Raw genomic sequence first — 57,671 nt, forward strand, 5'->3', positions numbered from 1 at the left:
CTGCACGGCATGAACGCCGCTTTTATCGTGGCAGCCTGTATCGCGCTTGCCGGCTTACTTCTATCCTTCACATTAAAAAAACCTCAGCGCCCTGCCGAACAGCAGCCGGCACGCTGATCCTATAAAAAAAAGAGCCCCGCTTTGAGAGCGGAGGCTCTTTTTCATTTTACTTCTCTAAACCGTCTTTCACTTCTTTAATCATTTGCGTCATTGACTCAAGTCCGCCTCCTGATAAGTACCAAGTAGCTGAATCAAGGTATACGACATGATCATTTTTCACGGCGTTTACGTTTTTCACATAGTCGTTTTCAACGACTTGTTTTGTAGATGATGTTTCTCCGATTGCTGTACCGCGGTCAATAACAAACAGGTAATCCGGGTTTGTTTTTGAAATGTACTCATATGAAACGCTTTGTCCGTGAGTAGACGCTTTGATATTTTTATCAGCCGGTGTCACGCCGAATACGTCATGGATCAGGCCGTATCTTGATTTAGAACCAAAGGCGCTGATTTTGCCGTCGTTCGCCATAATCACAAGACCGTTTTTGTTCAGCTTTTCAGCTTTTTTCTTAAGATCTGAAATGGAGTTATCAATTGTTGCGAGCTCGTCTTTTACTTCATCTTCTTTATCAAAGATTTTACCAATTGTTTGTGCATCTGATTTAAATGATTCCATGTATTTCGCTGTGTCTACGCCAAGGTAAATGGTCGGCGCGATTTCAGAGAATTCTTTGTAAGACTCGGATTGTCTTCCTGAGATAATGATCAAGTCAGGCTCTAAATCTGCTACTTTTTCAAAGTCTGGCTCTTTTAAGCTTCCGACATCAGCATATTTGTCATCTTTGAATTTGGACAGATATTTAGGAAGGGCTTGTTTCGGCAGGCCTGCTACTTTATCATCAAGACCTAATTTATCTAATGTATCTAAGCTTCCTAAATCAAATACAACGACTTTTTTAGGGTTCTTTGTCACTTTTGTGCCGTTTTTGTCCAGCTGGTGTTTCACCGTAATTTGTTCTTTCTTCGTGTCAGAACCTTTGCTGCTTGAGCTTTGGTTTCCGCATGCAGAAATGACAACAGCTGTCACCAATGCAATGAATAGAATTGCAAACTTTTTCATAGTCTTCACCTCTTCTGTATATTAAGAAAAATAAACACCTATTCTTTGGTTATCTATCGTCTGAATCGGGATGGTCATATCGTAGATTTCTTCGAGCACAGAGGTTTCAATGATCTCCTCCGGCGGCCCCTCTTTTACAATACGGCCGTTTTTCAAAGCAACGATATGATCAGAGTAGACGGAAGCAAAGTTGATATCGTGAATCACGATCACGATTGTTTTTCCAAGCTCCTCTACCAGCCTCTTCAGAAGCTTCATTATTTCAACTGAATGTTTCATATCCAGGTTGTTCAGCGGCTCATCAAGAAATATGTAGTCCGTGTCCTGGGCAATGACCATTGCGATAAACGCCCTTTGGCACTGTCCGCCGCTCAGCTGATCCAGGTACTTATCCTGAATCTCCTCCAGCTTCATATAACTGAGCGCCTGGTTGATATGAACCCAGTCTTCCTCTGTCAGCCGTCCCTGTGAATAGGGGAATCTGCCGAAACTGACAAGGTCTTTAATGGTTAGTCTGATATTAATTTGATTCGCCTGCTTTAAAATACTCATTTTTTTGGCAAGCTCTTTGCTGTCGCAGGTTCCGATCTCTTCTCCGTCTATGAAAATCTCACCGGAATCCTTTTTGATCAGGCGGCTCATAATAGACAGCAGCGTACTTTTGCCGGCGCCGTTAGGACCGATAAACGAGGTAATTTTGCCTTTTTGAATCGTGACTGACGTCTCTTCAAGGACAACTTTCCCTCCATATTGTTTGCTTACATTTTTGACCTCTACCATGATTTATTCTCCTTTAACAGCAAGTAGATAAAATAAATCCCGCCGGCAAAATTAATAATAACGCTCAGCGTCGTTGAGAAGGTGAATACTTTCTCAACCACAAATTGTCCCCCGACTAACGCAATAATGCTGATTAAAACAGAACCTGCGATTAAGTATGAATGCTTATATGTTTTCAGAAATTCTCTCGCCAGGTTGACGACGAGAAGCCCCAAGAACATAATCGGGCCGACAAGCGCTGTAGAAACAGAAACAAGGATCGCGATCACGATCAGCATCTGTTTAACAACTTTGTCGTAGTTAATGCCCAAATTGACAGCGTGTTCACGGCCGAGTGAAAGCACGTCAAAAAATCTCGTAAAACGCCAGACATAGATACCGGTCAGCAGGAAGATGATAAAGGCGAGCCATAACAGATCCGTGTTGATGTTGTTAAAGCTGGCAAACATTTTGTCCTGCACAACCTGAAACTCATTCGGGTCAATCAGCATCTGCATAAAGGAAGACAGGCTGCTGAACAGCGTGCCGAACACGATTCCGATGAGCAGAAGGAAGAAGATATTTTTCCCTTCACCTTTGAACATGATCTGATAGAGAACAAAAGAAAACAGCACCATCAGCAACACAGAGATGATGAAGTTGATGTTTTTATTCATGATTACGATATTCATTGAACCGAACAAAAAGATGATGACGGTCTGAATCAGCATATAGAGAGAATCAAGGCCTAAAATGCTGGGCGTCAGGATGCGGTTATTCGAGATCGTTTGGAAGATCATTGTTGAAAACGCAATCGCTCCGCCAGTCAGCATAATGGCAGCGACTTTTTTGATTCTTCTCGGCAGTGTGTAATCCCAATTGCCTAAGTCATAAAACAGAAATAAACCGATACATACAACAGCTATACCAACAAGCAAAGCAATTTTCATCTGGTTACGCATACGCTTTTCTCCTTAACAGCATAAACAGGAAAATGCCGCTGCCGATGATTCCGACCATCAGACCAATCGAGATTTCATATGGGAAGATAATGACTCTGCCCAATATATCGCAAAACAGAACAAAAACCGCTCCCAGCAGCGCAGTGTGCGGCAGGCTGTTTTTCAGGTTGTCTCCTCTGTAAATCGATACAATGTTCGGGATGATTAAACCGAGAAACGGAAGCATACCGACAGTCAAAATGACAAGTGACGTAATCAGGGATACGATAATGAGCCCGATGTTCACAACCCGTTTATACTTGAGGCCGAGGTTGACAGAAAAGCTTTCTCCCATACCCGCCACTGTAAATTTATCCGCATAAACATAGGCAATGATGACAAGCGGAATACTCAGATAGAGAAGCTCGTATCTCCCTTTCACAACTAAGGAGAAATCCCCCTGAAGCCATGATGACACGTTTTGGATCAAGTCATATTTATACGCGATAAACGTCGCGATTGAGCTGACGATATTCCCGAGCATTAAACCGACAAGCGGAATAAAGATGGTGTCGTTAAACTTAATTCTTTCAAGAATTTTCATAAACAGAAAATTACCAACTAGAGCAAAGACAAAAGCAATCAGCATTTTCATTAATGGACTTGCCGATGTAAACAGAAGCAAGGATATTAAGATTCCCAGCCTCGCCCAGTCCATCGTGCCGGCCGTCGTCGGTGACACGAATTTGTTTCTGGTGATCTGCTGCATAATCAGGCCGCAGATGCTCATGCTCATCCCTGCGATTAAAATGCTGATCAGCCGCGGCAAACGGCTGGCAAAGAGCGTTGATGCCTCTTCTTTGCTTAGATCGAAGAGATCAAGCGGCGACAGATCTTCTACGCCGATAAATACAGAAGTGACTGCTAGTATGATAAGTAGAAAAAATAAGTAACGTAACTTCATGCTGCCTCCTTACATCCTTACAGCAAAAAGAACGTATCTCCTACTCCGCAAGGACTCAAAACAATATGGCCATATAGTAATTGATTATCATTATCATTTACATATTACCACTTTTCTAGTGTTAGTCAATATTCTTTAAAAATATTAACCTCGTTATCTATTCAATTTTACTCATAATTCAAACCATTTTCCATCACAAATCGTTAGTCTGTTTACCATATTTATCTTCACTATGCTTCAACTTCGGCATCAAACCTGACATAATTCCTCTCTGTAAATACAAATGTTCTTTCCACATAGAAATTTCCCCTTGATTTACAAAACTGAAAGAGGGATAATAAATACTAAATTTGTGTGAAAATTTTAAACATTAGGAGATGTAAACATGAAGGTCGTTAAATTCGGAGGCAGCTCACTCGCTTCAGGCGCACAGCTTGAAAAGGTGTTTCAAATCGTAACCTCAGATCCCGCACGCAAAGCTGTAGTGGTGTCGGCTCCGGGCAAACGCTATTCCGAGGATACGAAAGTGACTGATCTCTTAATCACATGTGCTGAACAGTATTTATCATCCGGAAGCTCCCCTGAACTGGCGGAAGCGGTAATTGAACGCTATGCTCTGATCGCAAATGAGCTTCAGCTTGAGCCGTGTATTATAGAAAAAATCCGCGATGATTTGTTTACGCTTTTAGAAGGAGATAAAAGCAATCCCGAACAATATCTGGACGCTGTCAAAGCAAGCGGTGAGGATAACAACGCTAAGCTGATCGCCGCCTATTTCCGTCACAAAGGCGTGAAAGCGGAATATGTAAACCCGAAGGATGCAGGCCTATTTGTAACAAATGAACCCGGCAACGCGCAGGTGCTGCCTGAATCGTATCAAAATCTCTATCAGCTGAGAGAGCGTGAAGGCCTCATCATATTCCCCGGCTTTTTCGGTTTCAGCAAGGATGGCGATGTGTTGACATTTTCACGGAGCGGTTCTGATATTACAGGCTCTATTTTGGCCAATGGTCTTCAGGCCGATCTGTACGAAAACTTTACCGATGTAGATGCTGTGTATTCAGTTAATCCTTCCATTGTTGACAACCCGAAGGAAATCCACGAGCTGACATACAGAGAGATGCGCGAACTGTCGTACGCAGGCTTTTCAGTGTTTCACGATGAAGCGCTCATTCCGGCCTTCAGAGCGGGCATTCCCGTGCAGATCAAAAATACGAACAACCCGTCGGCGAACGGAACACGCGTCGTCAGCAAACGCGATAACACAAACGGGCCTGTCGTCGGTATTGCCAGCGATACCGGCTTTTGCAGTATTTATATCAGCAAGTATTTGATGAACAGAGAAATCGGGTTTGGCCGCAGAGCCCTGCAAATCCTTGAAGAACACGGTTTGACGTATGAGCATGTTCCATCGGGAATTGATGACATGACGATCATCTTAAGACAGGATCAAATGGATGCTTCGGTTGAACGAAGCGTAATGAAGCAGATTAAAGAGGATCTTCATGCCGATGAAGTTATTGTCGAGCACAATCTGGCGCTCATTATGGTTGTAGGAGAAGCAATGCGCCATAATGTCGGCACAACGGCAAGAGCAGCCAAAGCCTTATCAGAGGCAAAAGTGAATATCGAAATGATTAACCAAGGATCTTCTGAAGTGAGCATGATGTTCGGCGTAAAAGAAGCCGAAGAAAGAAAAGCCGTCCAAGCATTATACCGGGAGTTTTTCGCGGGAGTGCTGGTCTCTTAATCTATACATAAAAGCGGGCGGCAGAGCCCGCCTTTTATATTGTCCGCGTCGATCGATGAATTTTTCATTCTTGCCTTGTCCACTATTACCCTATTCATCTGGCCGATTCCGCATCCATCATAGGGAGGTCAGGATACTCTAACGGTGGCGGTTACGGCTTCGGTTCTTTCGCTTTAATCATTCTATTAATTATCGTAGGTACTGCATTTACAAGAGGCTCTAAGTCTGCAGTACAGCGCCGTAAGACAATATCATTGTCTTACGGCGTTTTTTTAGTTGTTTTCTTTATTTTTCAATCCCTATCCGAAAGCCCTGTCCGCTGCGTTTATGCAGCATATCATAAAGTAATCTCACAGGGAGGTGGCATCAGATGTCTGGTTACGGAAACTCTTTTGCTTTGATTGTTGTGTTATTTATCCTCTTGATTATCGTGGGAGCTGCATTTTTTAACGGAGGCTACTAAGAAAAAGGAATCTCCATGAATCAGGCGGCGCCGTAAGATCCATATCCTGCGTCGCTGTTTCTTTAGAAGAAAACCCCTTCTCTTATTGAGAAGGGGCCTGGTTCTTACGTCATTCCTCTTTCTGTGACATGGAAGTCGGATGCTTCAGCATGTGCAGAGACGCCAACCGCTGTAAAAACAGCTGCTGCAGCCAAACAAATAACAAATAACTTAGATTTCAATTTCATACAAACCTTCACTCCTTTGTATTTGTTTTCTTGCCTCTTCAACTCTAAGAAAGTAGGAAGCAGACAGTTCAAACCATTTTTGTTCATAGTAATATTTTGCTACTTCTAGGGCTAAATCCTCTATATCAGCATACATATTTTTATTTTTTAAGTATTGAAAACATCGTTCGATTCCTTCTGTATTGGGCTGTGCCTGATATAGGGATTGTAAAAACTCAAATTTTACCGCGTAATCTGCATCGTCTGTTTCTTTAGCATATTCATAGCCCCTCTTGTGATATTCCGAAGCCTTCTCATGTTTTCCGCGTTTATAATAAATAAGTGTTATTAAAAAATATGCCTGAGGCAGAGAATTGGTGATTCTGCTGTCTTCAAAAGTAGAAACCGCTTTCTCAAAATGGTCAATGGCAGGGTCGAGAAGGTCTTGATTGTAATAACACAGCCCCAAATTATAAAATGCTCTTCCAACCAATTGGGCTCTTTGTTCCGCTTCCGCCATCTCCAGCGCCAATTTAAAATGCCGTGCGGCTTGTTCGAAATTTCTCTCATCCATGAGGTTAACCCCGAACACGAAATGGCATTGGATAATCCGAACATTATAGGTTTCCTGCTCTACATAAATTTCATATGCATTCTTGATATGAATCAATGAAAAGTACGTTTGCTTCATATAATAATAAGCTTCCGCGATTTTAAAATAAAATTCAGCCCGTTCAATATGATCGGAAACAAAAGAAAGTTTTTTCTCCGCCTGTTTGTAATATGTAATGGCAGAAATAAATTCCCGCTTATCAAACTCATACATTCCGCGGAAAAAATTCACATAGTAATCAAGAAGCCCTTTTAGGTCAGCTTGGTTGCTGTCTATATTTCGTGATAATTCAGACAGGCTTGGCTGGTCTTCGATATTTAATTTCTCCAGCGGCTCGAGATAATCAAGCATAAGCTGGTGGCGAAATTCCATTAGTGAGTAATATAACAGCAAGTTGGAGTCATGCTGCATGTGTTTCAGTTCCTGCTGGATTTCAGCTTTTAGCACCTCGGCATCCGGTACACTGAAGGTCCGGATATATTTGTACCACTCGTTAATTTTTTGACCGACCGCTGAAGAAGGAATTACCCCGCTCTTCATTCCTTCACCCTCTCCCATCAAAAACTGTTTATGTCATATTTTATCATGTTTACAGACTGTCCTAACCCGAAAAACACGCAAACTTTATTTCGGGAGCACGCAATAAAAAAAGGAATACCGAAGCGAGGTGAGAAAGAAGGCGGCAGCATCTGATGATATGCCGCCGCCTTACATGATTTATTGCTGTTTTGCAGGTAAAGGAAAGCGGATAATGAAAGTTGTGCCTTCCCCTTGTTCACTCTTAATGTCTATTGTACCTTGATGCATTTCAACAAGCTGCTTGACGATGGAAAGGCCGAGGCCGTATTCTCCGTACGCCGTGTTCGTTCTTGAAATATCAGCTTTATAGAACCGCTCCCAAATATGCTCGATATCCTCTTTTGAGATGCCGATCCCGGTATCTTCAATTTCAATAATGGTCTCTTTATATCCTTCTGTTCCCCGTAGCCAAATTTGCCCGTGTTGCGTAAATTGGATGCTGTTTTTCGTAATGTTCATGAGGATTTGAATTAACCGGTCATAGTCGGCATGAACGATCACGCTGTCCTCCACCTGAATTACCAGCTTATTTTGCTTTTCATCCGCCTGCTGTTCAAGGTGCTCTTTAATGATTTCGAATACCTCTATCAGCGGAACGTCAAGCTTGTTCAAAGTGATTTGCTGAGATCTGATCTTTTCGTAATCGAGATTTTCTTTAACGAGCCGCAGCATTCGCTTCGTTTCCTCACTGATGAGCGAGAAGCATTTTTCTTTATTTTCCTCTGGAATCGTATTGCTGTTCAGCCCTTCAACCAAACCGTTAATGGTTGTCAGCGGCGTTCTTAATTCATGGGATACATCGGCAATAAACTGCCTTCTCCGCTTCTCAAGCCGGTCGATTTCATCCCTTGACTGCTTTAATTTCTTTGCCATGATATTAAAGTCAGACGCCAGCACCCCGATTTCATCCCGATAGCTGTTTTCCAAGTGAATGTCATAGTCGCCGGAAGCTACTTTATCCGTTGCTTCTCTCAGCTTTTGAATTCGTTTCACATGGAATTTGGAGAGCAGCCAGCTGACGAGAATGGTAATGACAAGCGTGCTGATCATCGCGTAAAACATATAGAGATTGACCTGATTAATCATTTGCTCAACGCCGCTGATCGGAGAAATCAGCAGTACCGCACCTTTAAATTCATTGTTAACAAAAATCGGCTGTGCAACAAGGGAAACCTCATCGTTAAAACGGCCATCCGCTCTGTTCATGACCGTCTGCCCTTTTTTCAGCTTCTCCCACTCCGCTTTCTTCAGCTTTTCCCTTGGGTGAAAGTCTTCAGGGTGAAAATAAGGCACCTGTGCTTCATTAAAGATGATAAACTGTGTTTTTCTTGTCCTTAAAATATCCTGATATGGGTACAGCCGACGTATATCAACCTGGCCGGTTTGAAATTCGCTTGCAATCTGCACCGCATATGAGGTCAGTTCCTCTACTTTATTTTGGTAGGCAAACTCTTTCACGAAGTGAGAAAAAAGAGAAATAATGATAACAAAGGCTAAAATTAATATGCTTACATGGCTCAGCAGCAGCTGATATAAATATTTAATCCTCATCAAATTTATACCCTACTCCCCATACAGTATATAGGAAAGGCCTGTCCTCACTTGCAAGCTTTTTCCGCAGCCGTTTAATATGGACATCGACAGTCCGTTCGTCTCCGTAAAACTGATAGCCCCATACCTGCTCTAGCAGCTGCTCTCTGGAAAACACCTGCCGCGGGTTCTGCACAAGGTAATAAAGCAGGTCGAATTCCTTAGGTGTAAGGTTTTCAACAGGCTTTCCGTTTAAAAATACTTCTCTTGTCTTTTTATTAATTTTAAAGCATTCCGATTCAATCGTATCTTCTTCCACTGCCGCCTTGCCCGTCGCCTGATATCTTCTGATCACGGCTTTGATGCGGGCAACCAATGTCAGCGGGCTGAATGGCTTCGTCACATAATCGTCCGCGCCCATCTCAAAGCCGATCACCTGATCTGATTCGGTGTCTTTGGCAGTCAGCATGATAATCGGAACCGTGCTTGTCTCCCTTATTTTTCTGCAGATGGTTACGCCGTCCATAGACGGGAGCATAATATCCAGAATCACCAAATCCCAATTTCCTTCCGCAAAACGCTGATACCCCTCTAAACCGTCATGAACAAATTCAGCTTCAAAGCCTTCCTTAAAAAAGAACATTTCTGTCATCGTACAAACACTAACGTTATCTTCTATCATTAAAATTTTCATTGGTTCCTCCGATTGTTTAGATGCTTTTTTTATAATAGCACCATTTTATACAGAAGATTTTGGGTTTCACAATTGTTAGTTTTTATTTCATCAACTAGAAATAGATTGTTCATATTTTTTTCATACCTTTGGACTACTATAAATTTATCAACAAGCAGGCCTGCCTCACAGGCGGTCTTATCCATAAAAATACCTATACGGAGGAACATACATGAATTTTATCAAACGGGCTTTTTGGAACATGAGGGCCAAAAAAGGAAAAACGTTTTTGCAGTTATTTGTGTTTACAGTCATTTGTATATTTGTTCTGTCTGGCCTCACGATCCAGTCAGCAGCTCAAAAATCCAGCGACCTTGCCAGACAGGAGCTGGGCGGAACCGTTACGCTTCAAGTTGACCGCCAAAAACAAATGGAGAAGCAGCAGGACAGCGGTGAAAAACGCAGCTTCGAATCTACACCGATAAAAGTGTCTGATGCCAATAAGCTGACAGCGCTTGATCATGTGAAGAGCTACAACTTCATTACGTCAGCCTCAGCCAACGCCGGAAATTTCGATGCGATTGAAAGCTCAAGCTCTAGTGATTCGAGCACAGACTCAAGCTCAAGCGATACAAAAGGCGCTCCAATGCAAGGCGGGAAACAAATGGTTCAAGCAGATCTTTCGATTGAAGGTGTCATCAGCACGTCGCTGTTAGAGGAATTCTCTGACGGAGATGCAAAAATCACAGATGGGCGCGCGATTACAAAATCTGATGTCGGCAAAAAAGTCACAGTGATCAATGAAACATTAGCAGAAGAAAATGATCTAAGCGTTGGGGATTCCATCACAATTGAATCAGCAACAGACGAAGACACAACAGTCAAACTGAAGATTGTCGGTATTTATAAAACAACGTCTTCAGGCGATGACCAAGCCCAGAATTTCTCATTCTTAAATCCTTACAATAAGCTTTACACACCTTACACAGCAACAGCAGCTCTGAAAGGTGACGATTATAAAAATACGATTGATTCAGCTGTTTATGATATGGACGATGCTGAACATATTGATGCATTCGTTAAAGCAGCGAAGAAAACGTCAATTGACTTTGATACGTTTACATTAAATACAAACGATCAGCTTTACCAGCAAATGGTCGGCCCGATCGAAAATGTAGCTTCTTTCTCTAAAAACGTTGTGTACCTTGTATCAGCGGCAGGCGCTGTCATTCTAGGCCTCATTGTCATGATGTCAATCAGAGAGCGCAAATATGAAATGGGCGTGTTAATGGCGATCGGTGAAAAACGCTGGAAACTGATCGGACAGTTCTTAGCTGAGATTCTGATCGTGGCTGTTATCGCGATTGGCATTGCATCATTGACGGGAAATCTAGTTGCGAACCAGCTCGGAAATCAGCTTTTATCCCAGCAGATCAGTTCATCAACTGATTCAACACAAACCGCAAGCGGCCAAATGCCCGGCGGCGGGGGCGGCATGGGCCGCGGAATGTTCGGCCAAAGCTCTTCAAACGCGGACATCATTGATTCACTGAATGTGGCCGTTTCTATGAACGATATGCTTGTTCTCGGCGGAATCGGAATGGTAATCGCTGTGATTGCAACGCTGCTGCCGTCTATTTCAGTACTGCGGCTCCACCCGAAAACAATATTGACTAAACAGGAATAGAAAGAGGCGAAACGAATGAGCTTATTAGAATTTCAACAAGTCGGCTATTGGTATAAAGACAAAAGCCAGCCCTTGTTTCAAGATATAAATATCAGCTTTGAAAAAGGTAAATTTTATACAATCGTCGGCACTTCAGGGACAGGAAAGACGACCTTTCTGTCTCTGGCAGGCGGACTTGACACACCTAGAGAAGGACAAATTCTTTATGACGGAAAAGCTGTTTCTAAAATCGGACTGGCGAATTTCAGAAATAAATACGTATCAATTGTCTTTCAGGCGTACAACCTGCTTCCATATATGACCGCTCTGCAAAATGTGACAACCGCCATGGAAATCACAGGTTCAAAGGAAAAGAACAAAGAAGCATATGCGTTGGAGATGCTGGAGAAGGTCGGCATCAACGAAAAACAGGCCCGGCAAAAGGTGCTGACATTAAGCGGCGGACAGCAGCAGCGTGTTTCCATTACAAGAGCATTTTGCTGTGACACCGATTTAATCGCAGCTGATGAACCGACCGGAAACCTTGATGAGGATACGTCAAAAGAAATTGTGCGGCTCTTTCAGGATTTGGCGCACAAAGAAAATAAATGCATTATCATGGTGACGCATGATGAACAAATTGCAAGGGTATCTGACATGAACATCAGACTTTCTCGAGGAAGCTTTACTGTGACGGAAAACGCCGCAGTCGTATAAAAAACGCGCCTCTGCCAGTGCAGACAGGGGCGCAACCTATATCCCCCTTTTATATAGAAGTGAACGGTAAAAAGAGCGGCGGCTGCATCCCCCCGCTCTTTTTATTGTTTCTGTTTATCAGCTTGCTTTGATTTCTCTCTTCTTTTCTTTTTCCAAACAGCGAGGATAAACAGAAATAATGGAAACAGCAATTGAAAGGGCAAATGAATGTACAGCGGCACTACCTTCAGCCCTTCATTTAAATGCTCTGAAAAATTGGTGGCAATTGTGATGGAGAGGATGAGTATGCCCAGTCCCATTGGATATGCCAGCTGTGAAGGATTTTTTTCTTTAAAGAGAGTGGACGTACCCACCACCACCGCATACAGGTAGAGGCTGACTTTGAAGAAGCCGCCGATAATCAGTGCCAGCATAAAAAAGATATCAAGCCGATCCAGAAATTCCTCCACTTTGATTGTCTGAATCGTACTTAAAAGCGGAAACTGCGATCGCAATGTCAGATCAACATCAAGCACACTGATATTAATCGCTACGGTAAGCGCCACAATCAATCCGCTGATGACCATAGCGAGCATCCCCACTTTTTTGACATTCTTGCGATCATTGAGATTGGGGAAAATCATGACAAATAAAACAACTTCACCGAACGGCACATACATGGTTTGTGTAAAAACAGAATGAATAACAGGGAAAACCCCGTCTGCTAAAACTGGTTTTAAATTTTTCAGATCGATAGAACCCGATACAATGATCAGCACGAGACCGAGCGCACCCAATAGATACATGGCCCCGAAGAGAAGCTCACCCGCCCGCGCCAGCACTTCAATTCCTTTTCTGACGGCATATATGCAGACCACCATTAGTAAAGCATTTACGATGATAATCGGAGTATCATGGTAAGCAAATGTCAGCAGCATTTCTCCGAAATCACGCAGCACCCGGGCGGCAATATATGCAAAATATAAGATATATAGAAACGAAAAGGTCCAGCTCAGTTTTTTTCCGAGCATATCATCCATGTATTCTTTTGGGGAGAAATCCGGATAGCATTGATAGATCCCCTGATACAAGTAAAAAAGAAACAAACCAACTGCACAGCCTAATAGCACAGCGATCCAGGCATCCCGGCCCGCCATTGTTCCCGGGGTAATCAATAAGGAGCTGCCCAGCTCGAATATGATCATCATGACAAACAGCTGCCTAATGCTGATTTTGGCTTTTTCCATCTGTCACTTCTCCTTTCTCTACCTATTCATCGATTAAGCTGGTTTCTGAGCGGGTTATTTCGCAGCCCTGTTCTTCTGATATAGGTCTCCGCCTTTACATCGACAGGCAGATCAGGCAAATATTCTTTGTCCCATGTATCCCTCATTTTTTCCCACTGCTTCGGATACTTTCTGTATATCGTGTCTCCGAATCCGATGAAGTCAATTTTATGTTCTTTTATGTTTTCAACCGCATGGCTGATTTCCTTTTCCAGCTGTTTGTTGAGTACTTTTTCGATATCGGCTAACACCTTGGGATCAGACAAATGAAATGGATATTTTACTGCGTCTATTATGCCTTCAACCGTCACGTGAACATGAATACGGGGACGGCCGTTTCGTATCTCCGGGGTAAGCTTTGTTGCCTGATGCGTGACCTGTAAGCTTACCGCATCTTTTGTCTTGCCCCAATCGGCATTAATAAAGGTGTGCTGAATTTGATTCTTAAGCCAGACGATCCCAACGCTTTCCTTATCCTCAATCCAATATTTTAAATGGCCTGTTTTATCGAACACCGCCAGACCGTTCGCCTGAAGAATGGCTTGCGGGTCAGTCGCCTGTGTGTTTTCCAGGCTGACTCCTTTTTTATCGTCCCCGATCATCCTGTATCCGGGGATCACCGGCGCTTCGGTGGTGATGGCAAGTGTTTTCAAGACATCTTGGATACTGGTTTTAATCACCCGCCCATATTGCGCTTGCGTGAAGTCGAGTGTTTTATTGACTTTATTGGACGGAATTTTATCAATCGGCGTAAGCGTTTTGACGATGTTTTCGGCTTTCGTTTTATGGGCGATGACAATCGTTGCCGTTGTCCTGAATTCCGTATCACGGTCAAGGTTGTCTAACACAAAATTCAAACCTTCCTCTCTCGCCAGCTTTTCACTGACCACGACCAGGTTGGTATGTGCAAAATAAAGCCGCCTGGATACTTTCATAGAGGCTTTCCTCAGCGCTTCTGTCATGTTGTCGCCTACTATGGAATAGACGGATATAGGCGGTCTGTCCCCCGCACCCCCGCCCTGAAGCCCTCCGGCAACGTTTCCGGGATTAATGATCTGAAAGTGCAGGACGTAGTTCCCTTCATTTGTCCGATCAATACCGATTGCCGAAATAATCGCAAGATCTGTCAGCTCGCGCTTATCCCAGCAGCCGGGCAGCACAATGATGCTCAAAAGCATGATAACAGCTAATACACGTTTACGTATCATCATGATCTCCTTCTCTCAACTCTTTGTTCACCATTCCGCGTGAACCATCCGGCTGAGGACGCTGGTCTTTCCCCTGGCGGACCTTATCTTTCTTGCTGATGGATTCGGGCCTTTTTTGATCGGCCCACCAAGGAACACGGAACAGCGTGTCTTTCACGCCTTGTGAAGAAAAGGGCGCAAGCGGCGACATATAAGGAACACCAAAGGAACGCAGGCTGCATAAATGAACAAACATCATAATAATTCCTAATACCAGCCCGTAAAAACCCATTACGGCAGAAGCAATGATAAAAATAAACCGAATGAGGCGGGCAGATATCGCCATGGCAAACGCCGGCGTTGCGAAGCTGGCAATGGCCGTTATGGCAACGATGATGACCATTGCCGGAGACACAATACCAGCCTGAACAGCAGCTTGGCCGATAACAAGCGCGCCTACAATGGACACTGCCGATCCCACAACCCTCGGCAATCTGACCCCAGCTTCCCTGAGAATCTCAAACGCAACCTCCATTGTGATTGCTTCTACAACGGCCGGAAACGGAACGATTTCCCGCTGGGCAGCAATGACGACTAACAGCTGTGTCGGAATCATTTCCTGATGAAACGTCGTGGCTGCCACATAAACAGCCGGTGCGACAAGTGAAATAAAAAAGATAAATATCCGCAAAATCCGTATACTTGTCGCAATGTCAAAGCGTGAATAATAATCTTCAACAGACTGAAAAAATTGAATAAATAAGGCTGGGGCAATCAGAACAAACGGTGTTCCGTCCACAACGATCGCAAATCTTCCTTCTAACAGATTTCCTGCGACGACGTCAGGGCGTTCCGTGTGATACATGGTCGGAAACGTCGTAAACGTTTCATCTTCGATCAGCTGCTCGATGTATCCGGATTCCAAAATACTGTCAATGTCTATTTTTTTCAGGCGCTGCTTCACTTCCTTCAGCACCTTTTCATCACAAATGCCTTGAATGTACATAAGCGCGATATCCGTATTGGTCACAGAACCGATTTTCATTTTTTCGACCCATACATTGGGATTTTTAATATATCGCCGAATCATGGAAATATTGGTTTGCAAAGACTCTGTAAACCCTTGGCGCGGACCCCGGAATGACACCTGGGTGCTCGGCTCTTGAATGGAGCGGTGCTCTCCCCCCTGGGTGCTGCAAATAAGCGCCTCATCAGAACCGTCCGCAAAAACCAGCGCATTTCCAAGCATCAATTCAGTGAACAGCTTGTCCCAGCTCTTTTCAGCTTTTACGCCGCCCAGCGGAAGCGTTTTTTCAAGGATCTGCTTCATTGCATGGGCGTTTTGGATGGCTTGATCCTGAATCAAAGGCTCGATTAACGATTCATGAATCGTATTATTATCAACCAAACCTGCGACATAAATAATGGCCAGGTGAACATTATCCTGTTCCCCTGCTTTCACTTCCCGTATGATGACATCAGAGCTGCTTCCGACTTTCTTCTTCACGTCCGCCACATTTTTCGCCAAACTTGAGGAAGCCAGAACGGGCCCTTGTTCTTTTTTCTGCTGATTTCTATCTTCTTGTTTCTGGCTGTCTTTCGTTTCGGTATTTTTCTTTTGCTTAAAAAATGACGGCATACACAAAATACCTTTCCTAATCGTTTTCTCATATTCTTCCTGTTAGCTTCAGGATTATGCATGTGACTGGGCGATCGGGGTATAACTCTCTCATAAAGATAGACACTAAAAGCGGAGGGTGATGAAGGATGAAAATATTAGGCGTGACGGCTGTTTTATTAATTTGTTTGTTAGTGATTTCAGTTTCAATGGACATGCTTCAAGGATTCAGTTTGGGAAAAGCCATTTATAATAATATGTCCAGCTTCAAGATGACATCGGTTGCGGAATGGGTGATGCTTTTATTTTTTGTTTTGATATTGGCGAGAGATATATTCGCGATCTATAAATCGAACAAAAAGAGCCCCTAGAGCGAGGCGCTTTTGTTCAGACGATAATATTGCCGTTTACCTTATCTCTGCTGTTAGTGGTGATGGTTCCTTTGATGATTCGATTTCCGATGATGGTGGAATTCGTTGAGGTGTCCGTTTGAATAGCCACCGCCGTGCTTGGGGAGAGATTGTTGATGGTGTTTCCTGAAATGATAGAGCCTGAGGAGCCGTTGAGATAAATCACAATTGGTTTGCCGGCTGTTCTATTGACTGATATGGTGTTATCAAAAATATCATGAACGCCGGTACTGATATAGATGGTTACTAGAAGAGGAGATCTTTCAAAGTGGTTTCCGATTATAGAGGTTTTTGCACTTGTCGTACAGTAAATCGGGTAATTTTTAAAGTTTTTAAATGTATTGTTTTTAATGATCGCGCCAGCATTGTTTGTAACAGAAACGGCATACGACTCAAGGGGCGCTTCAAACGCATCGGGGTTCAGTGTATTTCCTTCGATCACCGCGTTTCCTTGAGTGATCCAAATGCCGCGGCTGAATTTTCTCAGCACATTATCTTTAATAATCATATCGCCTCCTGAAATGTTCACCCCGTCGATGACTTGAATAAGACAGTTATTCAAAAATGCGGTATCATCAGACAGCACCGCCCGAAGACCGGTACTGCGCCTTGTTTCAGAGAGTCCGTTTTGAATCTGGTTGCCATCTACCTTTACGTCAGAAGACTGATAAACCAATATCCCAGTGTTTTCAAAATTGCTGATTTTGTTGTTTGTGACAAGAACGCTCTTTCCCCTGACATCAATTCCGGTTGAAAATCCGGTAATAAGATTGCCAGCGATCACTGCATCACTGCTTTCTTTTCCTTGTGAAACACCCAGTCCGGTAATCCCGACTCTAGGCGCCGCAGCCCCGTCTGCCGCCCTTCTGAGAATATTCCCCTTAATAACCGTTTGAGTGCCGTACCCATAGCTGATCGTATTGTCTGAGTGGTTTCCTTCTATTGAAATGCCGTACCCGTTAAAATTGGTCACAGAACTTGAAACGTTTCCATTAAAATAGTTATTGCGAATCGAAACATTGATCGGTTCCTCATAATCAATATTTCCTTCACCATATCCTTCAATGTCAATTCCGAATTTCGGCGCTGTTCCATTTCCCGTTCCGGCATCTTCAATCACGCAGCCCTCCACCGTGACTGTGTCACATCCGGTAATCGAAATGTTATTTCTTCTTGATCGCCGAACCTTACAGCGGCGGATGGTAATGTGCTTTGATGTTCGATAATCGTCATTTGTCGTTAAGCCCCGCGGACTGACAATGATCCCATCTCCGGTAAAATCAGAAATGTTGACATCCTCAACGACAACATTCGAACACCCTTCAATACAAATGCCGAAGCCCCATTCATGTGTTGACCTTACTCCCGCTGACGCATACGTATGCTCATCGCGCTCGCCGATAATTTGTCCACCGGAAATGGTTATATTCTCTTGCTTGCCTACATAAAATGCAGAATACCCCCATGAGCTGTTCGGAATGACTTTGATAATACACTCAGAATCCATGACAATATGAAGATTGCCGGGAACAATAATCCCAGCGTTGCGAAACACCTGATTCGCATCCCCTCCAAGCGTCCCGTCAATTAAATATGTTCCTTTCGGGAACCAGACTGTATGGTACCCCTTTGAAACAGCCGACTTGAGGCATTGATTAATCAGTTCTGTCGAATCCGTTTTTCCGTCCCCTGAAATACCGAAATCTGCTGCATTCAAGATGAATTCAGCCAATGATCCAGCCTCCTCCTGCATGATTGTTACTATGATATTCGCGGCAGCCCGATCCGCTTGTACATTTCTCTAAAATTTTATTGAAAAAGTATAAAGAAATACTATCGTTAGAAAATGTAACAAAATGAGACATAAGGAACAGGAAAAACTCACTATTTTTATACCCTTATAGTTTTTCCATTCTGGAACTTCTTGAAATAAGTATAATTTATATTGACACAAGTATTATATAAGAATATGATTTTTATAATACACTTTTTTAAGAAAGGGTTTGGCTGACATGGCTTCGATTGATAACGAAACTATCATCAAAAGCGTCCCGCAAAAAGGGTTCTTTGGTCACCCGCGAGGACTATTTACTCTGTTTTTTACTGAATTTTGGGAGCGTTTCTCCTACTATGGCATGAGAGCACTTCTTCTTTACTATTTGTATACAGAGACAGTAAACGGAGGGCTCGGCTTTGACAAAGGCACTGCGGTTGCTATTATGTCAATTTACGGATCTCTCGTATACATGTCCACTATTATTGGCGGATGGCTCGCTGACCGGTTATTCGGTACTGCAAACACTGTGTTTTACGGCGGGATATTCATTATGTTCGGCCATATTGCACTCGCCTTTCCAGGCAGCACGACAGCATTCTATATCAGTATGGCGCTTATCATAATCGGGACAGGTTTATTAAAACCAAACGTTTCAAGCGTGGTTGGAGATCTTTATACAAAAGAAGACGCGCGCCGCGACTCAGGTTTTAGCATCTTCTACATGGGGATCAACCTCGGCGGTTTACTTGCGCCATTAATTGTCGGAACACTCGGACAGAAGTACAACTATCATCTTGGCTTCGGAGTTGCCGCAGTCGGAATGCTACTCGGACTTATCGTATTTGCTCTGACAAGAAAGAAAAACCTCGGGTTTGCAGGTTCAAATGTGCCGAACCCGCTGTCTAAAAAATCAGCGATTGGCACTGGCATCGGGGCTATCATTGTGGCGGTCGCAGTGATTATTGCTTTGCAAACAGGTCTGCTGACGATCAATCGGTTCATCGACCTTGTAAGTATTCTCGGTATTTTGATTCCTATTGTTTATTTCATTATCATGTTTACAAGCAAAAAAGCCGACAAAACAGAAAAATCTCGTCTTGCCGCTTACGTTCCTTTGTTTATTGCTGCTGTCATGTTCTGGGCCATTCAGGAACAGGGAGCAACTATTCTTGCGCTTTACGCTGACGAACGCACAAGGCTTTCAGTGGGCGGATTAGAACTTCAGTCATCTTGGTTCCAATCATTAAACCCATTGTTTATCGTCATTTTCGCACCAATTTTCGCATGGTTTTGGATGAAGCTTGGCAAACGCCAGCCGTCTACACCAGTTAAATTTGCGTTCGGAATTATTTTAGCCGGATTGTCATTTATTATCATGGTATTCCCTGCCATGCAAGGAAAAGAAGCACTCGTCAGTCCGCTTTGGCTCGTTCTCAGTTTCCTGCTTGTCGTACTGGGAGAGCTGTGCCTGTCTCCAGTCGGTTTATCCGTTACAACAAAACTGGCGCCAGCTGCATTCTCTGCACAGACAATGAGTATGTGGTTTCTGACGAACGCAGCAGCCCAAGCAATCAATGCCCAAGTAGCCGGGTTGTTTGATAAAATACCTGAAACAACTTACTTCGGTACTATCGGCTTGATTTCTATCATACTCGGCGGCATTCTGCTGCTGATTTCACCGATCATCAAACGTGCGATGAAAGGTATCCTATAATAAAGAAAATCCCGCAGATCAGCCCTGCGGGATTTTTATTCGTCTATCCATTTTATTAAGCTTTGCTCGAAGGTTTGCGGTTCCTCCAGCATCGGCTGGTGCCCGCTCTTTTCAAAGATGACCTTTTTCACATGCGGATATAAGCCGTCAACGGCATCCCACAACGATACAGGAGCAACCAAATAGTCATACCTTCCTAAACCGATATAGACAGGAACACGAACGTCTGCTAACCGCTGTATGAGGTTCATCTGCGCGAAGGTATGTCCCCATAATTCATCTATGATTGGCATATTGGTGGAAACACCTTCCCATAAAGCTGCCGCATCCGGTCTCTCTTTATAAAAGCTTTTCGCTTCAGCACGAATACACATGTGCACGAAACGTCTTTCAGGATCTTTTTCTATGTCACCTGCTAAACTAGCAATATCTTTTTCGAAACGTTTCTTTCTCTCAGGACTGGCTGTTTCCCTAAAAAACGCTTCACTGTCCTGCTGTCTCTTTTGACTGTTATCAGGCGCTGAATTGAGAAGGACGGCCTTCCGCACATGCTCAGGATATTTTCTAGCGTATTCTAATGCCATAAACGCGTGCCCCGAATGCCCCATGATGATAAAATCCTTAAGCTGGAGATGGCGTCTTATCGCTTCAATATCGTCCAACACCGCATCCAGGCTTTGATCTTCCGGCCGCAGCGCCCGCGCCGGCTTGGCAAAACCTCTGTGATCGGCAAAGATTCATTGATATTTCTGTTTGATATCCTCATGAAATAGACGCGGGTAGTAAACCGCACTGCCGACCACGAGAATCGGCGCGCCCTCTCCTACAAGACAATAAGATAAATCAAAACCGTCTGAATGACAGATCCCCTTTGTGCCCATTCCTCACGCCCCTTTGTTTTTATATGTTTCATTATAAAATAAAAGCCTGACGCATGGCGTCAGGCTTTTTCATTTATCGTTTTAATTCCTCCAGCGTCACTTTCCATCTGTTCAGCACTTCGTCAGCATGGTGAAGCTGTATCCTGACGCCTGAAGTTACATCAGCGTACTTTGCAACATCCTCCTTAGCTGAAGCGATACGGCAGGCAAAGCGTTCCCTGTCATAGACCGCATCGTTCAGCGGCGGGAGCGGCTCACATTGCAGTTTCACGTAATGAGCAGCTCCCTTCCACCATGCTGTGAGCTGAGCTTGTCCCGTACGAAGGATATTTCCCGCGGTCTCTGTGTGTTTCCACAGGGCGATCCGGATATCCGTCCGATTCAGGGCGATGATTTCTCCTGCGCTGATCATGGCGGCATGCGGCATGCCGTCCTCTGATACCGTCTGCAGAACGAAGGCTTCATGCTGCTTCTCTTTCAGGCGTTCTCCGTCAAGCAGCTCAAAGAGACGGTCTGATAGTTGATTCACGCCGATCAGGCCTTTCGTTCCGGAACAGCGGGGACTTCAACCGCTGTTTTTGTTTCTTTTGGATCGATTTTAAAGGCTGGATTATATTTTTCCGGATTTGTAATGCTTTCTGGTTCACAGGATCTCCATGTGAAAAAACATGTTTGGCATTGATAGACTTCCCATGCGCCTTTTACAGGCGATTTGCTCATGACTTCTCCTTTTTTTGAATCGCATCGAGGACATGTATGCATATCAAATCATCCTTTCCTATTTATTCATCAAGTCCATTAGTTTTTGTTCCCATTCTTTTGTTGTTAATGGGGAATCAAGCGGCTGTGAGTAATGGCCTCTTGTTTCCGGCGCAACAGGTGTTGTGGCGTCAAGAATCATTTTGTGTGTGATTCCTGATGGATTTGATCCCGGGTCAAGCGGCAGAACTGATAAATCCGGTATAATGACCGCATCGTGTTTCGGATGCATTTTTGTAGAGAGCGCCCACATGACCTGCGGCAGGTTGAATGGATCGACGTCCTCGTCGACAACGATAACCATTTTGCAGTAGCCTAGTCCGTGCGGGGTTGTGAGCGCTCGCATGCCGACCGCTTTCGCAAATCCGCCGTAGCGGTTTTTTGTTGATACAATCGCGATTAACCCGTGAGTGTACATAGCGTTCACAGCCACAATTTCATTCGGATACGCTTCTTTTAACTGCTGATACAGCGGCACACAAGTATTAATACCGATCATGTAGTCACATTCTGTCCACGGCATGCCTAAGTATAAATGTTCAAAAATCGGGTTGTTTCTGTGATACACACGTTTAATTTTGATAATCGGCATGCTGCGTCCGCCGGAATAATGCCCAGTAAATTCACCGAATGGGCCTTCATATTCACGTTCTCCGGCAATGATTTCTCCCTCGAGCACAACTTCTGCTCCCCATGGAATATCAAGGTCAGACAGCTTTGATTTTACGATGCGGTACGGTTCTCCTTGGATTGCTCCCGCCATTTCGTATTCGGATTGGTCATAGAGAAGCGGAGTGGATGCCGCAGTTGTAATGACCGGTTCACATCCGAGCGCAATCGTGACCGGAAGATTGATGCCGCGTTCTTCCGCTTGGCGCAGATGGATCGCAATATCGTGCTGCGGCACAGGCTGTATGCCGAGGCGGTCTTTTCCCTTTACCTGCATTCTGTATATGCCGACATTCTGTTTTCCGAAGTTGTCAGGGTCCTCAAGATCACGAGAGATGACGCATGCTTTGTCTAAATAGTAACCGCCGTCTCCTTGGTTAATCCTGAAAAGAGGCAGGATATCGAACAAATTGATGTCTTCTGTGATTTCATTTTCATGAAATGGTGCTGTTTCTTCGCGTTTGACCTCCATCGGAAACTGTTCATATCGCTTTGCGAATTCAAAAAACTGCTCTTTCACCGGTGTATCTTTCGGCAGTCCGAGCATCATCGCGTGGTTCGGCCAAGAGCCGATGACATTCATCGCGATTTGCGCATTGTTGTAGCCGTAAATATTGTTAAATAACAGTGCGGGGCTTTTATCGCCGAGGTTGCTGGCTGCCCGTGCAGCTGCTCCCAGATCTGGCTCAGGCTTTACCTCTTCATTCACCGTTAACAATTGTCCCTCTTTTTCAAGGGCAGCGAGAAATTCTCTGAAATCTTGATAAGCCATCATCAAGCTCCTCCTTTTTGTTTTTCAATTCCATTCCAGCGCTTTGCCTCAGAAAGGCGTATGCCGAATTGGTCCAAAGTTCTGAATACAATATGGTCGACCATTTCTTCTAAGCTGCTCGGCTGATTATAAAACGCCGGCATCGGCGGAAGAATAATCGTACCCATTTTTGTGAGTGCAAGCATATTTTCGAGATGAATCTGGTTTAAAGGTGTCTCTCTTGTTAAGAGAACGAGCTTTTTTCGCTCTTTCAGCATGACATCCGCCGCGCGAGTCAGCAGATTATCCGCCATCCCGGTACGGATGCTCGCAAGCGATTTCATACTGCACGGCGCCACAATCATGCCATCGGTATCAAACGAGCCGCTGGAGATGGCCGCCGCCTGATCCTTATGCGAGTATGTGTATGTGGCCAGCTTTTCAACTTCTTTTAACGTATAACCTGTTTCATGTTTGATGGTAACGTTAGCCCAAGGAGACACAACGAGATGGGTTTCCACTTCCGCTGCCTTCAGCCATTCTAATAGCCTGACACCGAAAATAGCCCCTGTTGCCCCGGTCATACCGACAACGAGTTTCAAATTTTGCCCCTCCTTTACGCTTGAATTCTGTCTTCATTTCAATCATACTCCTGATATATCCATATGAAAAATATTCGTTAAATCTATATTCAATACCTAAAAGGTATATAAAAGGAGGCGCTTCTTTGGACATCCGTCAGCTGCGATATTTCATTACCATTGCCCAAGAACAAAAGATCACCTCTGCCGCCAAAAAGCTCCATATGGCGCAGCCGCCGTTAAGCAGGCAGCTCAAACAGCTTGAGGATGAGCTGGGTGTTGTATTGTTTGACCGCAATAAGAAAAAACAAATGACCCTTACATATGAAGGAAGCATTTTTCTCAAAAGAGCCAAAGAGATTCTGCACAGGTTTGAAGATGCAGTCATAGAGGTGCAAGAGCTCAGGGAGGAGGTTGCCGGCACGCTGGCTGTGGGTTCGACGATTTATTGTGCGGCTCTAATGCTTGAGAAAGTGACGCAAATGAAAGAAAGATATCCGCACCTCACCTTTAATATTTGGGAAAACGAGCCGGCAACGCTGTTAGAGCTGCTGGAAAGCCGGCAAATCGACGCCGCTGTCACGACAACCATGATAAAAAGCGATACCGTACAATTTAAAAAGCTTGACGACATTCCATGTGTGCTCGTTCTTTCTGATGATGCCGGGTATACATGCGGAGACACCATCCAAATGGAGGATATCCCTTCTTTCCCGCTGATTCTGCTGCGGCCTGTGAACGGAAAAGGTGTTTATAATCAGGTCATGAATGAATTTCAGCGTCTTCAGCTGGAGCCGCGTATTGTTTGTGAATGCCACGACTCAGCAACACTGCTCAGTCTCGTCTCATCAGGATTTGGCGCGTCCATATTGCCCGTCACCATGATTCCTGTTCATATGAGAAACCATATTCACACAGTTAAAATTAAAAACAATCCCTTCGTTATGACACCGGCTGTCATGTGGAGAACTGACAGTTATTTGCCAAAACCGGTGCAGCAATTTTTGAATTTATTTTAAGTGTTTTTGTCTCATGAAAACCAAATACTTGACTCATACTAAAAAAAAGTTATCCTTTAGATTTGTAAGCTATTTTTTTATTTCAATAAAATTAATCAGAAAAGTGGGGAATAGAATGAAAAAAGCACTTTTAGCTTTATTCATGGTCGTAAGCATTGCAGTTCTCGCAGCTTGCGGAGCAGGAAATGACAATCAGTCAAAAGATAACGGAAAAAACGGCGATCTTTGGGCTTCAATTAAGAAAAAAGGCGTACTGACAGTCGGTACAGAAGGAACGTATGAACCGTTCACTTATCATGACAAAGACAATGACAAGCTGACTGGCTATGATGTGGAAGTCATCACAGAAGTCGCAAAACGCCTTGGACTGAAAGCCGAATTTAAGGAAACACAGTGGGACAGCATGTTTGCCGGCCTGAATTCCAAACGGTTTGACGTCGTTGCCAACCAAGTCGGAAAAACAGATCGTGAAGACAAATATGATTTCTCAGACAAATACACAACATCAAGAGCCGTTGTCGTGACGAAAAAAGACAACAACGATATTAAGTCTGAAAAAGACGTAAAAGGAAAAACGTCAGCTCAATCACTGACAAGCAACTATAACAAACTAGCTACAAATGCCGGCGCGAAAGTAGAAGGCGTCGAAGGCATGGCGCAGGCCCTTCAAATGATCCAGCAAGGCCGCGTCGACATGACGTACAACGATAAGCTTGCCGTATTAAACTATTTAAAAACATCAGGCAACAAAAACGTAAAAATCGCGTTTGAAACAGGCGACCCTCAGGAAACGTATTTCACGTTCCGTAAAGGAAGCGGCGAGGCTGTCGACCAAGTCAACAAAGCATTAAAAGAAATGAAAGAGGACGGGACTCTTTCTAAAATCTCTAAAAAATGGTTCGGCGAAGATGTTTCTAAATAATATACCGGCACTGACGCTTGGCACGGCGATCCCGTGGGATCTGGTGCAGCAGTCATTCTGGCCGATACTTGCAGGGGGAATCTACTATACGATTCCCCTTACGATTCTTTCCTTTATATTCGGAATGATACTGGCGCTGATTACGGCGCTTGCCAGAATGTCGAAAATGAGACCTTTGAGATGGGTGTTCAGCGTATACGTATCCGCCATACGCGGCACGCCACTTCTCGTTCAATTGTTCATCATTTTCTATCTGTTCCCGGCCTTTAACATTACACTAGATCCATTTCCAAGCGCAGTCATTGCCTTTTCCTTAAACGTCGGCGCCTATGCATCTGAAATCATCAGGGCATCTATTTTATCCGTGCCGAAGGGGCAATGGGAAGCTGGCTATACAATTGGCATGACACACCAGAAGACGCTGTTCCGCGTCATTTTGCCGCAGGCGTTTCGTGTGTCAATCCCGCCATTATCCAATACCTTTATCAGTCTGATCAAAGATACATCGCTTGCGTCTCAGATTCTCGTCGCTGAGCTGTTCAGAAAAGCGCAGGAAATCGGCGCGCGGAATCTCGATCAAATCTTAGTCATTTATATTGAAGCGGCTTTTATTTATTGGATGATCTGCTTCTTGCTTTCGCTCGTCCAGCATGTCATCGAACGGCGTCTTGACCGCTACGTGGCCAAATAAGGAGGTTCCGAGTATGCTTTCCGTTACAGGATTAAACAAATCATTCGGTCAAAATGAAATTTTAAAACAGATAGATATGAAGATAGAAAAAGGAAAAGTCATCGCTATACTTGGGCCTTCCGGTTCAGGGAAAACGACGCTGCTTCGCTGTCTGAACGCGCTGGAGATCCCGAATCGCGGGGAGCTTGCATTTGATGATTTCTCCATCGATTTTTCAAAGAAAGTGAAGCAGTCGGATATCCTTCAGCTCCGCCGGAAATCGGGAATGGTGTTTCAGGCGTATCACCTCTTTCCTCACCGCACAGCCCTTGAAAACGTCATGGAGGGGCCTGTTCAGGTGCAAAAACGCAACAAGGCAGAGGTCAGAAAAGAAGCGATTCAGCTTCTGGAAAAAGTCGGATTGAAGGACAAAATGGATTTATATCCGTTCCAGCTTTCCGGCGGCCAGCAGCAGCGCGTCGGCATCGCCCGCGCACTGGCCATTCAGCCGGAGCTGATGCTGTTTGACGAACCGACCTCAGCGCTTGACCCTGAGCTTGTGGGTGACGTGCTGAAGGTTATCAAGGATTTAGCCAATGAAGGCTGGACCATGGTCGTTGTTACCCATGAAATCAAATTCGCCCAGGAAGTGGCGGACGAAGTCGTCTTCATTGACGGCGGCGTCATCGTGGAGCAGGGGCCGCCGGAGGAAATCTTCTCCGCCCCAAAAGAAGAACGGACCCAGCGGTTTTTGAATCGGATTTTGAATCCGTTATAAAATCCAAAACAGGGCGCCTGCCGGCGGCCCTGTTTTTTTGTTGAGCCTTGTTCGCCTATTCCGCCCTTCTGTCAGATATGCTACAATGACAATCGATTGATTTTTACGAAAGAAGGGACTTCACGTGAAGCGAGAACTTGTTCTGCGCTGGACATTTTATTTTGCCGGTCTGCTTATTTTGTCTTTTGGTGTATCCCTTACGATAGAAGGAAAAGCGCTAGGGATCAGTCCGTGGGATGCATTTCATTACAGCCTGTTTCAGCACTTCGGGCTTACGATCGGCCAGTGGGCCATCATTATAGGTGCGATCATCGTTGGGTTGACGTCATTGTTTACGAGAGCTTGGCCAAAAATCGGAGCGATACTGAACATGCTGCTCATCGGTATTTTTATAGATTTTTTCAATTTTCTCCTGCCTGAACCCTCCGGTTACATGGCTTCCGCTATTGTCTTCTCTCTCGGCGTGCTGCTGATTGGCTACGGCGTCGGTGTTTATGTATCTGCAGGTCTTGGTGCAGGCCCGCGTGATTCGCTGATGATGCTGATTTCAGAAAAAACCGGCTGGAATGTGCAATGGGTGCGAAACGGCATTGAAATCACGATTTTGTTCGCGGCATGGGGCATGGGCGGACCGATCGGGATCGGAACCATTTTGACCGCCATCCTTACTGGGCTGATTTTGCGTTTTTCATTGCCGCAGTCCACACAATTATTACAATATGCTATGGCGAGACGGACAGCCGCTGCCAAAGCGACTCCGCCTCTGCACTAATCTACTGTTACACAAAAACCGGACCAATTACATTTGTCCGGTTTTTTGCTTTTCACTCATGTTCTGCAAGCTTGTCTCATAGATTGGTACTATCTCATATAAGAGAAATACAAGAGACGGCAGGTATCATAATGGAAGTTATCCAACAATTTGCTAGACGCTCCTTCAGCATATTGCTCTTTTTCTTTTTACTCTATTGTTTCATCCTCCTTGAACCCGACAAGCTTTCTATTCCTGTTCCAAATTCCCTGCTTAACGTCAATACCATTTTTCTGAGTATTTTACTTGAGTCCATTCCTTTCATCATGCTCGGCATCTTTTTTTCATCACTGATTGACTTGTTCATATCCGATCAATGGATGACCAAATGGATCGTGAAGAACCCATATGGCGCAATTGGCTCCGCTCTCTTGATCAGCATTCTTTCTCCAGTGTGTGAATGTGCGGTGATTCCAGTGGTGCGCCGTCTGATCCAAAAAGGCATGCCTCTGCACGTCGGTACGGTCATTTTAGTCGGAGCTCCTATCTTAAATCCGATTGTCGTATTGTCCACCTACTATGCATTCAGCAAGAACCTGGAGCTTGTCTATGCGCGCTTCGGGCTGGCCGTCGTCATTTGTATCATCACTGGCCTCATGATGTATTGGTTATTCAGAAAGCAATCAATGCTGAAAGAATCTACATCAGACGCGCGGACAGAATACACCCCGCAGCAGCACAGAAACCGCTTGAGATCTATCGTTACCCATGCGATTGAGGAATTCTTCGACATGGGCAGATATTTAATCGCCGGCGCATTTATCGCCAGTCTTTTTCAAACCTTTTTAAATCGGGGAGCTCTCGCTGAACTGGGAACGAGTGATCTGTCAGGTTCGGCCGTCATGATGGGACTTGCATTTGTCCTTTCACTCTGCTCGCATGCGGATGCTTTTGTCGCTTCTACATTCGCCGGCACTTATTCTCACGCTTCCCTTCTCTCCTTTTTGCTGTATGGCCCAATGCTTGATTTGAAAAATATATTTGTATATGCTGCATGTTTCAAAAAACGCTTTGTGATCGCATTTTTTCTGATCATTTCAGCTTCGGTGCTTGGAATCGCATGGCTCTATGGTGTCATATTCGGATAAAGGGTGGTTGAATTGAAACATACTACAATGTATTCTTTTGAAGCTGTGGTTCGCGGACTTCTATTAATCGGCTTTGCTTTTATGACCTTAAAACTTTATCTGACAGGCGACATTTTACATTTCATTTCTCCCCGCATGATTTGGTTTACAAAGTTCTTTATCTTAACTGCTTTTACACTCGGGATATTGTCAATCATGTGGCGAAAACAAGACAATCGGTACAGCTGCTCCGTCTGTGCATGCAGTCATCAGCATCCACAGACTCACCCATGGCTGTACAGCTTTTTTCTGATACCTATCGCATCAGGCTTCCTTTTCCCAAACCATGTTCTGACAAATGAAATCGCCCAAAACCGAATGTTTTCCACAAATGGTTCGAAAAGCATTGATGACATCAAATCAGAAACAAAAGCTGGTGAAGAAGGAACGGCTTCTACACTTCCAAGCGGCTATGAAAAAGAACTGGCGCGGCAAATGGAGCAAGAAGAAATGATATCTGTAGTGGATAAATATTATGTTCCGGTCGTTCATCTTTTGGTGGAGAATCCGGAATCTTATGAAGGAAAGGAGATTCATATCAAAGGGTTTGTCTATTTTGACGAACAGCTGAACCGCTATATTATCGGCCGTTATGGAATATCATGCTGTATCGCCGATGCCACGGTTTACGGGCTGCCGGTTGGTTTCTCTAAAAAACCTGATATTAAGGAAGGCGAATGGGTTTACCTAACGGGAAAGCTTACAACGATCAATCAGGACGGCGAACGGCTTCCAAACATTTCTGTGACAAACACACAAAAAATCAGCACACCTAAAAGCCCTTATGTATATGAGATCATCGAGGATCTTACTCCGAAGTAAATCAAAATATGATAGGATGGTTTTGACAATCTTTTGCAGACGGAGGATCTAGAATGAAAATTTACGGAATTTATATGGACCGCCCGCTTTCACAGGCAGAATCGGATCGGCTGATGTCTTTGGTTTCCGCTGAAAAACGGGAGAAATGCCGGAGATTTTATCATAAAGAAGATGCTCACCGCACCCTGCTGGGAGATGTGCTTGTCCGCTCTGTCATCAGCGAGCAGTACCAGCTGAATAAAGCCGATATCCGCTTCAGCGCGCAGGAATACGGGAAGCCTTGCATCCCTGACCTCCCCGATGCCCACTTTAACATTTCCCACTCCGGCCATTGGGTCATCGGCGCATTTGATTCAGATCCGATCGGCGTCGATATTGAAAAAATGAAGCCAATCAGCCTCGGGATTGCCGAACGTTTCTTTTCAAAGACCGAGTACAGCGATCTTTTATCCAAACATAAAGACGAGCAAAACGATTATTTTTATCATCTATGGTCTATGAAAGAGAGCTTTATCAAGCAGGAAGGCAAAGGCCTGTCGCTGCCGCTTGACTCCTTCTCCGTGCGCCTGCATGAGGATGGCCGAGTATCCGTCGAGCTTCCGGAATATCATACGCCTTGCTTTATCAAAACGTATGAGGTAGACCCCGGCTATAAAATGGCCGTGTGCGCCGCCCGCCCTGATTTCCCGGAGGACATCACCATGATCTCGTACGAAGCGCTTTTATAAATGGCTCATCAAAAGCTTAATGCCTCGCTCAATATCTTCCGTCTTTACATTGGAAATATTGATTTTTAATAGATTTTCTTTCGGATAGTCTGATAAATAATGGCGGTCAATTGCTTCAAGGAGAACCTCCTGCTTTTTCGCCTTTTGAATCACTCTTGATGCCGGCAGATCCTCAGGCAGCACCAGATGGGTATGCATGCATGGGGCTTGGCCGCTGGAAAATATAAAGCGGCCGCGGCTCGATTGTCCGTGTGTTTGAATAGCTTCATGAAGTCTGAGGAACCGTTCCTTATAGGAATTTCTGATTTTTTCCTTGTGCCTGCCGAACATTCCGCTTTTGATGTAAATTTCTAACGCGGCTTGAGAAATCATCGAGCAGTCAATATCGTTCAACTTTTTGTACGTATGAAATGTGTCAGTCAGCACATCCGGCAAAACGGCGGCCCCCACGCGAAGACCGGGAAACATCATTTTTGAAAAGCTTTTTAAATAAATCACATGTGAGGACAGATCGTACGCGTACAGCGGGTCTGCCTTTTTATTTTCCTCAAGATCACCAAGGTAGTCATCTTCAACAAGATAGACGTCATAGGCTTCTGCCAATCTCACCAGCTCTTGTTTGTCCCGTTCGGCCAGTGAACTCCCAAGCGGGTTATGGAAGCGTGGCATCGTATAAAAAAATTTGATCGGTTCTGTTTGAAACAGCCGCTCGACTTCTGCTAAATCAAGCCCCTCCTCCGTTCTTTTTATCCCGATTGCGGGGATGCCCAGTGTCTCCAGCTGTTCAACCATCAAATGATAGCCTGGCTGTTCAATGGCGATCTTCTTTTTCCCATTGGGAAACGGCATTGCACACAGCAGGGAGAGTGCCTGCTGTACGCCGGATGTGATAAACATATGCCTCTCGTCCGCAAATACCTGCTGATCAGCAAACAGCTTTCGCAGAACAGAGATGAGCGACGGGAGGCCCTTCGGTGTTCCGTATAGAAACAAATCACGCTTGTATGTATCAATCGCTTTGTTGATGCAATGCTGAAAATCCACATACGGAAAAATATCAGGGTCTGGCGCAGATGTTGCAAAGTCGATTGGGCCTGCCTTGCCGTGATGCGGCTTCTTCGTCTTTTTCACAAGATAATAGCCGCTTTTCGGAACAGAATAGATGAGATGGCGTTTTTCCAGCTCTTGCAGTGCGCGGATCACCGTGCTTTTGCTGACTTGATAGCGGGTAGACAGCTGCCGGATGGAAGGAAGCCTGTCTCCTTCTTGATAGACACTGCCTTGCATCATTTCCTCTATCTGTATTAAGAGACTGATATACTTCTCCATTCTTTCTCCCCCTGTTTTGTACCGGTACAGTTCATTGTTTTTCTCATTGTACCGTTCCGATCCTCCCCATACAATAAAAGGGAGCGGCCGGCTCTATTATTTATATAAAGGAGCACTTCCTGTATGTATAAAAATCAGCAAACCTCAGCTTATCTAGCAGCGTTGTTAAATGCATTGATTATCGGTTTATCCTTTCTTTTCGTGAAGATCGCCCTGCAATCGGCAGAACCGTTTGATATTCTTGCACATCGGTTCACCCTTGCGTTTGCAGCAGCTACTATACCTGTCTTATTCGGATGGGTAAAGCTGTCCATCCGTTTAAAAGATGTAATGGCGATTTTGCCGCTCGCCCTGCTGTATCCGGCACTGTTTTTCAGCTTTCAGGCATTCGGCCTGGTGTACTCGTCATCCTCTGAAGCCGGGATCATTCAGGCATCCATTCCGATTTTCACAATGGTTTTTGCCGCTTATTTTTTAAAAGAGCGATCGACGTGGGCTCAAAAAGGGTTCACCGTGTTATCAGTTGCGGGCGTCATGTTTATTTTTGTGATGAAGGGCGTGAACGTAGAATCGGCCAGCCTAAAGGGGTCTGTACTCATTCTATTGTCCGCGCTGTCTTCAGCTATGTACAATACCGCCGCAAGAAAAATGACACAGCGTTTCCGGCTGATGGAGCTTACCTACATCATGTCAGCGATCGGATTTGTCGTCTTCAATGCCATCGCTTTGGTGCGTCACGGTGCTTCCGGAACGGTCGGCACTTACTTCCATCCATTCAGGGAGCCCGGCTTTATCCTCGCAATTGTGTATTTGGGCGTGTTATCTTCGCTCGTGACTTCGTTTATGTCCAACTATGCGCTGTCCCGGATTGAGGCGTTTAAAATGAGCGCTTTTAATCATTTGTCCACCATCGTGACGATGATTGCCGGAGTTGTGATTCTGAACGAAAGCCTAGCCTGGTACCACCTTGCTGGTGCGGTTTGTATTATCATCGGCGTGCTGGGAAGCAATGCCGGTCTCCGAAAAAGAAAGCAAACCGAAAAATCCATTTCTATGAACAAATGAGATGTTATGTTAGAGTTGAAGGAAAAATGGTTTGAGGTGCAGTGTAAGAATGATTCAACACAGTGTCTTCCTAGAGGGAGCCATATCATTACAAGATATGAGATGTTACTTTTTATACCGGCAAAGAATATCAGCATTGTTTTCTTTTATTTATATTTTTCTTTTATCTTTATTGGTGTATTCACTTTATGGATTTCCGTTTACTGTTTATGACAGCGAAACACTTGAAGTGATATATAATGGTATTTTCATAGCGATTCTATCTTTGATCTTTACATTGCTTTTGATTGCTTTTCATTATATGCGGCTGCGTACCAGCTATAAGAACAATACACGGCTAAAACGCCAAAGGACATATACCATGAACCGGCAAGGCATTCAAATTCAATCCAAAAACGATGTTACGTTGTTTGAATGGGATGAAATAAGGGCAGTTGCAGAATATAAACACTTATTCTCTATCAAAACTTCTAGTCACCAGGTCATCTTAGTTCCTAAACGTTTTTTTGTATTCGAAAATGAGCTCCACTCATTCAGACAGCTTGTAAAAGAACAAGTACGTGCCAAAAAAGGAAAACGACAAACTTAAAAGAGGGTGTTCCCTCTTTTATTTAATGAGATATTTTATCTTCTTTCCATCGAGTAACATTCTCTTCAGCTAATGGAGATTAATTTTCAACACTCTCTTCGTTATGAAAATGCTTGTTTTTTTTGAATGGCACCAGCTCCAATAATGCTGATAAACATACTGCACCAAACACACAACCATAATCAGCAAATAATTATGATTCATATCAAAAAACAACCCGCCCACATACACACTGAGAGCGCCGGCGATTTGATGGATAAAGAAATTGATGCCTAGGAGCGAGCCGATAAGCCCGGTTTGAAAGCTTTCAGAAATGGACGCAGCGGTCAGCGGGATCACGCCTGTGTAGCTGAGCCCGAATAACAGCGTAAAGCCCAAGTACCAAAGCTCACTGTTATGAATGCCGAGCGCGGGAATGAGCAGGCAGATCAAGCTAATGAGACGAATGAAAAACAAAATGGAGAGCATCACGCTTCTGCTGCCAAGCAAATCTGACAGCCAGCCTGCCAATAATCCCCCAATGATAATAAACGCCCCGAACGCAGCCATCATTCCGTTGATATGAGAGACATGCGCATCCTCCAGCATGGGAACGAGATGAGCATCAATGATTCCCATTGTAAATCCGCACGTAAATACGCCGAAGTACAGGATATGAATGAGGCGGGACTGCTTTAACACCTTCCAAAATCCTTGCCAGTCATAAGATTTTTTCATTGACTGTCCTTGGACATTGGGCGGGTGCCTCATTCCGAAGGCCAAAAGAGGCAGCAGAACAGCAGCTAAGAAAATGCCCAATATCGTATACGTAGTTTGCCAGCCTGCATAGTAAGGAGCTGCAGCCCAAACTGGTGACAGCAGCAGCAAACCGGCTGAATTTGCATTGGTTAAAATGGCGAGTGCCAAGCCTTTATGCATGTCAAACCAGCGGCTGATAAAATACTGTGTCGTCACGCCAACCGCGCAGGAATAGCCAATTCCGCCGAGCACACCGTAGATCACGGAAAATATATGGACATTCGGCGAATGCGGGAGCGCCAAAAAGCTTGCGCTGATACAGATGGCGCCGATCCCCATAATCTTTCTGACGCTGAACCGGTCAAGAAAAAAGCCGACAAAAAACTGAACGACACCCGTCGTGATCATAAAAATGCTGACGGAAGCCGAAATCAGCGACCGGTCGGCGTGAAAGGTCTCTGCCATCGGGAGCATAAAAAATTGAAAGGAATTTCTGAATGAGTTCATTCCGATGGCGAAGACAAACGTGAACAGCAATACAAACCATTTCATCTTAGGAGACGCGTGAAGGATGTGCTGAGACATTTTTTCCTGACCTGCCTTTATTTGAGTATTGCGACTATTATATCATGAGAAAATTTACATTCTATATCAAAAAAACGAACAGCACAGCGCTGTTCGCTTCTTCATCAGGAACTGGAAATCGGATGCTGATTCAAAATCGCAAATATCCGTTCAGCCACTTCCTCCGTATGTGACAGCAGAAACATATGCCCGCCGTCAAATTCATGGAACGTGGTATGGTTCGCCCACTTCTTCCAGCCTTCCGCATCCCGGATGCATTTTTCGTCATCCAGTCCGTTAAAGACATGGACCGGCGATTGGATCGGTGTCATGTCGTAAAGTTCGAATTGTTCAAGCGCACGGTAATCCGATCTGAACGAAGGCAGGAAAAATGACATGACTTCCTTATTTTCAACGAGCTCTGCGGGCATTCCGCCTAATTTCATAATATGATTGAGAAATTGATCATCAGGCAAATGCGATACTTTTTTCCGTTGAATATGCGGCGGCTGAATCGCAGAGATAATCACGGCCTGCGGAAAAATGCCTTCACGCTCCAGTTTTTGCGCCAGCCTGAAGGTGATCATGCCGCCCATGCTATGCCCGAACAGCACAAACGGCCGATCTGGATGCAAATGTAATTCTTGCTTGTACAAATCAGTCAGCTGCTCGAGATCCTCAACGGCTGACGTCTGATTCGTGCCGTGTCCCGGCGGTTCAGCTGCGAGCATTTCACATTCCCCCTGCAAAAAAGCATGGAGAGGGCGAAATGAAGCCGAGTAGCCGCCGGCAAACGGAAAACAGATGAGCTGCGTTTTTTCCGACGCATCAAATGATTTGAACAGTTGGCTCATTGGCCGGCTCCCCCTTTCATCGCTTCCTTAAGAAAGCGTTATGGTTTGTTTCTTAATAAATTCGCGCAAAATCCCGGCATTCCTATCAAGACATTCGCCCTGCAGCATTTCGGCGTGTGTTCCGAAGCCTTTTTTCACCCGGTAAGCGCCCGTTGTCGCCTCTTCCCACGAGGAAAGCCATTCGGGCATTTCAAAGTCAAGATCAGAGGTCAGCAAATCAATGTCTGCTTTTACTTGGCCCGAGCTGATCAGGTTGACGTAGTATGAGTAGAAGGCATGTGTTTTTTTCTTGAGCCCCTGCTTGACGGCTTCACTATTGAGCGCTTCATTGTCCCGGTTTACATTCATCAGGGCTTCGACATCGTTTTCGACCGTGCGTCCGTCCAGATCACTGACGCCTTGTTTTTTATAGGAATCCACCATGATGATCCGCTGTACGGTGCGTCCTTGCTCTTCAAGTTTTTTAGCCGCTTCAAACGCCAGGCTGCACCCTGCTGAATAACCGAACAGTGTCACAGGCCCTTCCGGCTGAAGCTCCTTGATCAGAGCGGCATACCGGTCAAGACGGTTTTCCTCTTCAATAAAGTCAAATGCGCACAGCTTGTATGACGGCAAGTGCTTGGCCAGGTTCTGATACATTAAGCCATATCCCAATACCGGAGGAAACGCGAAAATGATGTCATCCTGTTCCGGATTCATGATTGTTACGTCCTGAAGTCCTTCTGAGCCCCCGTTTTTCAGGTATGCAGAAATGCCGGCAATCGTCGGCGCTTCAAACAAAAGCTTCACCGGAAGGTCAATTCCGAGCTCTTTTTTGATGCGAGAAGCGGCTGTCATCGCCTTTAAGGAATGACCGCCATGCTCGAAGAAATCGTCGTGGATGCTGACTTGCTTTCTCCCGAGAATCTCGGACCAGATTTGTGCAATTGTTTCTTCCGTTTCATCTCGAGGTCCAATCCATTCTTGCGATATCTGATCTGGCTCCGGTTTTGGCAGCAGACGTTTATTGACTTTTCCGTTTGTTGTTAAAGGAAGCTCGTCCAAGAACGTAAATGTCTGCGGCACCATATAAGCAGGAAGCTGTTTTTTCAGATGTGCCTTAACGTCTTCTGCTGAAAGCTGCGTCCGGTTCACGAGGTAGGCGTTGATTGATGCGTCGCCAGACTCGTGGCGGTCCACTACGACAACCGCGTCTTTTACTCCGGGATATTCCTGCAGCTGTTTTTCGATTTCTTCCAGCTCGATCCGGTGCCCCCGTATTTTCACTTGATCATCAATACGGCCGGCGTATTCAATCGTTCCATCAGGCAGCCAGCGAGCGAGATCCCCGGTTCGGTAAAGTGTTTCTCCGGGTTTGAACGAGTTGGCGGTAAATTTCTGCTTTGTCAGCTCGTCACGGTTAACATAGCCTTTTGATACGCCCATTCCGCTGATGCATAGTTCACCGACCGCTCCGAACGGCTGGAGCTGATTTGATTCATTGAGAATATAAACACTCGCATTGCTGATCGGCTTTCCGATTGGCAGAGAGGAGAGAGTTCCCGGAATCTCGTGCACGACGTGAGCCGTTGCAAACACCGTGCCCTCAGTCGGGCCATAGCAGTTAATCAGCTTGCCCGGCCCCATGATCTTCAGTGCTTTCCTGACATGAGGCACAGACGCGCGTTCCCCACCGAATAACACACAGCGAAGCCCCTTCAGCCAATCCTCTCCCGCATCTGTGAGAAGATTAAATAAAGCTGTGGTCGCAAACATGACGCTGACATTCTCTTGGCGGATGAGACTCGTGAGACGCTCTGGATCAAGCAGTGTATTTTCATCAGCAATAATCAGTCTTGCTCCATTCAGAATGGAAGCATAGAAATCAAAAGTAAATGCGTCAAAAGCGTAATTCGATACAGATAAGAACGTGTCTTTCTCAGAAAACGTCATGTAATCAACGTGCTTCACTAATCCTTGAATATTGGCATGCGTCGTGATATTTCCCTTTGGTTTTCCGGTTGTGCCTGATGTATACATGATATACGCCGCATCATCAGGTGCAATCACGGTTTCAGGATCGCTTGCCTCTTCTTCAAAACGGATGGGATCATCAATGATGAGTGTTTGGCCTGTAAACGGCAGCTGATTCGCTTGCTCTTTCATCTCCTGATGTGTAAGCAGACATGCCGCCCCGCTGTCGATCAGCATATATGAAATTCGGTCATTCGGCAGCTTAGGGTCAACCGGTACATAAGCCGCTCCCGCCTTTAACACACCGAGAATCCCAATCACCAGTTCCAGCGAGCGCTTTGTGTACAATGCAACAACAGAGCCTTTGCCAGCACCTTGCTTTTGTAAACGGCGTGCGAGGCGGTTCGTTTCCTCGTCTAATTCGTGATAGGACAGCGTTCGGCCTGCAAATGTGAGCGCCGGTGCACTTGGATTGACGTCCACCGCCTCCTTGAACCAATCTGTCAGAGGTTTTGGCTCACACGTTTGAGGTGTCGGATTTAAGCCGTTAAGCAAGTACTCTTTTTCTTTTTCATCAATGAAATCAATGGTGTTGACAGGCTGATCGGGATGCTGAATGAGCTGCTGAATCGCTGTGAGAAGCTGGGATTTTAAGCGCAGCATAAACGCTTCATCAAACACAAGCTCATTATAGGCAAGCTTGATCAGCATTTCGTCACCCGGGGAGGCCATCAAATTGAGATCGTAATTTGACTTCTCAAATACATGGACATCCTCCATATCGAATCCGTTTTGACCGCTTTCTTCATTGCTTGCATCCTGAAGCGGATAATTTTCAAACACGATGATGTGGTCAATCAATTTCGGCTGGTTGGCCTGGCTTTGGATGTCATAAAGCGGCACATATTGATGCGGTTCTGACTCAAGTGACTGCTCCTGAAGCTGCTTGAGCAAACCGTTGAATGTCATGTTTTCAGCCAATTTCACTCTACTAGGAACAACGTTGATAAACAGGCCGACCATATGTTCAACGCCTTTGATTTCCGCAGGACGCCCGGAAACGACTGTACCGAAGGTCAAATCGTCAGACCGCTGATAACGGCTGAGCAGTACGCTCCAGACTGCCTGCAAAGCGGTACTCAAAGTGGTGTGCTGAGATTTCGCAAGCTCTGTAAAAGCTTTTGTTTCCGCCTCCGGCAGTGAGAAGAGCAGTTCTTTCGGCTCGTATCCTTCCTTTTGTTTCTTTCTTTGCTCCGCAAACGTCGTCTGTCCTTCAAAGTCTTCCAAGTACTCGCGCCAGTAGCGGAGCGATGCTTGTTTATCCTGCTTTTCAAGCCACTTGATGTATTCCTTATACGGTTTGACAGGCGGCAGACTGTACGGCTTTTGTTCACGCAGGGCGTTGTATACCTTAAACAGATCCTGCACGACGATGCCGAAGCACCAGCCGTCCAATATAATGTGGTGGTAGCTCCACACCCATTCAAAGCTGTTGTCAGCTTTTTTGAAGATGGCTGCTCTCATCGGAATATCACGCGTTAAATCAAAGCCTTTGATCTTATCCTGTGCTTTGTATTCATTGATTTTATCCGTTTGCTCTCTTTCGGATAAATGTGTCAGATCGATTTCTTCTATATGAAATTGACGTTTTTTTAATACGACTTGAACGGGCCTTTTTACTTTCTCGTGAATGAACACGGTACGAAATACATCGTACCGGTCCATAATGACATTCATGCTCTCTTCAAGGCATTTGATATTGAAGTCGCCCTTTACTTTCATCGTAATTTGTTCAAGGTAAAAGCTCTGGCCGGGATTCAGGATGCTATGAAACAGCATCCCCTCCTGCATCGGCGATAGGTAATACATATCTTGAACCTGATCTTTGCTAAATTGACTCATATGTTTCTCTCCCGCCTTCTGTAATTCCCTTGCATTTTTATTTCAAATTCTCCTCAAGCATGTCAAAGATATCGCCCATCTCATCCATTTCAAGGTCTCCCGCACTGAAGTCGCTCGGTGTGAATTCCTTGTCCTCTTTTTCCGTACAATGGCGGATGATCAGGAGGAGATTTTCTTTAAACCGCTCCATTTGTGCTTCGACCGTTGCTCTTTCATATTCCTTCTCATTGTAGGAGCAAGAAAGAACAAAACGTCCGTTACGGATCATGCCGCTGAAGCTTAAAGCGTACAGGGCTTCTGATTCTTCGCTCACTTGGCGTCCCATATCGAAAGCGGACGGTTCAAAGAAATCCGTTTTCACTTCACTGTCGAATTGGCCTAAATAGTTAAAGCTGATTTCCGGTGTGAAGCCTTGCGCTCCCGCTTGTTCTGTAAAGTAGCGGAGAATGCCGTATCCGACGCCTTTGTCCGGAACGCGGCGCAGGTTTTCTTTGACTGCTTTGATGACCGCTGAGACATCTGTTTCAGACATGTCGAGCACAACAGGATATTGTGCCGTAAACCAGCCAACCGTTCTGGAGATGTTCAAATTCGGGATGATGTCTTCCCGTCCGTGCCCCTCAAGATTGATGCCGATTTTGACACCATCTGTCCATTCTTTCATCGTTAATCCGAGCGCGCTGAGAAGAATATCATTGATCTCGGTTCCATATGGCTGATGAACATCTGTTAAGAGGTGTTTAGTGTCTTCCTCATTTAATTCACAGATGACGGATGAGGTATGTTTGACAATCCGCTCCTCTGTTTCATCATCCTTCGGAACAGCAGAAACCTCTTCATCGTCAATTTGCGCCCAGTATTCAGCCTGCTGCAAAAGGTGTGCTGATTGGCTGAATGCCGCCAATTCTTCTGCCCAATCCTTGAAGGAGTTCGTTTTTTGCGGGAAGACGATTTGCTCTTCTTTCTCCGCCTGCATGTAGCCTGATGCAAAGTCTTCAAGCAAGATCCGCCAAGATACGCCGTCGACCACGAGATGGTGTACAGCGATGAGCAGGTGATCCCCTGCTTCCGTGCGGTATAGCTCCCCTTTCAGAAGCGGTCCGTTTTGCAGGTCGAGACTGCTTTGCAGACTGTCAGCAAGAACCTTAATCTGGCTTTTCAGCATATCTTCATCTGAGCCGTACAGATCAACGATTTCAAAGCTGACCTCGCACTCGTCTATCCGTTTATACGCTTGAATGATGTCGCCATTTTCTTCACGGTAGACCATGCGAAGCGCGTCATGATGCTCAATCAGTGCCCGCAATGTCTTTTCAACCCGTTCAGGATCAAAGCCCTCCGAGGCATGAAGCATAACCGACTGGTTCCAGTGATGTTTGTTCGTGAAATTCTTTTCAAAGAACCAGCGCTGAATCGGCGTCAGGATAACTTCGCCCTCCACAGGGCCTTGGTCTGCCTGTTTGCCTTCGGCACGCTCCACGTATTGGGTAAGCTCTTCGATCGTCGGGTGCTGGAAGAGATCCTTCATTTCCAGTTTCCAGCCGTGCTGGTTCAAGCGGCTCGCCATCTGGATGCCTTTAATGGAATCTCCGCCGAGCGAGAAGAAATTGTCACTGACACCGACTTCAGAAATACCGAGCACGTCCTGCCAAATGCCGGCAAGCAGTTCTTCCATGTCAGTGGACGGCGCTTTGTATTCTCCGTTTCCTGTTTCAATATCCGGCTCCGGCAGCGCTTTGCGGTCTACTTTGCCGTTTGCGGTAACCGGAAGCTCGTTCAAGGCCACCCAGAACGCCGGGATCATGTAGTCCGGCAGGGTTTCCTTCAGTGCAGATTTCAGCGCTTCTATGTCAGCTGTTTCCGGTGTGACATACGCCGCGATCGCTGTATTCCCGCCTTTATCCTTGACGGCTATCACCGCCGCATCCTGCACCGCAGAAATCTGGGCGAGCTGGACTTCGATTTCTGACAGCTCGATCCGGTAGCCGCGGACCTTGACCTGCTGGTCGATCCGGCCGATGTATTCGATGCCGCCGCCCGTCCATTTCACCAAGTCGCCCGTTTTGTACATGCGTTCACCCGGCACAAACGGATCTGGGACAAACCGCTTCGCGGTTTCGTCTTCCCTGTTCAGATAGCCGCGCGCCAGTCCGCGTCCCGCCACACATAGCTCTCCGGCCACGCCCTCCGGCTGAACCTGATGGCTTTCGCTGAGAATGTACCCTCTCGTATTGGCGATCGCGCGCCCGATAGAAAGCGAGCCTTCCTCCGGATTGATCTCTGTGCTTGTCGCAACGACAGTGTTTTCGGTTGGCCCGTAGTTGTTGATGAGTTTGTACGGCTGTTTGACCGCACGCTTCAGCTTGTCCCCTCCGGTCAAGAGCACGCGGAGTGACGTGTTTTCTAGCTCCATGAACTGTTCCGCCAGCTGTGTTGGCAGGAAGGTGATCGTCACGCCGTTTGTTTCGAAATAGTCATTCAGGCGGGTGATATCAAGGCGGATCGCTTCATCAATAACGTGAAGCTCAGCGCCGATCGTCCAGGTCGGGAACATCTCCCAAATGGAAGCGTCGAACCCGAAGCCCGCGTACTTCGCACTGCGGTCCTCCGCTGTCATGCCGAACGCGTCATGATGCCAGAAGCACAGGTTGACAAGCGCATGGTGCTCGATCATAACACCCTTCGGCTGTCCGGTCGTTCCTGACGTGTAAATCATATAAGCAAGGTGATCCGCGGTTGTGTCGGTCTGCGGATTTTCCTCATCGTTTTCGTCAAGCGGCAGACTCAGGATCGTCCGGTTGCCGTCCAGAAGAATGACCTCGCCCGTATAGCTGTCCGGCACTGAAATGCCTTCCTGTTTCAAGAGAAGCTTCGCACCGCTGTCCTGTAGGATATATTCAATCCGCTGATCTGGATAGTCAGGGTCAATCGGCACAAATGCCGCTCCCGCCTTCAGGACACCAAGCACCGCGGTGGACATTTCAAGCGACGGCTTCGTCAGAATGCCGACGCGCTCATCCGCGCTGATGCCGCAGTCGATCAAAATCCGCGCCAGACGGTTCGCCTTCGCATTCAGCTCGCCGTACGTCCATGACTGCCCGTTATACGTGACAGCCGGGCGGTCCTTGTGGCGCTGAACGGTTTCTTCAAACAGCTGATGAACCGTTTTGTCTGTCGGCACAGGCAGTGTTTTTCCTTTCCAGGCCTCCAGAAGCGTTTGTTTTTCTGTCTCGTTGACGAGCGACAGGCTGGAAAGCGGCTGGTTTGGATTTTCTGCCACAGCCTGCAATAACCGCAGGACGTATTCGCTCCATTTCTCAGCTGTTTCTCTTGAGAATAGATCAGTCGCATATTCCAGCTGCAGACCGATGCCGTTTTCGTCAGCGAAACCACCTAATGTCAGATCAAACTTCGATGTTCCCTGATGGGCCTCATAAGGTGAAATCGTGAGATCTTGCAGCTCAAGCTGTTCTTTATCAGGGTTTTCTGTCGTAACCATCACATTAAACAATGGATTTCGGCTCATATCCCGAGGGAGGTCTAACTGATTGACCAGATCTTCAAACGGATACTCCTGATGCTCAAGCGCTGACAGATTCGTCTCCTTTGCTTGCTCCAGAAGCTCTGCAAATGTCTGCTTTTCTTCTGCTTCCATTCTCAGTGCAAGCGTATTGACGAACATCCCCGGCATGTTTTGCACGTCGGCATTCGTGCGGCCTGCTGTAACCGAGCCGATCACGATATCCCGCTGTCCGGAGATTTTGCTTAAAAAGACATGGAAGACGGTATGAAGCACCATATGCAAAGTCGTTCCCGTTTCTGCGAGCAGTTTTTCAATCGCCTTTGCCGTCCCGCTTCCCGCGCGGAAACGTACAGTATCCCCTTCAAAGCTTTGAACAGGCGGTCGGGTGTAATCAAGCGGAAGGTCAAGCTCCGGCAGTTCGCCTGAGAGAACTGATAGCCAGTATTGCTCATGCTCCTTCATCCGTTCTTTCTGTCCGGCTTCATTTTGCCAAACAGCGAAATCCTTGTAATGAAGCTTCGGCTCCGGAAGCTGTTCGCCTTTATAAAGCAGTGCCAATTCTTTAACGAAAATACCTCTTGATACACCATCCGCGATAATGTGATGCATATCCAATAGAAGCAGATGTTTTTGGTCTGCAATTCGGAGTAATGCCGCGCGAATGAGTGGAGCGTTGCTTAAGTCGAATGGCCTGATAAATTCCTTAATCTTCTGTTCCGCCTCGCCCTCTTCTGCATCAAACACGTGAAGATCAATTGATGCCTCCTCAACAATGCGCTGGACAGGCTCTCCGTCTGCTTCCGTAAATGACGTGCGCAATGATTCATGACGGTTTACGAGCTGGTTAAGTGATTCTCTCAGGCGCGAAATGTGAAGCTCGCCTTCCATCAGAAGAACCGATGGCATATTATAGCTGATCGTCTGCCGGTCAAGCTGATTGAGCACGTACATCCGTTTCTGCGCGGATGACAATGGATACACATCCTGTTTGTCAGCCGGCTTTAACATGTGATAGCCGCCTGATGCTGCCGATTCCTCCATGTAAGCCGCCAGCTGGCGTACAGTCGGCTGCTCGAACAGCGCTTTAAGCGGCACGGTTTTCTCCAATTCCGCCTGTATATTGGCGATGAGCATCATTCCTTTTAGTGAATGGCCGCCTAAATCGAAGAAATTGTCATCGATTCCGATCGCTTCAATGCCGAGTGTTTTCTGCCAGATGCGGCAAAGGCTTTCTTCAAATGCTGTTTCCGGAGCAGCTGACGCCTCATATCCGGATTGCGCTGCGTTCGGCTTCGGCAATGCGTTTCTGTCGGTCTTCCCGTTTGCCGTGAGCGGGATGACATCTACCTGCACGAAGAAGGCAGGGATCATATGAGACGGCAGTATTTGTGAAAGCTGTTTCCGGAGCTCTGCTTTTTCAATGGCTTGATCCGCCGTATAATACGCACAAAGCTCTTGAAGCCCGCCCTCAGAAACCGCAAGCACTACCGCTTCTCGAATACCGCTGAGGCTAAGCATGACCGTTTCAATTTCTTTCGGCTCTATGCGGTAGCCACGGATTTTCACCTGATCATCAGCCCGGCCGATAAATTCAACCGTACCGTCCGCCAGTCTCCGGACGACATCTCCGGTCTTGTACATCAGGCTCCCCGGCGCATACGGGTTTTCAACGAATTTCTCGGATGTGAGCTGAGGACGGCTGAGATATCCTCTGGCAAGCCCCTGTCCTGTGATATATAACTGACCGCTCGCTCCCGGAGGCACAAGCTTCAATGACTCATTTAAGACAAGTGCGCCGGTATTGGCAATCGGCCGTCCGATTGTCGGCCGTTTCGCGAATGTGCCAGGTTCAGTCAGGTCAATCCGTCCGGCAATGGCGCCGATTGTTGCTTCGGTCGGACCGTAGTGATTGATAAATTCGGTATGCCGATATACTTTGCTGAACGCTAGAACATCAGCAGGGATGATCTTTTCTCCTCCCAACACAATCAAGCGCAGGGATTCAAAATGCGGCTCCTTTGTAAAGCTGGCCGTGTTCACCATCGTGTGGAACAGGGACGGTGTCAGCTTGATATACGTGATGCCGTGCTCCTTGATATAACGGCCAATCTGATCGGGCGCCGTATATGTCTCTTTCGGCACAATGTGAAGCTCACCGCCTGCTTGGAGCACAGGGAAAATGCTTGTATAACCCAAGTCGAATGCGTAAGACGAAAGTAAGACCGACTTATCCGTTTTTGTCAGGCCCGCCTCTTTGCTAAACCAAGAAACATAGTTTGTCAGATTGCGATGCTCAATCTGCACACCCTTCGGCTTCCCGGTCGTGCCGGATGTGTAAATGATATATGCAAGATTCTGAGGCCCAGACATCAATTCCGGGCGCTCCTTGTTTTCATTCCGCCAATCCGCTTGATCGATATTGATCGTGGTTCCTTGATATTGCCCTATGGCAGTCATATTTCTTTCATTCACGACTGTAAATCTCGCACCGCTGTCTTCTAATGAATAGCGGATTCGTTCCTCAGGCGTATCCGGATCAATCGGAAGGAAAGCGGCTCCCGCCTTCATGATCCCAAGAACAGCTGTCATTAGGTCAGCTGAACGATCCATGACAACGGCTACGATGTCTTCACTTCCTGCCCCGTGCGCGCGCAAATGATGCGCCAGCTGGTTCGCCTGTTCATCAAGCTCACGATAGGTCAGCTGGTTTCCGCCAGAAATCACAGCCGGATCATCAGGTGTTTGCTGCACCTGTTTTTCGAAAAGTGATACAAACGTGTCTTCGCCAGAATGAGTGGTTTGTTTTTTCTCTTCAAGCAAAGCTGCCGTTTCAGCCGGTGAAAGAATCTCCAAATCAGACAGCCGTACGTTCGGGTTAACCGCAGCTGCTTTGATCAAATTGACAAAGTGGCTGCTCCAGCAGCGGATTGTCTCGTCCTTAAATAAGGCAGTTGCGTAGTCAAAGCTTAAACCGATTTCTTCTTCACGTTCGACAGCTTCCAAGGACAGATCAAATTTCGCCACGTGATGAAGCATAGAATAGGAAGAAATCTTCAAATCTCCTAATTTCAAAGAAGGAATCTCCATGTTCTGCATGTTGAACATAACGCTGAACAGCGGGCTACGGCTTGTGTCCCTTGTGAGCGGCAGCTTTTCAATCAATTCCTCAAGCGGATAGCTTTGGTGCTCGAATGCTTGAAGACTGACCGTTTTGACTTCGTCTAGGAATTGCGCAAAGGTTTTGTCCCCCGCAGGCGCTGTCCGTAATGCCACCGTGTTGACAAACATACCCGGCACACCTTGCAAATCAGGATGTGTTCTGCCCGCAGTCGGTGAGCCGACGATGATGTCATCCTGTGACGCATACTTAGAGAGCAATACATGAAATGCGGCTAAAAGGAACATGTACATTGTTGTGTCTGTTTCTGACAGCAGCGATTTGATTTGAGCCGTGATTTGTTTATCAAGCCCGAACATGACGCGCTCCCCGGAAAAGCTCCGTTCTGCAGGCCGCGGGAAATCCGCCGGAAGGTCAAGAACCGGCAGCTCGCCTTTAAACGTATCCAGCCAGTATGCTTCATCTTTTTGATGATCCGCATGTTCTTTTTGCCAGACAGCGTAATCCTTATAGTGAATCTGCGGGAGCTCCAGATCTGCGCCTTGATAGATTTTGGCGAGATCGCCGATGAGAATGCCAGTCGAGCTGCCGTCCGTAATGATATGATGCATATCAATGAGCAGCAGATGGCGTTCTTCTTCAAGCTGGACAAGCTTCGAACGGACGAGCGGCGCGCGGTTTAACTCAAACGGCTGAACAAACGTTTTGATCAGCTCTTCCGCGTCTTCTTCCCGCCCCTTGGCAGCCTCCAGCTGGAACGATATGTTTTTATGAACGGTCTGTACGACTTCTCCGTCTATCATGTCAAACGACGTACGGAGAATTTCGTGCCGATCGATTAATTGCTGAATCGCATGTTCAAGCCGGTCTTTGTTTACTTCTCCCTCCAGCAAAAGTACAGCAGGGACGTTGTAGCTTGTGCTTGCTTGTCCAAGCTGATTGAGGATGTACATTCTCCGCTGGGCCGGGGATACAGGATAATGCTGCTGATAAGGTGCTTGCCTGATCGGTTCAAACGTCTGCTCCTCCTTGCTTTCGCTCTCTTCCAAATACAGTGCCAGTTCTTGAATGGTCGGCTTTTCAAAAAGCACTTTAATCGGTACTTCCTTGTGGAAATGCTCTTGAATTTTCGCCGTCATCATCATCGCTTTCAGAGAATGTCCGCCGATCATAAAGAAGTTATCTGTAACGCCTGCTTTAACGCCAAGTATCCCTTCCCAAATCTCGGCTAATTTCGTTTCACTCTCTGTTTTGGGTGCTGCATATTCAGACTGCACAGCGTCTGATTGAGGCACAGGCAGTTCTTTTTTATTGATTTTTCCGTTTGGTGTAAGCGGCAAGCTGTCCATCTGGATCAAATGGGCAGGAACCATATAGTCCGGCAATGATTGAGACAGCGTTTTTCTCAGCCCGCTCACAGACACTTCGCGATCCGCCGTAAAGTACGCGCAAATTTCATTTTCATCCGCTTTGTTCTTGCGAATGATCACGGCAGCCTCTGTCACATGTTCGGCCATGTTCAATTTGTTTTCGATCTCCCCAAGCTCAATCCGGAACCCGCGCACCTTCACCTGGTTATCAATTCTTCCTAAAAACTCGATATTCCCGTCCGGAAGCCATTTCGCCAAGTCGCCAGTTCGATACATTTTTTCACCCGGTCTGAACGGATCTTCGAGAAATTGCTTCTCCGTCAGCTCTGGGAGGTTGACGTAGCCCCGTGCCACGCCGCTTCCCCCGACACACAGTTCACCGGGCGCTCCGATCGGCTGCAGACGCTGCTGCTCATCCATGATGTATGCAGTGGAATTTCCGATTGGCTTCCCGATTGGAATTGAACCGCTGTACTCGCGATCAATCAAAAAGCTTGTAGAGAATGTCGTATTTTCTGTCGGGCCGTACCCGTTCCACAGAGAAAGCGACGGCGATGCCTGTTTCACTTTACTTACAATATGCGGCACGAGCGCGTCTCCGCCGATGATTAAATGGCGCAGTGTGCCAAACATGCCGGCATCCTTTGCAGCAAGCTGGTTGAATAATGGCGATGTCAGCCACATCGTCGTAATTTTCTGCTCACGCAGGAACGCTGAAAACCGTGTCGCGTCAAGCAGTGTCTCTTTTTTCACCGGATAAAGCGCCGCGCCGTTCAGCAGCGCGCCAAAGACCTCAAATGTGCCGGCATCAAAGCTGACAGCTCCCGTTTGCGCCATGCGGTCTTCTTCATGAACAGGAACGTATCCTGCATTTTTGACGAGACGCAGAATGCTTTTGTGTTCGATCATGACACCTTTCGGTTTTCCGGTCGAACCTGACGTGTACATGATGTAAGCCAGGTCAGACGGATCGGCGGGCAGATTCAGATTGTCAGCCGTTTCATTCTCTTCAAAAACGCCTTCCAGCGGGAGAACCGGCACTTGCAGCTGATTTGCCTGTTTTGTATAGACCTCTCCAGCTAAAGCGATCCGAATCGAGCTGTCCTCCGCCATGAAACGGAGCCGATCCTCCGGAAGTGCGGGATCAAGCGGCACATATACAGCGCCTGCCTTTAAAACAGCCAGTATGGCGGCAACAGTCTCTGCCGAACGGTCATTCATAATGGCTGCTGTTTCACCCTGTTGAAGACCTTGCCCGATAAGCTTTCTCGCCAGACGGTTCGCCGCTTCGTTCAGCTCGCGGTACGTCAGCTCGGCTCCTTCATATACGAGGGCAGTACTTGCCGGTGTCCGCTTTGCTTGTTCTTCAAATACTTGATGAACAGCCATTCTTTCAGGGAGTTCTGTTGAAGTGCTGTTAAAGGTCTCCACAATTTGCCGCTGCTCTTCTTCTCCCACAAGCCCATGCTCACGCACAAAGGCGTCCGGCCGCTCGACAGCGGCTGTCATCATGCGGGTGAGATGTCCTGCTGTCCGTTCAATAAAAGCAGAATCAAATGCAGCGCCGTTATATTTGATTTTGACGGTCCAGGTTTTACCCGGGTAAACAATGAGGTTGAAATCAAAGCTTGTTTGTTCAAATGCGCTCTCAACCTTGATAGAGAAACCGAGCCTGTCTTCCATGCTGCCGTTTTCAAGCTCTTGATCAAGCGGATAATTTTCAAAAGCGACAAGATGGTTCAAAAGACTGCTGTCCAAGGCTGAACGTTTTTGAATCTCGTAAAGCGGCACGTAATCGTAGCGCTCCGCCTCCACCGCATGCTGCTGAACGGCTGTGAAAATATCAGCGAATGTAGACTGCCGATCAACCTTTACACGCACCGGAATGGTATTGATGAAGAGCCCCGCCATTGTTTCGATTCCGTTGATTTCAGACGGCCGTCCCGATACGACCGTGCCGAAGACAACATCATTCGTAAAGTTATATTTGCTGAGGACGATTCCCCAGATCGCCTGAAACAGGTTAGGCCCCGTCACTTGATGGCGGTTCGCCGTTTGCTGAATGCGTGCAACCAGTTCCTCGTCCCATGTAAATGAGTATTCTCTGTTCACATACTCGTCTTTTTTCTCCGGCAAGCGGCCCGGGAGCACGCTTGGCTGTTCAAAATCCGCCAAGCGTTCGCTCCAGTAGCCTTCCGCTTCTTCATTGTCCTGTTTTCCAAGCCACTTAATGTAGTCGGAATATGGCTTGCCCTGCCCATTTGCAGGTGTGCGGCCTGCTCTGAGCGCTTCGTAGTTTTGGAACAGGCTTTTCATCAGCACGCCCATGCTCCAGCCGTCCATCATAATATGGTGATTGCTCCAGACAAGATACAGCTGATCTGCGTCAAGGCGGAAAACTGCCACCTTGAACAAAATGTCTTTTGCCAGGTTAAAGCCTTGGCGCTGAACGTCTTGTTTGTAACGCTCAATGTGGTCTTTCTGGCGATCCTCGTCTGCATGACTGATATCTTCATAGTGCACCTTTGTCTTGCGTTCCGCTAACACAACCTGACGCGGCTTTTGCAGCTGCTGGTGTACAAATACCGTACGGAGAATATCGTATGACCGGATCAGTTCATTGACGCTTTTCTCAAAGATTTCAAGATCAAAAACACCTTGAATGCCAAGCTCTAATTGTGTGAAGTAAGAGGAAGAATGCGGATCAAGCATCGCATGATACAGCATTCCTTCCTGCATCGGTGTAAGTGCGTACACCTTTTGAATTGATTTTTTGCTCATATGCCACCTCTATTAGAAAATTTCCATTAATTTATCAAGCTCATCCAGCGTCAAATCGTCGTCGCCAAGGTCACTCGGCGTTAGTTCCGTGCCATCTTGAGATAGGCAATGTTCAATGATTCTAAGAAGATGGGCCTTAAAGCTGTCACTGAATGTCTGTATCGTTTTTTCATGAAATTCGAGAGAATGATAGGCCAGTGACATCGTCAGTTTTCCATTTTCAATATATCCGACAACATCAAGCGCGTTCGGTTTTTCCGTGTCCGGGCTTAATGACTGTCCTGATGGCAGCTCTGATCTCGTGAATAAACCTGCATCCGACATTTCGTCGAACTGCCCTAAATAGTTAAAGCTGATATCCGGCTGAATGGAGAACGCCACATCTTCTTTATGCTCCGGCGCTGTCAAATAGCGCAAAATGCCGTAGCCCACTCCCTTGTTCGGGATATGTCTGATGTCTTCTTTCATTTGCTTCAGCTGATAAGCCAGATCATCCGCATGCTTCATATCCAGCACCATCGGGAACATACTCGTAAACCAGCCGACTGTCCGGGAAATGGTCAGGTCTTCTACGATATCTTCACGTCCATGCCCCTCTAAATGAACACTCACTTGCTCCTGACCTGTCCACTCCTTCATCGCTAATCCAAATGCCGTCAGCAAAATATCATTCATTTCTGTATGATAAGCCTCATGCACCTTAGTGGTAAGCTGTTCTGTCTCTTCAGCAGTCAGCGAAAATCCGATTGTCTTTGTATGTTTCATTCGCTGATCACTAGATTCGCGGTCTTTCGGAAGCTTCACCGGGACAGTCTGTTCTTCAAGCTGTTTCCAATACTCTTTTTCTTTCAGAAAGGCCTTGGAATTTGCGAAATCTTGTAATCTCTCTGCATACTCCGCAAACGAATGGGTTTTCTGCGGAAGAACCGGCTCGTTCCCTTGCTCCAGCTGTGTATAAACCGCGGCGAAATCCTCCAGTAAAATCCGCCACGATACACCGTCAACCACTAAGTGGTGAATCACAAGCAGCAAGTGGTCTCCATCTTCCGCTTGGAACAAGCCTGCTTTTAACAAGCCGCCTTCCTTCAAATTGATGCTGCTTTGCAGACGCTCCGCTTCTCTCTCTATGCGGTCTTCATGATCTATAGCCTGCCCCTCAAGTTTGGTGATCTCTAAGTGTACAGAGACGGCATCAAGCCCTTTGTTAAATTGAACGATCTCCCCTTGTTCCTCGCGGTAGACCATGCGAAGCGCGTCATGATGCTCAATCAGTGCCCGCAATGTCTTTTCAATCCGTTCAGGATCAAAGCCCTTCGCGGCATGAAGCATAACCGACTGGTTCCAGTGATGTTTGTTCGTGAAGTTCTTTTCAAAGAACCAGCGCTGAATCGGCGTCAGGATAACTTCGCCCTCCACAGGGCCTTGGTCTGCCTGTTTGCCTTCGGCACGCTCCACATATTGTGTCAGTTCTTCGATCGTCGGGTGCTGGAAGAGATCCTTCATTTCCAGCTTCCAGCCGTGCTGGTTCAAGCGGCTCGCCATCTGGATGCCTTTAATGGAATCTCCGCCGAGCGAGAAGAAATTGTCGCTGACACCGACTTCAGAAATACCGAGCACGTCCTGCCAAATGCCGGCAAGCAGCTCTTCCATGTCAGTGGACGGCGCTTTGTATTCTCCGTTTCCTGTTTCAATATCCGGCTCCGGCAGCGCTTTGCGGTCTACTTTGCCGTTTGCGGTAACCGGAAGCTCGTTCAACGTCACCCAGAACGCCGGGATCATGTAGTCCGGCAGGGTTTCCTTGAGCGCTGACTTCAGCGCTTCTGTGTCGACAGTTTCCGGTGTGACATATGCGGCAATTGCGGTATTGCCCGCTTTATCCTTCACAGCTGTCACTGCCGCATCCTGCACCTGAGAAAGCTGGGCCAGCTGCACTTCGATTTCTGACAGCTCGATTCGGTATCCGCGGACCTTGACCTGCTGGTCGATCCGGCCGATGTATTCGATGCCGCCGCCCGTCCATTTCACCAAGTCGCCCGTTTTGTACATGCGTTCACCCGGCACAAACGGATCTGAGACAAACCGCTTCGCGGTTTCGTCTTCCCTGTTCAGATAGCCCCGCGCCAGTCCGCGTCCCGCCACACAAAGCTCTCCGGCCACGCCCTCCGGCTGAACCTGATGGCTTTCGCTGAGAATGTACACTCTCGTATTGGCGATCGCGCGCCCGATAGAAAGCGAGCCTTCCTCCGGATTGATCTCTGTGCTTGTCGCAACGACGGTGTTTTCGGTTGGCCCGTAGTTGTTGATGAGTTTGTACGGCTGTTTGACCGCACGCTTCAGCTTGTCCCCTCCGGTCAAGAGCACGCGGAGTGACGTGTTTTCTAGCTCCATGAACTGTTCCGCCAGCTGTGTTGGCAGGAAGGTGATCGTCACGCCGTTTGTTTCGAAATAGTCATTCAGGCGGGTGATATCAAGGCGGATCGCTTCATCAATAACGTGAAGCTCAGCGCCGATCGTCCAGGTCGGGAACATCTCCCAAATGGAAGCGTCGAACCCGAAGCCCGCGTACTTCGCACTGCGGTCCTCCGCTGTCATGCCGAATGCGTCATGATGCCAGAAGCACAGGTTGACAAGCGCATGGTGCTCGATCATAACACCCTTCGGCTGTCCGGTCGTTCCTGACGTGTAAATCATATAAGCAAGGTGATCCGCGGTTGTGTCGGTCTGCGGATTTTCCTCATCGTTTTCATCAAGCGGCAGACTCAGGATCGTCCGGTTGCCGTCAAGAAGAATGACCTCGCCCGTATAGCTGTCCGGCACTGTGATGCCTTCCTGTTTCAAGAGAAGCTTCGCACCGCTGTCCTGTAGGATATATTCAATCCGCTGATCCGGATAGTCAGGGTCAATCGGCACAAAAGCCGCTCCCGCCTTCAGGACACCGAGCACCGCGGCGGACATTTCAAGCGACGGCTTCGTCAGAATGCCGACGCGCTCATCCGCGCTGATGCCGCAGTCGATCAAAATCCGCGCCAGACGGTTCGCCTTCGCATTCAGCTCGCCGTACGTCCATGACTGCCCGTTATACGTGACAGCCGGGCGGTCCTTGTGGCGCTGAACGGTTTCTTCAAACAGCTGATGAACCGTTTTGTCTGTCGGCACAGGCAGCGTTTTTCCTTTCCATGCCTCCAGAAGCGTTTGTTTTTCTGTCTCGTTGACGAGCGACAGGCTGGAAAGCGGCTGGTTTGAATTTTCTGTTACTGCTCCTAAAAGCTGAATCCAATATTGCTTCCATCGTTCAATCGTTTCCGGTGTAAACAGCGCCGTATTGTATTCAAGAACAAATGCGAGCCCTCCGCCGGTTTCGTCAGCTGTCAGCGTGATATCAAACTTGGCCGTTTTCCGTTCAAATGGATGCGGTTCAAGCTCGACTCCTTTCATTGTTAAATCTGTGATGCTCGCATTTTGCATAGAAAATACTGCATCAAATAAAGGATTTCTGCTTGTGTCACGGTGAATCTCAACTTTTCCGATCAGGTCCTCAAGCGGGTAATCCTGCGCTTCAAATGCGCTAAGTGCCGTTTCCTTCACTTCACCAAGATAATCCGCAAACGTCTTATCACCCTTTGGATATGTGCGCATCGCCAGTGTATTGACAAACATTCCGATGACGCGGCTGATGTCCGCTTGAGAACGTCCGGCTACCGGCGAACCCACAATGATATCGTTTTGGCCGCTCAATTTTGATAAAAACGCGCTGTAAGACGCCAGAAGGACCATATACAGAGTGGAATCCGTTTCCTTTGCAAGCTTGCGAAGAGCATCCGCTTTTCCTGCGTCCAATGCAAACGCAATCCGATCTCCTTCAAACGTTTGAACAGCAGGACGGCTGTAATCAGTCGGAAGAGTCAGCACCGGCAGCTCTCCGTCAAGCTCCTTCAGCCAATGCTCCTCTTGCTTCCGGTACAGCTCGGACTGAATAAACTGCTGCTGCCACACGGCATAATCCTTATATTGAATATGAAGCGGCTCAAGGGTTTCTCCGTCGTACAGCTTCGAGAGTTCATCAATCAGCACGCCGACAGACGCTCCGTCAGAAATAATATGGTGCATGTCAAACAGCAGCAGATGCTCAGCTTCTGACAGCTTGATCAGCCCCATTCTGAACAGCGGCAGCCGGTCAAGTGTGAACGGACGGATAAACTCAGAAACGATCCGCTCGGTCTCTTCTTCTGGCGCTTCGAAATATGCCATATCAAACGCCGCTTCATCCCAGATTCGCTGCACCGTTTCTCCGTCTTTTATTTCAAAGGTTGTTCTAAAGGCTTCATGACGCTCCATTAACTGATTCATTACGCATTTGAGCCTTTCAACATCCAGATGACCCTTCAGGCGAAGAACCGATGGCATGTTGTAGCTTGTGTTCGCTCCTTCAAGCTGCTGAAGCACGTACATCCGTTTTTGCGGAGAAGAAACTGGATACGTCTCTTGTGTCTTTGCCGGTCTTATGCTGACCGCTGTTCCTTTTTCTGCGGCGGCAATAACCTGTGCTAAGCTTTCAACGGTCGGTGATTGGAAAAGATCCTTGAGAGAAAGCTCAGCGCCCAGTTCCTGATGAATCAAGGCAAGCATCTTCATCCCCGCTAACGAGTGTCCGCCAATTTCAAAGAATTGGTCATAGATGCCGATCTTTTCAACCTGAAGCACCTGTGCCCAAATGTCTGCAACTTTTTGTTCTATTTCATTGCGCGGCGCAATATATGAAACACCATTTGAGATGTTGCCGTCAGGAAGCGGAAGCGCCCGCCGGTCGATTTTTCCGTTACCGGTCAGAGGCAGCTCGTCCATTTGGATAAATACCGCAGGGATCATGTACGCCGGCAGATCCTTTGCCGTATGCTCTCTCAGCTCTTGCGCTGTAATTTCACCCTGCCCGACAAAGTACGCGCAAAGCAGTTTGTCTCCCGCACCTTGATCGACGGCAAGCACAACGCTCTCCTGAACACGATCGTGGCTTTGCAGCTGGTGTTCAATTTCTCCGAGCTCAATGCGCTGTCCGCGGATTTTCACCTGGTGGTCTATCCGTCCGATAAATTCGATATCGCCATTCGGCAGCCATCTTGCCAAGTCGCCCGTTTTATACATGCGTTCGCCTTTTTTAAACGGATGCGGCACAAATTTCTCCTCAGTCAGTTCAGGGCGGTTGTAATAACCTTTTACGAGGCCTTCCCCGCTGACACACAGTTCTCCCGCGATGCCGGCAGGCTGAACATGTCCTGCGCGGTCAAGAATGTACACTTCCGTATTGCTGACCGGTCTTCCAATCGGAACGGACATCGTATGCTCATCCAATTCATCAACCGGATGATACGTTGCGAAAACCGTGCTTTCAGATGGGCCGTACATGTGAAGCAGCTTGCCTTTTCCAACAGTCTGCAGCGCTTTTTTCACATGATCTACAGAAGCCCGTTCTCCCCCGAACATAATCTTGCGCAAAGTCGACAAGCATCTCGGATTTAAGTCCACAAGAAGATGGAACAGAGCTGTCGTGATCATGAGGATGCTGATGTTCTCCCGCTCAATAACGCGAGAAAGACGAGCCATGTCCAGAACAGTTTCTTTCGGAACGAGCACAAGCTTGGCGCCGTTTAATAGAGAGCCAAATACGTCAAACATAAATGCGTCAAATACATAATTTGAGAGTCCGAGTATCGTATCCTGTTCCGTAATGCTGAGATAATTCGTCTGCTTAACCGTACGCAGAATATTGGCATGTGTCACAATATTTCCCTTTGGCGTTCCTGTCGTTCCGGATGTATACGTCAGGTTGGCCATGGCCGCAGAATCAAACGGCAGAGCGAGATTTTGCGCATCGCCGTGATAGCTTTCATCCTCATCAGCGAGCACGATGACACCCTTGAATTCAGCTTTTTCCGCTAACGCCTTTAATTTCGACTGGGTGAGAAGCACTTTCGCTCCGCTGTCTTGGAAGAAATGCTGCATCCGCTGAATCGGGTGTTCCGGATCAATTGGTACATAAGCCGAACCGGATTTTAATACCGCAAGGATGGACACAATCATGTCCATTGACCGTTCACACAGGACGGCCGCTGTCCTGCTTTCGCCGGCTCCCATTGAAAGAATGCCGCGCGCTAAGCGGTTGGCCCGTTCATTCAGCTCTCGATATGTGAGCGATTGCCCTTCATATTGAAGTGCCGGGCGATCCGGCGTTTTGGCAGCCTGCTCCTCAAACAGCTGAACAATCGTTTTGTCTTTCGGATAAGGCGTTCTTTCCGGGTTAAACTGCTGAACTTGTGAGGCGGCTTCCTCTTCAGAAAGAAGGTTGTACTCAGAAATCTGTTTCTCAGGCTCAGCAACTACATCTTCAAGCAGGCGCGCAAAATGCGTGAGCAGCCTGTCTGCCGTGCTTCGTTTAAACAGTTTTGTGCTGTAGTCTAAATCAAGATCAATGCCTCGGTCCGTTTCTCTTGCCTGAACCGTTACATCAAATTTGGCAATGTTGAAGTTGGTTTCATGAATCGACAATGTCAAATCACCGACAGCCGGAATGCCCGCCGCCGCGTTTTGGAGACTGAACATCGTGTCAAACAACGGATGTCTGCTTACATCACGCGGGATGTTCAGGTCTTCAACAAGCCATTCAAATGGATAATCCTGATGAGAAAAGGCATCCAGAACCTGCTGGCGCACACGTGTGAGCAGGCTGTTAAAAGTCTCATCCTGCTTCACTTCGCTGCGAATAGCGAGCGTATTAACGAACATTCCGACAATGCCCTCTGTATCAGAATGATGTCTGCCCGCTGACGGAGTGCCGACAATGATGTCATCCTGCCCCGTATATTTAGACAGGAGCGTATAGTAGGCTGACAGCATGACCATATAAAGTGTGGCGCCATTTTTTTCAGCTAAACGATACAGGCGATTCTTTAACTCTGCATCCAGCTTGATGGAAACCCGGTCTCCTTCAAAGCTTTGGACAGGCGGTCTCGGATAATCGGATAGAAGCTGAAGCACGGGAAGCTCACCCGCAAAGGCTTCCTTCCAATACGCCCGATCCTTTTGGTATCCTTCAGCAGCCTGCGCGCTTTGCCAGACGGCGTAATCTTTATACTGAAGGCGAAGCTCAGGAAGCTGTTCACCGCGGTAAATCTGTGCCAGTTGCTCCAAAATAATGCCGATGGAAACACCGTCAGAAATCAAATGGTGCATATCAAACAGAAGCATATGACGGTTTTCTTCAAGCTCCATCAATCCGACTCTCAACAGCGGCGCTTTCGATAAGTCAAACCGGCGGACAAAAGAAGTCATAACCTCCTCATTTGAACGGCCGCTTCTTTCAATCATCTCGATGTTGAACTGGACGCTGTCATGAATTTTTTGTCTCGGAATGCTGCCTTCAA

The 57,671-nt window shown here is 46.7% G+C and carries 37 protein-coding genes and 4 pseudogenes (2 of these 41 only partly in view); 18 read left to right on the forward strand and 23 right to left on the reverse strand.

From position 1 onward, the window contains the following. Positions 1-117, forward strand: the end of a protein-coding gene (locus NST16_RS15875) for an MDR family MFS transporter (RefSeq protein ID WP_010333029.1). 1,302 nt of this gene lie to the left of the window's left edge; the window shows 117 of its 1,419 coding nt (coding positions 1,303-1,419); its start codon lies off the left edge, out of view; it ends in the stop codon at positions 115-117. 49 nt (positions 118-166) lie between these two features. On the opposite strand, the gene NST16_RS15880 is transcribed toward NST16_RS15875, so the two are convergent. From NST16_RS15880 to yclN, 4 genes are read right to left on the reverse strand one after another with little or no spacing between them, the layout of a single operon-like run. Continuing rightward, the gene (locus tag NST16_RS15880) at positions 167-1,120 is read right to left on the reverse strand and encodes a siderophore ABC transporter substrate-binding protein (protein ID WP_340887495.1); all 954 of its coding nucleotides are present in this window, start codon (positions 1,118-1,120) and stop codon (positions 167-169) included. Positions 1,121-1,141: 21 nt separating this feature from the next. After that, positions 1,142-1,900 (reverse strand): petrobactin ABC transporter ATP-binding protein YclP, encoded by a 759-nt coding sequence (gene yclP, locus NST16_RS15885; protein ID WP_229149899.1) that lies wholly within the window; start codon positions 1,898-1,900, stop codon positions 1,142-1,144. After that, complete coding sequence (yclO, locus tag NST16_RS15890; RefSeq protein ID WP_010333026.1) at positions 1,894-2,841, reverse strand: petrobactin ABC transporter permease YclO; 948 nt, start codon at positions 2,839-2,841, stop codon at positions 1,894-1,896. The genes yclP and yclO overlap by 7 nt, the downstream gene beginning before the upstream one ends. After that, on the reverse strand, positions 2,834-3,784 hold the full coding sequence (gene yclN / locus NST16_RS15895; RefSeq protein ID WP_010333025.1) for a petrobactin ABC transporter permease YclN: 951 nt from the start codon (positions 3,782-3,784) through the stop codon (positions 2,834-2,836). Before yclN ends, yclO begins: the two co-directional genes overlap by 8 nt. A gap of 385 nt (positions 3,785-4,169) precedes the next feature. On the opposite strand from yclN, the gene NST16_RS15900 reads away from it, so the two are divergent. The 3 genes and pseudogenes from NST16_RS15900 to NST16_RS15910 all read left to right on the forward strand — a co-directional run bounded on the left by NST16_RS15900 (position 4,170) and on the right by NST16_RS15910 (position 5,997). After that, complete coding sequence (locus NST16_RS15900; protein ID WP_340887498.1) at positions 4,170-5,534, forward strand: aspartate kinase; 1,365 nt, start codon at positions 4,170-4,172, stop codon at positions 5,532-5,534. Between the two features lie 119 nt (positions 5,535-5,653). Next, positions 5,654-5,752 (forward strand): annotated as a pseudogene (locus NST16_RS15905) (YjcZ family sporulation protein); the annotation flags it as partial. Positions 5,753-5,904: 152 nt separating this feature from the next. After that, complete coding sequence (locus tag NST16_RS15910; protein WP_026014660.1) at positions 5,905-5,997, forward strand: YjcZ family sporulation protein; 93 nt, start codon at positions 5,905-5,907, stop codon at positions 5,995-5,997. A 104-nt stretch (positions 5,998-6,101) separates the two neighbouring features. Here NST16_RS15910 and NST16_RS15915 read toward each other — a convergent pair whose 3' ends face one another. The 4 genes from NST16_RS15915 to yclJ form a co-directional block, all read right to left on the reverse strand. Further along, positions 6,102-6,224 (reverse strand): PhrC/PhrF family phosphatase-inhibitory pheromone, encoded by a 123-nt coding sequence (locus tag NST16_RS15915; RefSeq protein ID WP_010333023.1) that lies wholly within the window; start codon positions 6,222-6,224, stop codon positions 6,102-6,104. Next, entirely contained in the window at positions 6,208-7,356 is a 1,149-nt protein-coding gene (gene rapC, locus NST16_RS15920) for a response regulator aspartate phosphatase RapC (RefSeq protein ID WP_010333022.1), read from the reverse strand. The genes NST16_RS15915 and rapC overlap by 17 nt, the downstream gene beginning before the upstream one ends. Positions 7,357-7,533: 177 nt before the next feature. After that, the gene (locus tag NST16_RS15925) at positions 7,534-8,949 is read right to left on the reverse strand and encodes a HAMP domain-containing sensor histidine kinase (RefSeq protein WP_340887506.1); all 1,416 of its coding nucleotides are present in this window, start codon (positions 8,947-8,949) and stop codon (positions 7,534-7,536) included. Next, the gene (gene yclJ, locus NST16_RS15930) at positions 8,936-9,619 is read right to left on the reverse strand and encodes a two-component system response regulator YclJ (RefSeq protein WP_010333020.1); all 684 of its coding nucleotides are present in this window, start codon (positions 9,617-9,619) and stop codon (positions 8,936-8,938) included. Before yclJ ends, NST16_RS15925 begins: the two co-directional genes overlap by 14 nt. Before the next feature lie 211 nt (positions 9,620-9,830). Between yclJ and NST16_RS15935 the strand changes: the two genes are divergently transcribed. Together NST16_RS15935 and NST16_RS15940 are read left to right on the forward strand one after the other, a co-directional pair. Continuing rightward, complete coding sequence (locus NST16_RS15935; protein WP_340887508.1) at positions 9,831-11,285, forward strand: ABC transporter permease; 1,455 nt, start codon at positions 9,831-9,833, stop codon at positions 11,283-11,285. Positions 11,286-11,300: 15 nt separating this feature from the next. Beyond that, a complete protein-coding gene (locus NST16_RS15940; protein WP_340887510.1) occupies positions 11,301-11,981 on the forward strand; it encodes an ABC transporter ATP-binding protein in 681 nt (226 codons plus the stop codon). 101 nt (positions 11,982-12,082) lie between these two features. Here NST16_RS15940 and NST16_RS15945 read toward each other — a convergent pair whose 3' ends face one another. The 3 genes from NST16_RS15945 to gerKA are packed head-to-tail and all read right to left on the reverse strand — an operon-like array spanning position 12,083 to position 16,072. Next, a complete protein-coding gene (locus tag NST16_RS15945; RefSeq protein ID WP_168746926.1) occupies positions 12,083-13,207 on the reverse strand; it encodes a spore germination protein in 1,125 nt (374 codons plus the stop codon). 26 nt (positions 13,208-13,233) lie between these two features. Next, complete coding sequence (locus NST16_RS15950) at positions 13,234-14,454, reverse strand: Ger(x)C family spore germination protein (protein WP_010333015.1); 1,221 nt, start codon at positions 14,452-14,454, stop codon at positions 13,234-13,236. Further along, a complete protein-coding gene (gene gerKA / locus NST16_RS15955; protein ID WP_010333014.1) occupies positions 14,444-16,072 on the reverse strand; it encodes a spore germination protein GerKA in 1,629 nt (542 codons plus the stop codon). The genes NST16_RS15950 and gerKA overlap by 11 nt, the downstream gene beginning before the upstream one ends. Positions 16,073-16,200: 128 nt before the next feature. Here gerKA and NST16_RS15960 point away from each other — a divergent pair, with 128 nt between their 5' ends. Then, a complete protein-coding gene (locus NST16_RS15960; RefSeq protein ID WP_229149888.1) occupies positions 16,201-16,422 on the forward strand; it encodes a hypothetical protein in 222 nt (73 codons plus the stop codon). A 16-nt stretch (positions 16,423-16,438) separates the two neighbouring features. Here the strand turns inward: NST16_RS15960 and NST16_RS15965 are convergent, their stop codons facing one another. Beyond that, complete coding sequence (locus tag NST16_RS15965) at positions 16,439-18,193, reverse strand: right-handed parallel beta-helix repeat-containing protein (protein WP_340887515.1); 1,755 nt, start codon at positions 18,191-18,193, stop codon at positions 16,439-16,441. A gap of 280 nt (positions 18,194-18,473) precedes the next feature. Between NST16_RS15965 and NST16_RS15970 the strand changes: the two genes are divergently transcribed. Continuing rightward, positions 18,474-19,952, forward strand: coding sequence for a peptide MFS transporter (locus NST16_RS15970; RefSeq protein ID WP_010333011.1), 1,479 nt, complete (start codon positions 18,474-18,476; stop codon positions 19,950-19,952). Between the two features lie 35 nt (positions 19,953-19,987). On the opposite strand, the pseudogene NST16_RS15975 reads toward NST16_RS15970, so the two are convergent. The 5 genes and pseudogenes from NST16_RS15975 to NST16_RS15995 form a co-directional block, all read right to left on the reverse strand. Continuing rightward, a pseudogene (locus NST16_RS15975) lies at positions 19,988-20,833 on the reverse strand (alpha/beta fold hydrolase). A gap of 73 nt (positions 20,834-20,906) precedes the next feature. Continuing rightward, positions 20,907-21,371, reverse strand: coding sequence for a pyridoxamine 5'-phosphate oxidase family protein (locus NST16_RS15980; protein ID WP_326201415.1), 465 nt, complete (start codon positions 21,369-21,371; stop codon positions 20,907-20,909). Beyond that, entirely contained in the window at positions 21,368-21,595 is a 228-nt protein-coding gene (bsdD, locus tag NST16_RS15985) for a phenolic acid decarboxylase subunit BsdD (RefSeq protein WP_340887518.1), read from the reverse strand. Before bsdD ends, NST16_RS15980 begins: the two co-directional genes overlap by 4 nt. Positions 21,596-21,611: 16 nt before the next feature. Beyond that, a complete protein-coding gene (bsdC, locus tag NST16_RS15990; protein ID WP_010333007.1) occupies positions 21,612-23,033 on the reverse strand; it encodes a phenolic acid decarboxylase BsdC in 1,422 nt (473 codons plus the stop codon). Positions 23,034-23,035: 2 nt separating this feature from the next. After that, positions 23,036-23,651, reverse strand: a pseudogene (locus NST16_RS15995) (non-oxidative hydroxyarylic acid decarboxylases subunit B). A gap of 88 nt (positions 23,652-23,739) precedes the next feature. On the opposite strand from NST16_RS15995, the gene NST16_RS16000 reads away from it, so the two are divergent. The 8 genes from NST16_RS16000 to NST16_RS16035 all read left to right on the forward strand — a co-directional run bounded on the left by NST16_RS16000 (position 23,740) and on the right by NST16_RS16035 (position 30,470). After that, positions 23,740-24,612: a LysR family transcriptional regulator gene (locus NST16_RS16000; protein ID WP_229149882.1), complete on the forward strand. Its 873-nt coding sequence runs from the start codon at positions 23,740-23,742 to the stop codon at positions 24,610-24,612. 115 nt (positions 24,613-24,727) lie between these two features. Next, on the forward strand, positions 24,728-25,534 hold the full coding sequence (tcyA, locus tag NST16_RS16005; protein WP_010333004.1) for a cystine ABC transporter substrate-binding lipoprotein TcyA: 807 nt from the start codon (positions 24,728-24,730) through the stop codon (positions 25,532-25,534). Beyond that, positions 25,521-26,225 carry a cystine ABC transporter permease TcyB gene (gene tcyB / locus NST16_RS16010; protein WP_339179624.1) on the forward strand — a complete coding sequence of 235 codons (705 nt, stop codon included), beginning with the start codon at positions 25,521-25,523 and terminating at the stop codon, positions 26,223-26,225. The genes tcyA and tcyB overlap by 14 nt, the downstream gene beginning before the upstream one ends. A gap of 13 nt (positions 26,226-26,238) precedes the next feature. Continuing rightward, a complete protein-coding gene (tcyC, locus tag NST16_RS16015) occupies positions 26,239-26,982 on the forward strand; it encodes a cystine ABC transporter ATP-binding protein TcyC (protein ID WP_010333002.1) in 744 nt (247 codons plus the stop codon). A gap of 124 nt (positions 26,983-27,106) precedes the next feature. Continuing rightward, complete coding sequence (locus NST16_RS16020) at positions 27,107-27,754, forward strand: YczE/YyaS/YitT family protein (RefSeq protein WP_010333001.1); 648 nt, start codon at positions 27,107-27,109, stop codon at positions 27,752-27,754. Between the two features lie 131 nt (positions 27,755-27,885). Continuing rightward, positions 27,886-28,881: a permease gene (locus tag NST16_RS16025; protein ID WP_340887524.1), complete on the forward strand. Its 996-nt coding sequence runs from the start codon at positions 27,886-27,888 to the stop codon at positions 28,879-28,881. Between the two features lie 3 nt (positions 28,882-28,884). Next, positions 28,885-29,742: a TIGR03943 family putative permease subunit gene (locus NST16_RS16030; protein ID WP_445684599.1), complete on the forward strand. Its 858-nt coding sequence runs from the start codon at positions 28,885-28,887 to the stop codon at positions 29,740-29,742. Positions 29,743-29,795: 53 nt separating this feature from the next. After that, positions 29,796-30,470 (forward strand): 4'-phosphopantetheinyl transferase family protein, encoded by a 675-nt coding sequence (locus tag NST16_RS16035; protein WP_340887527.1) that lies wholly within the window; start codon positions 29,796-29,798, stop codon positions 30,468-30,470. Here the strand turns inward: NST16_RS16035 and NST16_RS16040 are convergent. Further along, on the reverse strand, positions 30,465-31,799 hold the full coding sequence (locus NST16_RS16040; RefSeq protein ID WP_340887528.1) for an aminotransferase-like domain-containing protein: 1,335 nt from the start codon (positions 31,797-31,799) through the stop codon (positions 30,465-30,467). The genes NST16_RS16035 and NST16_RS16040 overlap by 6 nt on opposite strands. A gap of 123 nt (positions 31,800-31,922) precedes the next feature. Between NST16_RS16040 and NST16_RS16045 the strand changes: the two genes are divergently transcribed. Together NST16_RS16045 and NST16_RS16050 are read left to right on the forward strand one after the other, a co-directional pair. Next, positions 31,923-32,864 (forward strand): DMT family transporter, encoded by a 942-nt coding sequence (locus NST16_RS16045; protein WP_268444273.1) that lies wholly within the window; start codon positions 31,923-31,925, stop codon positions 32,862-32,864. A gap of 49 nt (positions 32,865-32,913) precedes the next feature. Next, a complete protein-coding gene (locus tag NST16_RS16050; RefSeq protein ID WP_268449387.1) occupies positions 32,914-33,453 on the forward strand; it encodes a YcxB family protein in 540 nt (179 codons plus the stop codon). Between the two features lie 79 nt (positions 33,454-33,532). Here the strand turns inward: NST16_RS16050 and NST16_RS16055 are convergent. From NST16_RS16055 to srfAA, 5 genes and pseudogenes are all read right to left on the reverse strand, one after another. Then, a pseudogene (locus NST16_RS16055) lies at positions 33,533-34,776 on the reverse strand (MFS transporter). 104 nt (positions 34,777-34,880) lie between these two features. Next, positions 34,881-35,609, reverse strand: coding sequence for a surfactin biosynthesis thioesterase SrfAD (gene srfAD, locus NST16_RS16060; protein ID WP_010332992.1), 729 nt, complete (start codon positions 35,607-35,609; stop codon positions 34,881-34,883). 27 nt (positions 35,610-35,636) lie between these two features. Continuing rightward, positions 35,637-39,464 (reverse strand): surfactin non-ribosomal peptide synthetase SrfAC, encoded by a 3,828-nt coding sequence (srfAC, locus tag NST16_RS16065; RefSeq protein WP_340887533.1) that lies wholly within the window; start codon positions 39,462-39,464, stop codon positions 35,637-35,639. A 37-nt stretch (positions 39,465-39,501) separates the two neighbouring features. After that, positions 39,502-50,256, reverse strand: a complete 10,755-nt coding sequence (gene srfAB / locus NST16_RS20885) for a surfactin non-ribosomal peptide synthetase SrfAB (RefSeq protein WP_445684600.1) — start codon at positions 50,254-50,256, stop codon at positions 39,502-39,504. 12 nt (positions 50,257-50,268) lie between these two features. Next, on the reverse strand, positions 50,269-57,671 hold the 3' portion of the coding sequence (gene srfAA, locus NST16_RS16090) for a surfactin non-ribosomal peptide synthetase SrfAA (protein ID WP_340887534.1). Its footprint extends 3,361 nt past the window's final position; the window shows 7,403 of its 10,764 coding nt (coding positions 3,362-10,764); its start codon lies off the right edge, out of view; it ends in the stop codon at positions 50,269-50,271.

It is taken from the genome of Bacillus sp. FSL K6-1005 (genome assembly GCF_038000225.1).
GTDB lineage: Bacteria > Bacillota > Bacilli > Bacillales > Bacillaceae > Bacillus > Bacillus mojavensis.

What these genes read in the sequence shown, in the direction of transcription:
- NST16_RS15970 (WP_010333011.1), top strand. Translation starts at nt 18,474, where the DNA reads ATGGCTTCGATTGATAACGAAACTATCATCAAAAGCGTCCCGCAAAAA.
- NST16_RS15935 (WP_340887508.1), top strand. Translation starts at nt 9,831, where the DNA reads ATGAATTTTATCAAACGGGCTTTTTGGAACATGAGGGCCAAAAAAGGA.
- NST16_RS15940 (WP_340887510.1), top strand. Translation starts at nt 11,301, where the DNA reads ATGAGCTTATTAGAATTTCAACAAGTCGGCTATTGGTATAAAGACAAA.
- yclJ (WP_010333020.1), bottom strand. Translation starts at nt 9,619, where the DNA reads ATGAAAATTTTAATGATAGAAGATAACGTTAGTGTTTGTACGATGACA.
- yclP (WP_229149899.1), bottom strand. Translation starts at nt 1,900, where the DNA reads ATGGTAGAGGTCAAAAATGTAAGCAAACAATATGGAGGGAAAGTTGTC.
- srfAC (WP_340887533.1), bottom strand. Translation starts at nt 39,464, where the DNA reads ATGAGTCAATTTAGCAAAGATCAGGTTCAAGATATGTATTACCTATCG.
- tcyB (WP_339179624.1), top strand. Translation starts at nt 25,521, where the DNA reads ATGTTTCTAAATAATATACCGGCACTGACGCTTGGCACGGCGATCCCG.
- NST16_RS15900 (WP_340887498.1), top strand. Translation starts at nt 4,170, where the DNA reads ATGAAGGTCGTTAAATTCGGAGGCAGCTCACTCGCTTCAGGCGCACAG.
- srfAB (WP_445684600.1), bottom strand. Translation starts at nt 50,256, where the DNA reads ATGAGCAAAAAATCAATTCAAAAGGTGTACGCACTTACACCGATGCAG.
- NST16_RS16040 (WP_340887528.1), bottom strand. Translation starts at nt 31,799, where the DNA reads ATGGAGAAGTATATCAGTCTCTTAATACAGATAGAGGAAATGATGCAA.
- bsdD (WP_340887518.1), bottom strand. Translation starts at nt 21,595, where the DNA reads ATGCATACATGTCCTCGATGCGATTCAAAAAAAGGAGAAGTCATGAGC.
- NST16_RS16050 (WP_268449387.1), top strand. Translation starts at nt 32,914, where the DNA reads ATGATTCAACACAGTGTCTTCCTAGAGGGAGCCATATCATTACAAGAT.
- tcyA (WP_010333004.1), top strand. Translation starts at nt 24,728, where the DNA reads ATGAAAAAAGCACTTTTAGCTTTATTCATGGTCGTAAGCATTGCAGTT.
- yclN (WP_010333025.1), bottom strand. Translation starts at nt 3,784, where the DNA reads ATGAAGTTACGTTACTTATTTTTTCTACTTATCATACTAGCAGTCACT.
- rapC (WP_010333022.1), bottom strand. Translation starts at nt 7,356, where the DNA reads ATGAAGAGCGGGGTAATTCCTTCTTCAGCGGTCGGTCAAAAAATTAAC.
- NST16_RS16025 (WP_340887524.1), top strand. Translation starts at nt 27,886, where the DNA reads ATGGAAGTTATCCAACAATTTGCTAGACGCTCCTTCAGCATATTGCTC.
- bsdC (WP_010333007.1), bottom strand. Translation starts at nt 23,033, where the DNA reads ATGGCTTATCAAGATTTCAGAGAATTTCTCGCTGCCCTTGAAAAAGAG.
- NST16_RS15960 (WP_229149888.1), top strand. Translation starts at nt 16,201, where the DNA reads ATGAAAATATTAGGCGTGACGGCTGTTTTATTAATTTGTTTGTTAGTG.
- NST16_RS15910 (WP_026014660.1), top strand. Translation starts at nt 5,905, where the DNA reads ATGTCTGGTTACGGAAACTCTTTTGCTTTGATTGTTGTGTTATTTATC.
- NST16_RS16035 (WP_340887527.1), top strand. Translation starts at nt 29,796, where the DNA reads ATGAAAATTTACGGAATTTATATGGACCGCCCGCTTTCACAGGCAGAA.
- srfAD (WP_010332992.1), bottom strand. Translation starts at nt 35,609, where the DNA reads ATGAGCCAACTGTTCAAATCATTTGATGCGTCGGAAAAAACGCAGCTC.
- tcyC (WP_010333002.1), top strand. Translation starts at nt 26,239, where the DNA reads ATGCTTTCCGTTACAGGATTAAACAAATCATTCGGTCAAAATGAAATT.
- NST16_RS15945 (WP_168746926.1), bottom strand. Translation starts at nt 13,207, where the DNA reads ATGGAAAAAGCCAAAATCAGCATTAGGCAGCTGTTTGTCATGATGATC.
- NST16_RS15915 (WP_010333023.1), bottom strand. Translation starts at nt 6,224, where the DNA reads ATGAAATTGAAATCTAAGTTATTTGTTATTTGTTTGGCTGCAGCAGCT.
- yclO (WP_010333026.1), bottom strand. Translation starts at nt 2,841, where the DNA reads ATGCGTAACCAGATGAAAATTGCTTTGCTTGTTGGTATAGCTGTTGTA.
- gerKA (WP_010333014.1), bottom strand. Translation starts at nt 16,072, where the DNA reads ATGCCGTCATTTTTTAAGCAAAAGAAAAATACCGAAACGAAAGACAGC.
- NST16_RS15950 (WP_010333015.1), bottom strand. Translation starts at nt 14,454, where the DNA reads ATGATACGTAAACGTGTATTAGCTGTTATCATGCTTTTGAGCATCATT.
- NST16_RS15880 (WP_340887495.1), bottom strand. Translation starts at nt 1,120, where the DNA reads ATGAAAAAGTTTGCAATTCTATTCATTGCATTGGTGACAGCTGTTGTC.
- NST16_RS16045 (WP_268444273.1), top strand. Translation starts at nt 31,923, where the DNA reads ATGTATAAAAATCAGCAAACCTCAGCTTATCTAGCAGCGTTGTTAAAT.